Annotated in this window: 50 protein-coding genes (2 of these 50 running past the window's edge); 19 read left to right on the top strand and 31 right to left on the bottom strand. The window is 57.2% G+C overall.

The window, feature by feature from the left end; all coding sequences use genetic code 11:
• On the top strand, positions 1–679 hold the 3' portion of the coding sequence (locus DOLE_RS02005) for an aldo-keto reductase family protein (protein WP_012173827.1). It extends 152 nt beyond the left edge of the window; only the last 679 of its 831 coding nucleotides appear in the window; its start codon lies beyond the left edge, outside the window; the stop codon is at positions 677–679.
• 108 nt (positions 680–787) lie between these two features.
• Here the strand turns inward: DOLE_RS02005 and DOLE_RS02000 are convergent, their stop codons facing one another.
• The 10 genes from DOLE_RS02000 to pncB all read right to left on the bottom strand — a co-directional run bounded on the left by DOLE_RS02000 (position 788) and on the right by pncB (position 13,332).
• Positions 788–1,429, bottom strand: a complete 642-nt coding sequence (locus DOLE_RS02000) for a hypothetical protein (RefSeq protein ID WP_012173826.1) — start codon at positions 1,427–1,429, stop codon at positions 788–790.
• Positions 1,430–1,585: 156 nt separating this feature from the next.
• Entirely contained in the window at positions 1,586–2,425 is an 840-nt protein-coding gene (locus DOLE_RS01995) for an outer membrane lipoprotein-sorting protein (RefSeq protein WP_012173825.1), read from the bottom strand.
• Between the two features lie 251 nt (positions 2,426–2,676).
• A complete protein-coding gene (locus tag DOLE_RS01990) occupies positions 2,677–4,050 on the bottom strand; it encodes a hypothetical protein (protein ID WP_012173824.1) in 1,374 nt (457 codons plus the stop codon).
• A gap of 112 nt (positions 4,051–4,162) precedes the next feature.
• Positions 4,163–5,806 (bottom strand): GH3 family domain-containing protein, encoded by a 1,644-nt coding sequence (locus DOLE_RS01985; RefSeq protein WP_012173823.1) that lies wholly within the window; start codon positions 5,804–5,806, stop codon positions 4,163–4,165.
• A gap of 51 nt (positions 5,807–5,857) precedes the next feature.
• Positions 5,858–6,703: a hypothetical protein gene (locus tag DOLE_RS01980; RefSeq protein ID WP_012173822.1), complete on the bottom strand. Its 846-nt coding sequence runs from the start codon at positions 6,701–6,703 to the stop codon at positions 5,858–5,860.
• A 59-nt stretch (positions 6,704–6,762) separates the two neighbouring features.
• On the bottom strand, positions 6,763–9,270 hold the full coding sequence (locus tag DOLE_RS01975; protein WP_167320830.1) for an efflux RND transporter permease subunit: 2,508 nt from the start codon (positions 9,268–9,270) through the stop codon (positions 6,763–6,765).
• Between the two features lie 909 nt (positions 9,271–10,179).
• A complete protein-coding gene (locus tag DOLE_RS01970; protein WP_012173820.1) occupies positions 10,180–10,902 on the bottom strand; it encodes a biotin--[acetyl-CoA-carboxylase] ligase in 723 nt (240 codons plus the stop codon).
• On the bottom strand, positions 10,899–11,117 hold the full coding sequence (locus DOLE_RS01965; protein WP_012173819.1) for a PLDc N-terminal domain-containing protein: 219 nt from the start codon (positions 11,115–11,117) through the stop codon (positions 10,899–10,901). The genes DOLE_RS01970 and DOLE_RS01965 overlap by 4 nt, the downstream gene beginning before the upstream one ends.
• Positions 11,118–11,138: 21 nt before the next feature.
• Positions 11,139–12,038, bottom strand: a complete 900-nt coding sequence (locus tag DOLE_RS01960) for a lytic murein transglycosylase (protein ID WP_012173818.1) — start codon at positions 12,036–12,038, stop codon at positions 11,139–11,141.
• Positions 12,039–12,129: 91 nt separating this feature from the next.
• Positions 12,130–13,332, bottom strand: coding sequence for a nicotinate phosphoribosyltransferase (gene pncB, locus DOLE_RS01955; RefSeq protein WP_012173817.1), 1,203 nt, complete (start codon positions 13,330–13,332; stop codon positions 12,130–12,132).
• A 336-nt stretch (positions 13,333–13,668) separates the two neighbouring features.
• Between pncB and DOLE_RS01950 the strand changes: the two genes are divergently transcribed.
• A complete protein-coding gene (locus DOLE_RS01950; protein WP_012173816.1) occupies positions 13,669–13,851 on the top strand; it encodes a hypothetical protein in 183 nt (60 codons plus the stop codon).
• A 289-nt stretch (positions 13,852–14,140) separates the two neighbouring features.
• On the opposite strand, the gene DOLE_RS01945 is transcribed toward DOLE_RS01950, so the two are convergent.
• Together DOLE_RS01945 and DOLE_RS01940 are read right to left on the bottom strand one after the other, a co-directional pair.
• The gene (locus tag DOLE_RS01945; protein ID WP_012173815.1) at positions 14,141–14,533 is read right to left on the bottom strand and encodes a hotdog fold thioesterase; all 393 of its coding nucleotides are present in this window, start codon (positions 14,531–14,533) and stop codon (positions 14,141–14,143) included.
• Positions 14,534–14,554: 21 nt separating this feature from the next.
• The gene (locus DOLE_RS01940; protein ID WP_041280297.1) at positions 14,555–14,848 is read right to left on the bottom strand and encodes a Smr/MutS family protein; all 294 of its coding nucleotides are present in this window, start codon (positions 14,846–14,848) and stop codon (positions 14,555–14,557) included.
• Positions 14,849–15,050: 202 nt separating this feature from the next.
• On the opposite strand from DOLE_RS01940, the gene plsY reads away from it, so the two are divergent.
• Positions 15,051–15,680 carry a glycerol-3-phosphate 1-O-acyltransferase PlsY gene (gene plsY / locus DOLE_RS01935; RefSeq protein WP_012173813.1) on the top strand — a complete coding sequence of 210 codons (630 nt, stop codon included), beginning with the start codon at positions 15,051–15,053 and terminating at the stop codon, positions 15,678–15,680.
• A 322-nt stretch (positions 15,681–16,002) separates the two neighbouring features.
• Here the strand turns inward: plsY and ispH are convergent, their stop codons facing one another.
• From ispH to DOLE_RS01920, 3 genes are all read right to left on the bottom strand, one after another.
• On the bottom strand, positions 16,003–17,736 hold the full coding sequence (gene ispH, locus DOLE_RS01930) for a 4-hydroxy-3-methylbut-2-enyl diphosphate reductase (RefSeq protein ID WP_012173812.1): 1,734 nt from the start codon (positions 17,734–17,736) through the stop codon (positions 16,003–16,005).
• Between the two features lie 76 nt (positions 17,737–17,812).
• A complete protein-coding gene (locus DOLE_RS01925; protein WP_012173811.1) occupies positions 17,813–18,007 on the bottom strand; it encodes a CooT family nickel-binding protein in 195 nt (64 codons plus the stop codon).
• 3 nt (positions 18,008–18,010) lie between these two features.
• The gene (locus DOLE_RS01920) at positions 18,011–18,427 is read right to left on the bottom strand and encodes a DUF3842 family protein (protein ID WP_012173810.1); all 417 of its coding nucleotides are present in this window, start codon (positions 18,425–18,427) and stop codon (positions 18,011–18,013) included.
• 333 nt (positions 18,428–18,760) lie between these two features.
• Here DOLE_RS01920 and DOLE_RS01915 point away from each other — a divergent pair, with 333 nt between their 5' ends.
• Both DOLE_RS01915 and nadA read left to right on the top strand, forming a co-directional pair.
• Entirely contained in the window at positions 18,761–19,450 is a 690-nt protein-coding gene (locus DOLE_RS01915) for a LolA family protein (RefSeq protein WP_012173809.1), read from the top strand.
• Positions 19,447–20,343 carry a quinolinate synthase NadA gene (nadA, locus tag DOLE_RS01910; RefSeq protein ID WP_012173808.1) on the top strand — a complete coding sequence of 299 codons (897 nt, stop codon included), beginning with the start codon at positions 19,447–19,449 and terminating at the stop codon, positions 20,341–20,343. The genes DOLE_RS01915 and nadA overlap by 4 nt, the downstream gene beginning before the upstream one ends.
• A 454-nt stretch (positions 20,344–20,797) precedes the next feature.
• Here nadA and DOLE_RS01905 read toward each other — a convergent pair whose 3' ends face one another.
• From DOLE_RS01905 to DOLE_RS01885, 5 genes are all read right to left on the bottom strand, one after another.
• Positions 20,798–22,510: a DUF6178 family protein gene (locus DOLE_RS01905; protein ID WP_012173807.1), complete on the bottom strand. Its 1,713-nt coding sequence runs from the start codon at positions 22,508–22,510 to the stop codon at positions 20,798–20,800.
• A 148-nt stretch (positions 22,511–22,658) separates the two neighbouring features.
• Positions 22,659–24,179, bottom strand: coding sequence for an MFS transporter (locus DOLE_RS01900; protein WP_012173806.1), 1,521 nt, complete (start codon positions 24,177–24,179; stop codon positions 22,659–22,661).
• Between the two features lie 191 nt (positions 24,180–24,370).
• On the bottom strand, positions 24,371–26,320 hold the full coding sequence (locus tag DOLE_RS01895; protein WP_012173805.1) for a phosphoenolpyruvate carboxykinase (GTP): 1,950 nt from the start codon (positions 26,318–26,320) through the stop codon (positions 24,371–24,373).
• A gap of 76 nt (positions 26,321–26,396) precedes the next feature.
• Positions 26,397–26,987 carry a nitroreductase family protein gene (locus DOLE_RS01890; RefSeq protein WP_012173804.1) on the bottom strand — a complete coding sequence of 197 codons (591 nt, stop codon included), beginning with the start codon at positions 26,985–26,987 and terminating at the stop codon, positions 26,397–26,399.
• On the bottom strand, positions 26,959–27,633 hold the full coding sequence (locus DOLE_RS01885; protein WP_012173803.1) for an XTP/dITP diphosphatase: 675 nt from the start codon (positions 27,631–27,633) through the stop codon (positions 26,959–26,961). The genes DOLE_RS01890 and DOLE_RS01885 overlap by 29 nt, the downstream gene beginning before the upstream one ends.
• A gap of 119 nt (positions 27,634–27,752) precedes the next feature.
• Between DOLE_RS01885 and DOLE_RS18115 the strand changes: the two genes are divergently transcribed.
• The 4 genes from DOLE_RS18115 (at position 27,753) to DOLE_RS01870 (ending at position 30,861) form a co-directional block, all read left to right on the top strand.
• Positions 27,753–27,974 (top strand): hypothetical protein, encoded by a 222-nt coding sequence (locus DOLE_RS18115; protein WP_153304331.1) that lies wholly within the window; start codon positions 27,753–27,755, stop codon positions 27,972–27,974.
• Complete coding sequence (radA, locus tag DOLE_RS01880) at positions 27,971–29,329, top strand: DNA repair protein RadA (RefSeq protein WP_012173802.1); 1,359 nt, start codon at positions 27,971–27,973, stop codon at positions 29,327–29,329. The genes DOLE_RS18115 and radA overlap by 4 nt, the downstream gene beginning before the upstream one ends.
• A gap of 181 nt (positions 29,330–29,510) precedes the next feature.
• A complete protein-coding gene (locus tag DOLE_RS01875; protein ID WP_012173801.1) occupies positions 29,511–30,134 on the top strand; it encodes an SAM-dependent methyltransferase in 624 nt (207 codons plus the stop codon).
• A complete protein-coding gene (locus DOLE_RS01870) occupies positions 30,121–30,861 on the top strand; it encodes a YebC/PmpR family DNA-binding transcriptional regulator (protein ID WP_012173800.1) in 741 nt (246 codons plus the stop codon). Before DOLE_RS01875 ends, DOLE_RS01870 begins: the two co-directional genes overlap by 14 nt.
• Before the next feature lie 213 nt (positions 30,862–31,074).
• On the opposite strand, the gene DOLE_RS01865 is transcribed toward DOLE_RS01870, so the two are convergent.
• Positions 31,075–32,049 carry a DHH family phosphoesterase gene (locus DOLE_RS01865; protein ID WP_012173799.1) on the bottom strand — a complete coding sequence of 325 codons (975 nt, stop codon included), beginning with the start codon at positions 32,047–32,049 and terminating at the stop codon, positions 31,075–31,077.
• Between the two features lie 214 nt (positions 32,050–32,263).
• Between DOLE_RS01865 and DOLE_RS01860 the strand changes: the two genes are divergently transcribed.
• Positions 32,264–33,190 (top strand): helix-turn-helix transcriptional regulator, encoded by a 927-nt coding sequence (locus tag DOLE_RS01860; protein ID WP_012173798.1) that lies wholly within the window; start codon positions 32,264–32,266, stop codon positions 33,188–33,190.
• Between the two features lie 89 nt (positions 33,191–33,279).
• Here the strand turns inward: DOLE_RS01860 and DOLE_RS01855 are convergent, their stop codons facing one another.
• The 4 genes from DOLE_RS01855 to DOLE_RS01840 form a co-directional block, all read right to left on the bottom strand.
• Positions 33,280–34,044, bottom strand: a complete 765-nt coding sequence (locus tag DOLE_RS01855; RefSeq protein WP_012173797.1) for a class I SAM-dependent DNA methyltransferase — start codon at positions 34,042–34,044, stop codon at positions 33,280–33,282.
• A 26-nt stretch (positions 34,045–34,070) separates the two neighbouring features.
• Positions 34,071–36,086, bottom strand: coding sequence for a transketolase (tkt, locus tag DOLE_RS01850; protein ID WP_012173796.1), 2,016 nt, complete (start codon positions 36,084–36,086; stop codon positions 34,071–34,073).
• A gap of 73 nt (positions 36,087–36,159) precedes the next feature.
• Entirely contained in the window at positions 36,160–36,591 is a 432-nt protein-coding gene (locus DOLE_RS17805; RefSeq protein WP_012173795.1) for a four helix bundle protein, read from the bottom strand.
• Between the two features lie 104 nt (positions 36,592–36,695).
• Positions 36,696–37,565, bottom strand: a complete 870-nt coding sequence (locus DOLE_RS01840) for a radical SAM protein (RefSeq protein WP_012173794.1) — start codon at positions 37,563–37,565, stop codon at positions 36,696–36,698.
• A gap of 363 nt (positions 37,566–37,928) precedes the next feature.
• Here DOLE_RS01840 and DOLE_RS01835 point away from each other — a divergent pair, with 363 nt between their 5' ends.
• Together DOLE_RS01835 and DOLE_RS01830 are read left to right on the top strand one after the other, a co-directional pair.
• On the top strand, positions 37,929–39,257 hold the full coding sequence (locus DOLE_RS01835; protein ID WP_012173793.1) for a DUF362 domain-containing protein: 1,329 nt from the start codon (positions 37,929–37,931) through the stop codon (positions 39,255–39,257).
• 59 nt (positions 39,258–39,316) lie between these two features.
• On the top strand, positions 39,317–42,121 hold the full coding sequence (locus tag DOLE_RS01830) for a right-handed parallel beta-helix repeat-containing protein (RefSeq protein WP_012173792.1): 2,805 nt from the start codon (positions 39,317–39,319) through the stop codon (positions 42,119–42,121).
• Between the two features lie 70 nt (positions 42,122–42,191).
• On the opposite strand, the gene DOLE_RS01825 is transcribed toward DOLE_RS01830, so the two are convergent.
• Positions 42,192–43,415: an MFS transporter gene (locus tag DOLE_RS01825; protein WP_012173791.1), complete on the bottom strand. Its 1,224-nt coding sequence runs from the start codon at positions 43,413–43,415 to the stop codon at positions 42,192–42,194.
• Positions 43,416–43,448: 33 nt separating this feature from the next.
• Positions 43,449–45,494 carry a sigma-54-dependent transcriptional regulator gene (locus tag DOLE_RS01820; protein WP_012173790.1) on the bottom strand — a complete coding sequence of 682 codons (2,046 nt, stop codon included), beginning with the start codon at positions 45,492–45,494 and terminating at the stop codon, positions 43,449–43,451.
• A 211-nt stretch (positions 45,495–45,705) separates the two neighbouring features.
• Between DOLE_RS01820 and DOLE_RS01815 the strand changes: the two genes are divergently transcribed.
• Together DOLE_RS01815 and DOLE_RS01810 are read left to right on the top strand one after the other, a co-directional pair.
• Positions 45,706–46,605, top strand: a complete 900-nt coding sequence (locus tag DOLE_RS01815; RefSeq protein ID WP_012173789.1) for a lipase family alpha/beta hydrolase — start codon at positions 45,706–45,708, stop codon at positions 46,603–46,605.
• 74 nt (positions 46,606–46,679) lie between these two features.
• A complete protein-coding gene (locus tag DOLE_RS01810) occupies positions 46,680–47,774 on the top strand; it encodes a lipase secretion chaperone (RefSeq protein ID WP_012173788.1) in 1,095 nt (364 codons plus the stop codon).
• Here DOLE_RS01810 and lnt read toward each other — a convergent pair.
• The 4 genes from lnt to DOLE_RS01790 form a co-directional block, all read right to left on the bottom strand.
• On the bottom strand, positions 47,751–49,268 hold the full coding sequence (lnt, locus tag DOLE_RS01805; RefSeq protein ID WP_012173787.1) for an apolipoprotein N-acyltransferase: 1,518 nt from the start codon (positions 49,266–49,268) through the stop codon (positions 47,751–47,753). The genes DOLE_RS01810 and lnt overlap by 24 nt on opposite strands.
• Before the next feature lie 378 nt (positions 49,269–49,646).
• Positions 49,647–50,915 (bottom strand): adenosylhomocysteinase, encoded by a 1,269-nt coding sequence (gene ahcY, locus DOLE_RS01800; RefSeq protein ID WP_012173786.1) that lies wholly within the window; start codon positions 50,913–50,915, stop codon positions 49,647–49,649.
• A gap of 419 nt (positions 50,916–51,334) precedes the next feature.
• Positions 51,335–52,249, bottom strand: a complete 915-nt coding sequence (locus tag DOLE_RS01795; RefSeq protein ID WP_012173785.1) for a metalloregulator ArsR/SmtB family transcription factor — start codon at positions 52,247–52,249, stop codon at positions 51,335–51,337.
• Positions 52,250–52,510: 261 nt separating this feature from the next.
• The gene (locus DOLE_RS01790) at positions 52,511–52,822 is read right to left on the bottom strand and encodes a hypothetical protein (RefSeq protein WP_012173784.1); all 312 of its coding nucleotides are present in this window, start codon (positions 52,820–52,822) and stop codon (positions 52,511–52,513) included.
• A 444-nt stretch (positions 52,823–53,266) separates the two neighbouring features.
• Between DOLE_RS01790 and DOLE_RS01785 the strand changes: the two genes are divergently transcribed.
• The 5 genes in view from DOLE_RS01785 to DOLE_RS01765 are tightly spaced (at most 20 nt apart) and all read left to right on the top strand, a layout consistent with a single transcriptional unit that may run on beyond the window.
• Positions 53,267–53,857, top strand: a complete 591-nt coding sequence (locus tag DOLE_RS01785; RefSeq protein WP_012173783.1) for a chalcone isomerase family protein — start codon at positions 53,267–53,269, stop codon at positions 53,855–53,857.
• The gene (locus DOLE_RS01780) at positions 53,854–55,248 is read left to right on the top strand and encodes an MFS transporter (RefSeq protein ID WP_012173782.1); all 1,395 of its coding nucleotides are present in this window, start codon (positions 53,854–53,856) and stop codon (positions 55,246–55,248) included. The genes DOLE_RS01785 and DOLE_RS01780 overlap by 4 nt, the downstream gene beginning before the upstream one ends.
• A 15-nt stretch (positions 55,249–55,263) precedes the next feature.
• Positions 55,264–56,052, top strand: coding sequence for a DUF1295 domain-containing protein (locus DOLE_RS01775; RefSeq protein WP_153304330.1), 789 nt, complete (start codon positions 55,264–55,266; stop codon positions 56,050–56,052).
• 13 nt (positions 56,053–56,065) lie between these two features.
• Positions 56,066–56,476 carry a DUF2177 family protein gene (locus DOLE_RS01770; RefSeq protein ID WP_012173780.1) on the top strand — a complete coding sequence of 137 codons (411 nt, stop codon included), beginning with the start codon at positions 56,066–56,068 and terminating at the stop codon, positions 56,474–56,476.
• Positions 56,477–56,496: 20 nt separating this feature from the next.
• A protein-coding gene (locus tag DOLE_RS01765) for an NAD(P)/FAD-dependent oxidoreductase (protein WP_012173779.1) crosses the window boundary here: on the top strand, positions 56,497–57,671 show its 5' portion. The gene runs 97 nt beyond the window's last position; the window shows 1,175 of its 1,272 coding nt (coding positions 1–1,175); it begins with the start codon at positions 56,497–56,499; the stop codon falls past the right edge of the window.

Raw genomic sequence — 57,671 nt, 5'->3', positions numbered from 1 at the left:
TTACATCGGATCGGGCCGTCGCCGCGCGAACATGAAAACCGCCATTCGGAACATCTGCGAAAACGGTCACCGGGAGCACCTGGTGGTGGCGGTTCAGACCTATGCGCGGTTCGGCCTGCTGACCGAAACCCTGTTTAGAAGGAATCTGCGTTCAATGGGCCTGGCCCATGCCGATATCCTGATGCTGGGGTGGCACAACCGGCGGCCCGCCCAAAGGCTTATGGACATGGCGCTGCGGCTAAAACAAAACGGACTGTGCCGGTTTATCGGCATGTCCGGCCATTCCCGCGGGCTGTTTGTCCAACTGACAAAAGAGGGCGTGTTTGATCTGTTTCATGTCCGCTACAACGCGGCCCACCGGGGTGCGGAAACAGAGACCTTTCCGTTTTTGAAGGGCGATTCCCGGCCCGGTGTGGTTTCCTACACCGCCACCCGGTGGGGCCACCTGCTCAAATCTGAAAAAATGCCCGAAGGAGAGCCGCCGCTTCGGGCCAGTGACTGCTACCGGTTTGCCATGTCCCATCCGGCCGTGGATGTCTGCCTGTGCGGCCCGTCAAATATGGAACAGATGCGCGAGGCCTTGACGGCCCTGGATTTGGGGCCCCTGTCCGAGGCCGAGATGGAACGGGCCAGGCGCGTCGGAGACCATGTGCACCGCCATGGCGGTGGCTTTTTCTAGCTGGTTTCCATCCATAAATGGCCTTTTCTCATTTCTGGATTGGAAACATCACATGGTGTCATCCATGTTAAATGGAGGGACACTAGCTGGCCAGCCGGCCGGCCCGGATCAGTATCTCCAGCCCAGCAGGCCCAGGGCCAGGATGTTCATGATGGCGGGCACGGCATAGAGACCGCCGATGATGGCCAGCTTGGCTTTTGTGGTTTTCCGCGTGATCACCAGGATGATCCAGCAGAAAAAGGCAAAATAGCCAAAGAAAAAGATCAGCCACACGCCCCAGAATGTGCGTTCCCAGAAGGGGTATTCCCACACCAGGTGGCCGCCCATGTTAAGCAGGCACTCCACGAAAACGCAGAAGGCGGCAAAGGCCACGGCCCAGGCCCACATCTCGGTCCGGGTCCGGTTTTCCGACAGGCTGTGATAGAAGATGATACCGGCGATCAGGAACATGAAGATGATCTCGATGTTCCAGCCCACCATCACCCGCAGGGCCGTGTCGCCGGGCGTGGTCCAGAGGGCCGACCGGCCGCTTAAGTGCATGATCCAGCCGTTGACCGTCTCGTTTAAAAAGTCGGCGCCGAAAAGGGTGACCCCGGCAAACACGGCGTTCCAGTCTCCGTTTTTGCGCGCCTCCTTGATTTCACGGGCATACACGTAAAGCACAATAGCCAGCAGGGGAATGGCGTACCACTTGATCATGTTCAGGTCCCGAAGGCCGTCCAGGGCCTGGCGGGTGGCGTCGGTGATCATGGCTCCTCCTTTATGATGCATGGGTGTCGGTGTGTTTCCGTGTCGGTTTCCCGGGCACGCTCCAGCCGAAAAGCAAAAAGCCGGCCAGCGCTGTCCTGTTTTGTGACAAGTGGACGCTTCATGGCCGGCTCTCCTGTTCCTGCCGCGGCAGGAAGGCTACAACCCCTTTTCAAGCCGTCGGACGGTAAACAGATTTTCGTCCATGGGCTGGTTGAACTTTACGTTTTCCCGAAGCAGGATGGTTTTGTGCAGCGTGGTTTTGTCCCGTTTCGTGGTCATGTGGGTCTCCATGGCCACCCAGATACCGTCGATGTTTTCCAGCTGTTTCACGTCCAGGTACTTGAGGTTGCTGCTGTCGGCCACCCAGCTCACGGCCCGGACCATCACGTAGTTGTCCTGCCGCACAAACACGATGGACTTGGTATACCCAAAGGTGTCGATCACCTTCTGAGTCCGGGGCACGGCCTCGATGATCCATGTCTTGTGACCGTCCACGGTGTCTTCCTTGAGAAGCTTGTAGTTGTAGTTGTCCAGTTCACTTTTGGTCATGTCCGCGTAGGAAAAATCGGATCCCATGAAAGAGTCGGTCTTGTCTCCGGCGGCGATGCGCTTGGTCTTTTTTAATGCCGGCAGATAGAGCCACTGGTCGTCATCCTTGTCCGGATCGTCATAATCATAGGTGAGAAAACCGGTGTCTTTTACGGCCGGCGGACCGGAGAAGAAAATCAGCTGGTAGGTGTCTTCGCCCCGGTCCTGGGAAAAGGAGCGCATGGTCCGTTCCCGGGTCTGCTGGTTTTTGTCGATCAGGATCATTTTCATGTCAGAGATCATGCTGTCGCCGTCATCCCGCGCGTCGACTTTTTCCATGATGGCCCGGGCCTTCGGGTCATCCGCGGCCAGGGCCGGCGACACCAGGCCGCCGATAAGCGCGGCAAGGCAGATGGCATAAACAAGGGAACGGCTAAAACAGGCTGTGAAATGGCAGAAGTACCGCATGGATTCTCTCCTTGGTTTGTTTTAACTGATTATAAATCCGCAAGCGGTCAGCATGGGACCGCATTATGTCATTTTTTGTCCGTATGTTCAAGGTGGATGCCGGGTCCGGCGTTTTTGCCGAGCCTTACCATCGCTGGTTGTGAAAGGGGCCAGGGAATTCAAGGACTCAAGTATTCAGGCAAAAACTGAAACCAACAGCCTGATAACTTGTTCAACAACAAACCCTTGAATCCCTGGCCCCTACCGTATGCTCACATGAGGACCATTTCATGGCCGGGGGGAAGGACCATGTCCGACTCCCGGTACACCTCCGTGGCATCGGGGGAGTGAAGCTGGTAGAGCAGGACCGGTGTTGCGTCATACATGTAACCGCCGGAGACAACCTCCAGCAGGCTTTGTTTGTTGTAATCACAGAACGACACGATATGATAGCGCCTGGGAAGACCGCTTCGAAACAGGGCGGAAAGCAGCCTGTCAAATACTGAAAGCCGGAGGTCCGGGGCCAGGTCATGGTCCAGCTCCAGGGAGGTCAGGTAAAGGATGTCGATATTCTCGTTGGGCCTGGGCACCTTCAACCCGGCCATGGCGCCCAGTTTTGCCAGCCGCTCCTTTTCCGGGGGAAGGGCATCGATGTAGAGCTGGCGGCCCCTGCCGGGGTCAAAGGCGCCAAAGGCGCCAAGAATTTTCCCGGACAGGTCCCGGGCAATGAAAAACGAGGACATGGACAACCCGTCCCATCGTCTCAGCCGTCGCTCCAGCTCTCCTGAAGGCCCGGCATAGATGTAGCCGAAGGTTTTGGGCTGGTTCTGCCGGTCCAGAAACGCTTTCAAGGGTTCGAGATCCTTTTCCGTACCCTGGGTGACCACCAGCTTCTCCCTTGATTTTCCAAAGCTGCCCAGGCTTAAAATCTTCCAGGGTTTCCGGGCGTAGATATTGATCGCCTGGTAGGCGGCCAGGTTGCTGACCCTGAACGCCTCTGGTGCCGGCGCGGGCGCCGCGGGGGTTTTTTCAGGCGGAACCGGGGGGGCCTTGCGTTCCGGTGCCGGTGCCGGTTTTTCAGCCTTTTTCTGTCCGGCCTTTGCGTGTGCATCCTTGCCGATGGAGGCAGTAGCATAGATGTTGGTGGTGATGTAGGAACCGTGGTAGATGCGGCACCCTTCCGTCTCTTCCACCCGGCTGCCGGAACGGGTGAAGCCCAGGCCCAGCTCTTTCCAGTCGCCCTTTATCGTGCGCTCTTTTCTTCTTTTGAAACGCAGGTCAAGAAAGTGGCCTACCCTGTCGGGCCGGCCACCAATATAGCAGGGCCGCACAATCAACGACACCATGCCTTCCAGCTCGCCTTGCGCGTTGGGGTAGCCGAACACGTGGTGGTTGTCCGCGGCATAGGCCAGAAACCGGAAATAGTCGGGCTCCTTTTTCGTGTGCACGCTGAATTTTTCGCTGGTCATGGCCATGCTGTTGTAAAACGCCTGAATTTTCGGATTGTCCGCCGGCGTCAGCGGGACACACCCGAATTGTGCGGCAAAGTCGCTTATTTTCATTGTGGGCATTTCCGTCTCGACAGCCCCGTCGTCGCCCTGGGGCGCGACAGAAGGGTACTCTGTTTTGTCCGGATTAAAATTCATGGTCGTTGTTCCCTTAAATAGTGTTGTCTGTTTTGTTCGGCTTATCTCCCGGTTAGCCACAGTAAACGGCTTGTATCCGTTTCAGTGCTAAACTGAAGAATATCCTTTCATTTTAATTCACCCGTGCGTCCACCGGCCCGGCAAAGGCATTGCACAGGGGGCCGGGAAGCGCGCAGTTCCACAGGACCACCGGCTCTATTTTCAGGTTGCCCGCCACCATGCCCCGGGCCGCGGCCCGGGACTGGTAAATCGCGGTTGCCGCCGGGGACACAACGCATTTCAGATGGGCCAGCTGGCCCAGGTCCCGGGCCAGGTTGTAGTGATAAATTCCGCGCAGTTCCTTTTCCGCCCGTTCAGCGATATCGCCGGCCGGGGCCGTTTCATCGCCTTCACACAGGAGCACGTATCCGTCGGTGGCGCCGGAATGGCTGCTGGGCACGGCCAGCAGGCTGACCGGCCGGACGCTGCTGTAGGTGTCCGATATCCTGTTCAGCACCCGGCCGGCCGCCTCAGGACTCATCTTTTCACCGACCAGGTCCACGCCGTCGGACCGGCCCAGGAAAAGAAAGCAGGGGCAGCTTTGCAGAAAACCGGTCACCTCCAGCCTGTCATGCAAAAGGTATCGCAGCAGGCCGGCGCCGGTGGTCAGCACCGGCTGGACGACCTGCCCCTTTTTCAGCTCCCACGCGTTCAGGATGTCGCCGGAATGCCAGTCCACAAACTCGTAAAAGTGACACTGGTAGGTCAATGGGTATTGGCCGTCAAAGGGCATGGAGACAATGCCCTCGGTGGCCAGCAGACCCTTTCCCTCCAGCACGGCAAAAGGAAACAGCTCTTTTATCTTGCTTGCCCATGGCGTTGAGGTCCACGTGTCCCAGGCGCTGATCACCCGAAGGCCCGGCCATAACCGGGAGAGGGTTTTGGGTGACAGCTCTGCTTCCCGGTTTGCCAGGATGTCGGCCCCGTGCCGCGAACGGGGGCACGGCAGGTAGGCCAGAGACTGCCGGGCCTCTCCCCAGGCGCCTGATGCCAGCACCGAGGCCATTTCCCGGCGATGGTCGGAAATCAGATCAAGCATGCTCAGCAGAAACGTGGGGCTCCACACGGATACCAGGGAGAGGTTTTCGGCCGCGCACAGATAGCAGGCGGTGGCAAACATGGAGGCTTCTGACGTGGGCGCGTGGGCCACGCTGTCCGGCACCGCCATGGTCAGAGACATGAACATCCGTTTCCACCAGGGCAGCAGCTTCAGATCGTCGTTGATGTTCGGGCTGATATGGCTGCGCAGCTCTGTTGGAATCCATGAAAGAGACCAGTAGTGAACCCCCTTTCGAATGCCGGGGTACTGCCGGTACATGCGGTAGATCATCGGTGAAATAAAAGCGTCCACCTGGGACAGGAACTGCCGGGTGTAGGGAATCCACTTAATGTCCGACGTGGAACCGCTGGTGGGCTGATACCGCTCGCAGGGGCTGGTGCTGAGAACCGGCTCCCCGGTCTTTTTCTGCCGCTCAATCTGTTTTTCCCAGTGGGCATACTCGGTCAGGGGGACTTTCGCCCGAAACCGCTCAATGGATTCCTCTCCGGTCAGGCCGTAATACCGGCCGGACGCAGACCCCCTGACGGCCCTGAGGATGGAAGCCAGTATGCGCTGCTGATGGGGCCGAATATCGGCCAGCCCCGATGTGTAGGTCCGGTATCCCTTTTGTGAAACCGCCATGGCGGCCTGGTGAGCGATGTTGGTAAGCATATCCATTGCGCGCCGTCCTCCCTGTTGTCAGCCCGTCTGTTTCATGCAGTTTTCGGGTTATGCCGCCTTTTTCTTTTTCTCCTGGTTCCGGTCCAATGCAGCCGTGCTCGGCAGGGTTGTCACTTTACCCCTGGCGGTCAGGCCGTCCCAGGTGCGGCGCAAAAACTTTTTGCAATAAGCAGTGATTGAATCAATGTCGATGGCGCCGATACAGGCCAGTTCAACGCCCTTTTGATTATCCGGATTCAACGATTCGTAGAACCGGATCTTGGGATATTTCTCCAGCATTTCAGGGGTGACCGGGGCCACATCGCTTTTGATGGTCTGATTTTCGTCCTTCCGGCCGAAGTCCACCCGCCCGGTTTCCGGGTCAAACTTGTCGCCATACATATGGCCGGCCACCAGATGGCAGATCTCTTTGAGCTTCTGGACCTTGGCATCGGTGCGTTCGTAATGGGGGTAGTGATGGACCATGTTGTTGGCGATGACCAGGTAGGTGCGAAAGCTCATGGAGATCATGAACCAGTAGGTGCTGAAGGGGTGTTTCATCATAAAACGGAGCAGAAATCCGTAGACCGTTGCGGCCATGGGGCTGTTGCCGGAGGCGTTGCGCTGCCAGTAGTCGCGGTGACACACCGTGTCGCCGCAGAAAAAAACATGGACATGACGTTTTTTATAGGGAAGTTTCATGAGCCGGATGTTGGCAAAGGCGATCAGCCGGCCGGTTTTTCGTTCCCGCCACAGAAAGGAACCGGTTTTGGCGCCAAGGTCCTGTTTAAAGGTGTCATAATCGGCGTTTTCATAATACTCGATAAACAGGCTGTGCATTTCACGGATCAGGTCTTCGGAAATCTTTTCCACCGGCACCAGGGCCGACACAATGGGTTTGGATTTAAACAGCATGTTCAGACTCCTTTGGTTTAGGGTTATTTCCGGCTGCCGGAAGGCCCGGAGCAACAAGGTCAATCATGCGTACCTGTTTTACGGTCCGGCGGTTCGTCCTTTTGAACCGGGACCGGTGTAATGATTTCATAATGGGGGACCGGCGGTTTTTTTGCCGTCAGCACCATCAGGGCCGGCGCCAGGATAAAGTCGGCTGCCAGGGCCAACACCAGCACCAGGGTCAGCAGCAGGCCGAAACGCACCATGTGCGGCATGGTGGCGGCGGTCAGGGCCAGAAACCCACCGGCCAGCACCAGCGTGGTGATCAGCAGGGCGCGGCCGGCGCCCAGGAGGGTGAGGCGGACCGCCGCCGCTGGATCCCCAACCCGGTCCAGGTGACGCCGAAAGTGGTGAATGAAATGCATGGTGTCGTCCACCACCAGGCCGATGGCGATGCTGCCGATCATCAGGACCGTCATGTCCAGGTGAATGTTTGCGGCCGCCAGGGCGCCCATCACCGCCAGAATGGGCAGCAGGTTGGGAAACATGGCCAGCAGCCCGATGCGGATATCGCCGGCCAGAAGCACCATCAGCACCGAGATAACCACCGCCGCCAGCAGGTAGCTCTGTTCCATGCTCGACAGGGTGGCCGGAAGGGTGCGGGCCAGGATCAGGGACATGCCGGTCAGGGAGGTGTCGGCATGGCCGGCAAAGGTGATTTCAAACACGCGCCGAATCTGTTCGCTGAGCCGATAAAGGCCCACGGAGTCGAGCCACGGTACCTTTATTGACACCCGCGTTTTGGAAAACGTCGTGTCCACCACGGGCTCCAGTTCGTCGCTGCCGCTGTTTTCAAACAGCAGCAGTTCCTGGGCCACCAGCCGGCGCTCTTCGGGAATGGTGTAAAATGCCGGGTCGTCGTTATGCAGGGCCTGGTTGATCTCCTTGACCACGTCGGTGAGGGAAAATATCTTGGCAACGGCAAATTCAGGTCCCATGGCGGCGCTTTCGGCTTTTACCTGCCGGGCCGCGTCATCGATTCTGCGCAGCTGGTCCGGTTCGTGAAGGCCGTTTTCCCGGTTTGTATCCACGATCACTTCAAAGGAGATGATGCCCCGAAGTTCCCGGTCGATGTAGACCATGTCGTGTTTGACCTGCATGCGGTCGGAAAAATAGTTGAGCACGTGGTCCACGTACCGCAGCCGGGGCAGCAGGGCCAGAGACAGGATCATAAGAAAGACGCCACCGGCAACAATCTTTTTCGGATGAGTCGTGGCAAACCGGGCAAGCCCGGAAAGGACCCGGTCCATGGCCCGGGAGTGTCCGGCCGATGCCCGGCCGGGCCTTAAGGGCAGCAGGGCCAGCAGGGGCGGCAGCAGGCAGATGGTATAGAAGAGGGCCATGAACACACCCACGGCGGAGAAAATCCCCATCTCGCCGATGGCCGATATCTCAGCAAAGGAAAAAGAGAGAAGCCCCGCCGCCGTGGTGAGGCTGGTCAGGAGAACAGGCAGGCCCGAGTGCCCCATGGCATGGGCGACAGCCTCCGCCCTGGATGCGCCGGGCCGGTATTCCCGGAAAAAAATAGTCAGCACATGAACCGAATCAGCCACGCCCACGCACAGGATGAAGACCGGCAGAATGGCGGTCATGATCTTGATCTTGACCCCTGCCATGGCCATAATGCCCAGGGCCGAAATGACAGATGCCGTTACCACAATAAGAGGAAGGCACACGCCTGAAACCCGGCGGAAAAGCAGCCCCATGGCCAGGGTGATCACCACCAGGGTATACAGGGCGCACCGGGTCATGTCCGTTGCCACGGCCCGGTTGAAAAGATCCACCACCACCGGGGAGCCGGAAAACCGGATTTGAAAATCCGGGGCCTGGTAACGGGGGATCAGTCGAGTCACGGCATCAACAATTTCACGGATTTCAGGTGCCCCGATAAACCGCTCTTCCGTATCAGACGCCCCTGACCCCGTTTTTCCAGCCGGGGCGTCGTCGGAGAATCCGGCCAGGACCTCGTCGTTTGATGCGGGCGCGCTGGCAATAACCGCATCGGTTTCAATGACAATGGCGGTCAGGTCGCCGTCTTCCGAGATCAAAAAATTCCGGTAGAAGGGGTTTTCCATGACCTGCTGTCGCAGCTGGCCCATGTCCATGGGTTCTTCGGGCCACGATTCCAGCAGTTCTCCCACATGGAGAAAGTCATTTTCTCCGGTGACATGGCGGGCCGTAACCAGGCTTTTGACCCGTTTGACATGGGGGACCGTCTCCTCGATCTCCCGGTGAAGGGCCTGGAGCCGGCCTAAAAATTCCGAAGAAAAGATGTTCGGGCCGGTGATACCCAGAATGATGTTGCGGTCCTGGCCGAAATCTTCCCGGAACCGGTCGTAGGCCAGGCGATAGGGATCGTCTGCGTGTAAAAGGGATTCCGAGGAGGTGTCAAAATCAAGGCGCGGCATCTGAAAAAGAAAAAATCCTGTCAGGGCCGCCAGCACCAGCAGGGTTACCCGTGGTCGGCGGTAAAGGGCCAGGGCCCATCGTTCAAAACCGGCTTCAATCGCTGCCTTTGCGGACTTCATGTGCATTTCGTTCCGTGAATAAACGTTTTTGTTGTACCGAAAACAGTTGCCGTCAGAAACGTAAACAGTGTTTCGGTCTTCTGGGGAGTAAGTGATAGGTCAGATATGGTCGCGGCACAATCGGGGAAACCCTGATTTTGCGCTTCCAAAACCCTGAAATGTGAAAACGGGGGGTAGGTGCCGCGTCGCCGGCCTGGCAAAGCATTATTTTATTGGTGTTTTTCGCTTGGAGGGAGGCCGTATGCCTGGTATGGCAGGCTGCTTTTTAACACGAAGACCACGAAGCACCCGAAGGCCATGAAGCGGCCCCTCCTTCGTCATCGCCGGTCCCGGATCGGAGTCCGGGATGACGGACCCGGCGATCCAGAATAAAAATGATTCAATGTTTTTTTAAATAAGGTAACAGGTCAATTTTATTCTGGATTGCCCAATCAAGTTGGGCAATGACGGGTGTGTGGTGATCATGTGGAACATGAAAGTTTGTTGAAACGTGGTCTGCCGTTTGAGTTGCCGCACTGGGGTGCGGCGCTCCCGGGGGTGCACGGTCGGCGTTTCTTTGTGGGAGTACGGCATACAGGTGCGTCTTATTCTTTAACGGGTGGCACGGGCCAAGGCCGAATGGCCTTGCCCGTGAGCGGCAGCACGGGCAAGCTGTCGCCTGGCCCGTGGCACCCATCAAAGGCATGGTGTTGGTGACGGGACAGACATCAATGAGAGTCTTCGCCCATTGCGGCGCAGCCGAGTGAGAAGAAATTTTTCGGGGAAAGCGAAAATGCTGTCTGAGCCACGCTGGAAGCGGGGCGAGTTCATTTTCGCGCCGAAAAATTCTTCGAGCGAGGGAAGCCGAAGGCCAAGCCGCGGGGCGCGGTTCTTTTGGTACTTTTCTTGCCGCCAAGAAAAGTACACGAATCAGCGGTGAAAGCAATCGCCGTAGCAGATTTCCCGAAGGTCGCCGTCACTCATGCGGACGAGCAGGGCGCCGCTTTCATTTACGTCCTCGGCAATGCCTGTTACGGTCTCCCGGGGCGTGACAACGGTTACCGGGCGGCCCAGGCTGACGGCAAGGGTTTTCCACTGCTGAATGACGGATGGCAGGCTGGTGTTTTGCAGCCCGGTCTTGAGCGCGCCTAAAAATTCGTCCAGCAGCCCCTCTCGGGAAAAAGTCGCGCCGGTTGCGGCCTTTATGGAGGTGGCCCCGGGCTCAAACCGGGCCGGGTCGTTATTGACATTGATGCCGATGCCGATGTTGACAAAGTCGATCCGGCTGCCGGTGGCCTGCATTTCGGAAAGCAGGCCGGCCAGCTTTTTTTCTTTTACAAGAATATCATTGGGCCACTTGACCCCGGCGTCGATGTCGCAGCACCGCCGTACTGTTTGGGCCAGGGTCAGGGAGGCCAGAAAGGTGAGTTTCAACCCGTCTGCGGCCGGCATATCAGGCTTTAACACAAGCGTCATGTAAAGCCCTCCCGGGTCGGAATGCCAGGTGCGGTCCATGCGGCCCCGGCCCCCGGTCTGGGTGTCGGCCACCACCACGGTAAAATGGGGGCACCCCTGAAGGGCCAGGTTCCGGGCCACATCCATGGTGGATTCGGTTGTGGCAAGGTGGTGAAGGGTGGCCTGCTGAATTTTCATGACGGGTCCGGGCCGGCCTTTGGGGGCGTGCTTTTCGGCCGGCCGATGACCAGGTAGATGAGCCAGCCCACAAAGGGAATAAAGGCGACAAAACCCCAGGCGGCCTTTTTTTCAATGCCGCCGAAGTCCCGGCCGGCCACATCGATCAAGGCCCAGCAGGTGAGCAGCCAGGCAAGCAGGCCGACAGCAATGATGGTGATGGTTATCGGGCTCATGGTTGAATCTTTCCGGGTTTGTCAGGAGGGTCCGGCCTTGAGCCGTTCGCGTATCTTCAATACGGTTTCGGCGTAAGGCCGGCTGTAGTTGTAGTTGAGCAGGACCTTGTAGGCGGCCTGGTGGTCCAGGCCCGGTTTCCATCCGTGGTGGGCGAGAAAGGAGGCCACGCTGAAGATGGCGTCCGGATGGGTGAACAGGTCTACCCGGCCGTCATTGTCGCCGTCCACGCCCAGTTTGAGAATGTTGCTGGGCATGAACTGGGAGATTCCCATGGCCCCTGCATAAGAGCTTTTCAGGGACACGGGATTCTCAATGTTTTCTTTTTCCACATAGGCCAGAAACGCCTTGAGTTCGTTGTACGCCCACTTGGATTTGTCCCGCACCCGCTTGTTATAGGCCTCTGGTGTGAAGGTCGTGGTCTTTTCGATGGACTGCCAGAACTCCGCCTCCATGGCCGGGTCGGCAAGGGAGGCCATGGAAGAGAGAATGTTAAAGGCCGGCCGGGTGCCAAGGTAGGCGCCGAACCGGGTTTCCACCAGAAGAATGGCGGTTATCACCTCTTTGTCCACGGTGTAGGTGTTCTGGGCCGCTGTCAGCCAACGGCCCTGGGCCTGCAGGTATTCCCGGGCCCGGTTCAGGGAAGCGGTTTTTAAAAACTGGTCGTAATTCAGCTTTGATTCACTGTGGTGAAAAAACAGGGCTGTGCCGGCCTGCTCAAAGGCCACATCCGGATGAGTGTAATACCGCCGCAGAACCTGGCCGTCAAACCCGTCTTTTTCCAGTTTTGCGCAAAGCCGGTCAAAGGGCGCGGCAGTCTCAAAATCGACATAAACCGGCGGAGCCGGCGGGGCCGTACACCCCGCAACCCCCAGCAACAGGGCCGGCAGCAGAAGCTGTAATATAAAAGAAAAAAAACGCATAAATCGATTGCTTTAAAGTGGGACAGGGGTAAAACAGAACCGGCCCGGCGGTTTTCAAGTGGCCGGGGCGACGCTGCAGCCAGCGGGTGAATCAGGTGTCAATGTGAAACACATCCTTGAGGGCGGCCAGGTGCCGGGGATCATCGCACCGGGTTTTGCCGGCGTCGTCGCCGATGCTGCCCACGGGGCCGCCGTTGCACTCCACCATGTTGAAACTGATATCCAGGGGCGGTATGCCCAGGTCGTGCATCAGGTCCCGGCCGATGCCGGCCGTGATATCGATCATCTCGCTTAAGGTTTCATGAATTTCAATGGCGGTTTCAAAGTTCATGTCGTCGCAGAACATGGCGGTCTTGGTTTTGGGATCAATGCCCAGCTTGTCGTAATGCTCAATCAGCTTGACGCACCAGGAAGTGGGGTCTCCGCTGTTGTGCTGGCACCCGTCAAAGAGCTTGGCCAGGTAGAGGTCAAAATCCCGGAGAAAGGCGTTGAACCCCACCACGTCGGAGAGGCAGATGCCCGGCTCACCGTGGTATTCGGCGATCCAGTCACGCAGCGCGGTCTTCTGGCTCAGCTGCAGCCGGGTACCAAGCTGCTGGTAGGCCATCAGCCATTCATGGTTCATGGTGCCCATGGGGGCCAGCTTGTGCTTCATGGCAAAGTAGGGGTTGCTGGTACCCACAAACAGGTAGGAACGAAGTTGTTTTTTGAGCTTTTCAATCACCACGCCCTGCCAGTAATGGGAATACCGGAAACAGGTGCCGATGTCCGCGAACTTGAACCCCGAAAGCTGGCCGGTTTTTAAAAGCGTGGTAAGGTACTCGATCTTCTTGGCCAGGCGCTGTTCCCCGGTGTCCAGCGTGTCTTCCACGCTGTGAAACCCTTTTTCGTTGATGCTCTGGTACTTGGAGTAGATCTCGCTGACAATGGTCAGCACGGGAACGGAAAAGAAAATCGTGGAAATCCAGGGGCCCTTGATTTCGATCTGCAGACGGCGGTTGTTGTCGATCTCGGCGGTGATGTATTTCCGGTTCAGCTGCACCAGCCGCAGGTATTCAATAAAATCTTTTTTAAAGACATTCAGGGAGTCGAGGTAGTCGAGCTCATCGTCCTTGAACCGCAGGGTGCACAGGTGGTCAATCTCCTGGTTGATTTCCTGTATATGGCCTATTTTTTTCTTGTTTTTGGATTCAAACCGGTAGCGGACAATCACATCCGGATGCATGTGGAGAACAATCTGGGCCATGGTGAGCTTTGAAAACTCAGTATCCAGCAGACTGTTGATGATCGTCATTCATTTCCTCCGGCACACCCCGGCCCTGTATGGCGCCCCAAACAGGCGGCCCGCGCCTGTCGGGTATTTTATTCATATAAACAAAACTATATAACCAACCCGGCACTTTTTGTCAACGATACTTTTAAAAGCGTCTGCCCGGATGTCTTGGGGCCTGATCGCCGCCCCCGGCATGTGCGGCCAACCCGGATATTGGATGCTGTGTCTGATATGAATATGCACGCGGTCTGAAAAATTTCATGAAATCTGCGGGGCAAACCACAACATGCTGTATGTTTTTTTTCTTGACATACAATTTTTAACGGGTTATGTCATCCAAAAAGCACTCAAACAGCCATGTATCGCTACGAAATCATTAACGAAGAGGGGCGCGCCGAAGGGATTGAACTGCTGTCGCTGATGTACGGCGCCCTGTGGGAGTCCACGCTGAACCGGCTTTCCCATGATTGTGACGGCTGGCTGCTCACCCTTTTTCTGGAAGGCCGCCGTTACTACATCTACCGTCTCCTTCCGTCCTGACGGCTTCGTAAAAAGCCCAATTTCTGTGTTGCGCTGCATCCCTCGTCACTGCGGCGTACACTCAGTACCCCCCATTCCTCGGAATTTGCGCGCCTTGAACTTGAACTTTTTACGAAGCCGTCTGTTTTAATTTTTTACAATGGCATCCGCCTGGACGTCGTACGAAGCTCAACCCCTGCCTTGATGTTTCTTCCTGTTTTGTCTTCGCAGCCCGGTGCATCTGAGCCCGGATATTTCACGATATGATATAAAAACAGCAAAGGTCGAAAAATTTTATGAAATATCCGGGTCAGGGGGTTTTGCGAAAAGCCGTGCCCTGCATGAAGGCCACCGTGTCCTGGTTCTGGTTGAAGACCGAAATGGCATAGGTGCCGATCTTTCGGCTTAAGGCGATCTCTTTGGCCTCGGCGGTAAGCTCGTCCCCGGCCCTGGCCGCCTTGAAATAGGACATGGTGATGTTGATGGCCACGGCGTCCACGCCATGGGAGTTGGAAGCCGCGGCAAAGGCGTAGTCGGCCAGGGTAAAAACAGCACCGCCGTGGCCCAGGTCCAGGCCGTTTAAGTGCCGTGGCTCCACTGTCATCCGGGTTTTGGCGTATCCCGCTGACACCGTGACCAGCTCAATGCCGATCTCTTTTACAAACCGGTCTTTATTGACCGCCGAAATAATGGGCGTTTCCATTTTTCCTCCTGCCGCGTTGATTCAGGTGTGCCGTATGTCAGGCGATACTTTTTTTATCTCCACGATGGTCGCGCCCCAGCCGCCGGCTTCAGGCGGGGCTTCGTGAAACCGGTCCACCAATGCGTTTTTAGCCAGGGCCGCCCACACCCGTTTTTTAAGAACGCCGGTGCCCTTGCCGTGCACCACCCGTATGGAAAAAATGCCGGCCTTTTGGCACTCGGCCAGGTAGTCTTTCAGCAGGTCGCCCACCTCTGAGGGGGCAAAGGTGTGCAGGTCCAATGTGTCTGTGATGGGTACGACAACGGGTTCGTTCATGGTGCGGGCAAGGCCTCCCGTCGGTGTATAAACCGGCGTATGACTCGGCACAGGTCTCGACCCCGATCCCGATAGCGATTTCGATTTGGATAAAGCGTCGTCACTGTCAGGTTCCCTGGTGATGAAAACCGGTTTTTGAATGATAACGATCCATGGTATAAACTGATCCATACACCAACCAGGACGAAAAGAACAGACCATCATGGACGGACAAACCATTCTAAAAATTTTTTTGTGTACTGCGGGGGCCTTTGTGCTGGGCTCCGTTCCGGTGGGCCTGGTTTTGACAAAACTTTTTTCTTCAAAAGATATTCGGACCCAGGGCAGCGGCAACATCGGGGCCACCAACGTGGCCCGGGTGGCAGGTGCGCGGCTGGGACTGATCACGCTGGCCCTTGATCTTTTAAAGGGTGCGCTTCCGGTGGCCGCAGCCGGCCTGATGGTGCCGTCGACCGGGGAGCCGGCCATGGCCCTTGCCGGCCTGGCCGCGGTGGCAGGCCACTGCTATCCCGTTTTTTCAGGGTTTACCGGCGGCGGCAAAGGGGTGGCCACGGCCTGCGGCGTGTTCCTGGTGGCAGCTCCCTGGGCCTGCCTGGTCGCACTGGTGGTGTTTCTGGCGGCAGTAGCAGGATTTAAGCGGGTCTCGCTGGGGTCCATTCTTGCGGCCCTGTCGCTGCCGGCCGGCACATGGTTTTTTTACGGCACAGGTCCGGTTGCGGCCGCGGCCGCGACCGTCGGCCTGCTGGTGGTCGCAAGGCACCGGGCCAATATCTCCCGACTGCTGGCCGGAACAGAACCCCCGTTTTTCAAAAAACCCGGCCAGGACCGATAGAAAGACCGTTGCATCAAAATCGCTATCGGGATCGAAATGGACTCCGATCTCCAACCTCGACAACGATTTCGATTGAAATGCGGGCCGCAGGCGGGTTCCATATGCTGGCCCGACCACGTGCTTAAAAATGTCATTGCGCGGTGAAACAATCGTGAACATACATGGGTCATTGCGATCCCGCCAAGGCGGGACAGGGCCGCGAAGCAATCTTGTTCAGAGACGAAGGGGATTGCTTCGTCGCGTTGCTCCTCGCAATGACGTGGGGGTCGCTTTGGCGCCTCGCAAAGACGAGGGATGCAGCGCAACACAGAAATTGGGGCTTTTACAAAGCCGTCATCATGGTCCAGGTTAGGGCCAGTAAGCCCGCCAGCACAAACTGGCTCTCCACCAGGAATTCCAGCACCAGGCCGCTCTGCAGGGTGTCCCGCTGGTAAAGGGCCAGCAGCATGTAACCGGTGACCGGCAGCACCAGCAGCAGGTATCCCAGGCTTGACACCACGCCCAGCAGCGTGGCCGCCAGCAGAAAAAGAAAAAGTCCGGCCAGCATCTGTTTTAAAAACCGCAGTGCCCGGTCGGCCCCCATGAGAACAGGAAGGGTCTCCTTGCCCGCGATTCTGTCTCCCTGCATGTCGATCAGGTCAAAAAAGGCGGACCGGACAAACACGATGCCGGCCAGCCACAGGGCCGTAAACATGGAGGAGAAGTTGAGCGAATCGGTGGCCGCCGCGGGAAACGCGCACACCGCCACGCCCCAGGCCGCGGAGATCAGCAGGGTCTTGGAACCGGGAATGTCCTTGATGCGGCGGAAGGGAATGGCGGTAACGCCTTTGGGCACCAGGTAAAGATTGTAGGAAAGCCCCAGGCCGCTCATCACCAGAAGCATCAAAAAGGGGAAAACACCCAGGGAAAAAGCCACTGCCAGGCCCAGCCCCCCCGCCCCCACGGCCAGCAGGGCCAGAACGGTCATGTTTTTGTCGTAAAAGGCGGCCCGGTAGGGGTCGTTGTAGTGATCCTCGGCAATGCCGGTGAGTCGGTTCAAGGTATGCATGGAAAAGATATAGAGCATGGCGATGAGGATGTGGGGAGCAAAATGCTCGCCCTGCCGCAGCAGGGAGGCACTGTAGCAGAGCAGGCCGGCACCGATGGCCAGGTAGATGTTGGTGAGCAACAGCAGCCGCTGGGCGGAAAAAAGCGTGCGGGCCAGCGGCCCCTTTGAGCGAAACCGGGCCGCCTCCAGCTCGCGATAGATTTTCTTGATGATCCAGTTGGGTGTGGAGGCCCCGGCGGTGATGCCGATGTGGTCGGATTTGGCCAGGGCGTTCGTGTCCAGCTCTTCGCTGGTCTCCACATGGAACACCGGGTGTCCGCTTTTTTTTGAAACCTGAGCCAGGCGCTGGGTGTTGCCGCTGTTGTAGCCTCCCACCACGACCATGGCATCGGTTTGTCTGGCCAGGGCCTCGGTTTCCGCCTGCCGATTTTTCGTGGAGGGACAGATGGTGTTGAACACCTGGTAGTGGGGATGGTGGGCCGCGGCCCATGCGCCGACCTCGTCAAAAAGCCGGGTGCTCTGGGTGGTCTGGGCCACGATGATGGCCTTTTCAAAGGCGGGCAGGGCCTTTAACGCTTCCAGGCTGTCGGCCACAACCCCCCTGTCGCCGGCATATCCCAGCAGGCCCACCACCTCGGGGTGGTCTTTGTCGCCGATGATGATGACGGCGCACCCTTCGGCCGCATTTCTGGAGATGATGGTCTGGACCTTTACCACCCGGGGACAGGTGGCGTCAATGACGGTAAAGCCGGCCGCCTCCAGTTTTTCCCGGGTCCGGGGCGGAACCCCGTGGGCCCGGATCAGCACAATGCCGTTTCCCTGTTCGGGAATGGTCTCCATGACTGAAATCTTTTTTTCAGCCAGAAGCCGCAGCACCTGGGGGTTGTGAATCAGGGGACCGAAGGTGTAAATCGGTTCGGTGTACCGGTTGGAGGCGTCCAGCACCATGTCCACGGCCCGGCGCACCCCCATGCAGAAACCGGATGTTTTTGCGATAGATACCTTCATTGAAAAACAACACTCTGATTTTTTTAAAAAGCCGGTGTGGTGGCGACCCGTTTTTTGGGAGGAATACGATTATCCCCTACCCGTCGCTTTTGAGAAAAATCTTATGGTCCACCAGGGAGAGGGAATGGATTTTGGCTTTTAAAAACTTCTGTTCACCGAAAATACTGATCAGTTTGACCCCGTCTTCTTCGGGTTCCACCAAGTCGACCGCCTCCATGACGAGGGTGTTGTCGCCTTTTTCATCAACGATATAAGCGTTGGCTTCACACATGGTTTACCTCTTTTTGGGTTTCAAATGGTGTTCGATAAGGTTTTCCAGCAGGTGGGGCAGGGGTTCCTGGGCCACGCCCACGATTTCCACCCGTTCCTGGGAAAGGGGAATCAGGACTTTGGCGGCCCGGCATCCGGACACGGCCTCGGCCATGGCCGGGGTGACCTCTCCCATCAGGGCATGGGCCATGACAATACCGATGGGTCCCACGATCACGTCCGCCTCAGCCACGGTGCGGACAATGGCGTTTTCACCTGAGGCCCCCCGGTTGGCCTTTGCCTTGAGCATCTGGGCCGTGGCAATGGCGTTGGTGCCCAGGGCGATGATCTCCACGGTCTCGCCAAAGGCCTCCTGTATTTTCTTGATGGCAGCCGCGCCGATGCCGCCGCCCTGCCCGTCGATTACGCATATTCGCAACATAAAAATCACTTTACTGCGAACACCCCCTTTTTTCAAAGGGAAAATGGTCTTTGCCGACAAAGATTCCGCCGGAAGGAGCAACGGGCCGCTTTATCCCATCCGAATCAAAATTCCCGTCGATCTGTTTCGTTTCATGGGCGGCCACCGGTCGCCCTGAACTATCGGGAAACAGCCGGAGCGGCGGAGGTCCGCCATGAAGGGAAAACAAAATTTCATTTTTCGGGATTGCCCTTTGGGGTAAAATCCTGTACCAATAACTACTTGATCAATAGCGGTTACAGGCCCGTTTGACAAACCAGAAAAGGGCGTGTCCATGAACCACGGGGTGACAAAATGAGAAGCAGTCACATAAAAGTGATAACGCTGGCCTGTTTGCTGTGCGTGACGCTGTGGATCGGCCTCGCCGGGGCCCAGGCGTCCGACATGCAGCTTCCGGTGGAGGAGATTCTGAGCCGGGTGGAGGCCCGGTACGACTGTGACACCTTTGCCGCTGATTTTTTTCAGACCTCCACGCTCAAGGCAATGGACATCACGGACACAGCCGAAGGCTCTGTGCTGTTCAAACGACCCAACCGGTTCCGGTGGAGTTACGAGAAGCCCGAAAAGCAGTATATTATCTCGGATGGCGACCGGTTGTGGATATTCAAGCCGGATGAAAACCAGGTGACTGTTGGAAGTGCCCCCGCGCTTTTCGGCGACGGCCGGGGCGCCAGTTTTTTCACGGACATCAAGCGTCTGCGCACCGACTATGAGATCGGCCTTTCCCCGGACACCGATGGCGAGACGTATATGCTGAAGCTGGCGCCCAAAAAGAAGACCATGGATGTGGCGGCGATCTATCTCGTGGTGAACGCGGACACTTTTGAGGTGACCGCCGTTGAAACCGTCAACGCCTATGACGACGCCACGCGCATCGAATTTACCAACCGGCGGTTTGACCTGCCGGCTGCCGACACCCTTTTTGTCTTCGACATTCCGGTGAATGCCGATGTGATTCAACTAAACAGCGAGAACGACGGATGATTCAGCAGCGTATCAGTGACCTCAAGGCCCGGCGCAACGCCATTATACTGGTGCATAACTACCAGCCGCCCGAGATCCAGGATATCGCCGATTTCTGCGGTGACTCCCTGGAACTTTCCATTCGGGCCGCCGAAACCGACGCCGATGTGATCGTCTTCTGCGGGGTCCATTTTATGGCCGAAACCGCGTCCATCGTCTGCCCGGACAAGACCGTGCTGCTGCCCGACTTTAACGCGGGCTGCCCCATGGCCGACATGATCACGCCCCAGGCCCTTGCGGCAAAACTGAAGGAACTGGGCGATATGCCGGTGGTGACCTATGTCAACTCCCCGGCCGCGGTCAAGGCCATGTCTACGGTCTGCTGCACGTCGGCCAACGTGGTAAAAGTGGTCAACAGCCTGGAGGAAAAAGAGATCCTCATGACCCCGGACCGGAACCTGGCCACCTATGCGCAAGGGTATACCGACAAAACCCTTCACCTGTGGCCCGGCTGGTGTCCCGTACACGACGCCCTGCGGCCGGAGGATATCGAGACGGCCCGGCGCGACCATCCCGGCGCCCTGGTCATGGCCCACCCCGAGTGCCGGCCTGAAGTGACGGCCCTGGCCGACGCGGTGCTTTCCACCTCCGGCATGCTGCGCCATGCCGCTGAATCGGACCGGACCGAATTTATCGTGGCAACGGAAAACGGGATTCTTTATCCGCTTCAAAAAGCCTGTCCGGACAAGCGGTTCTACTGGGCCTCGGAATCCATGGTATGCCCGGACATGAAGAAGATCGGGCTTGCGGATGTGGCAGCCTGCCTGGAGACCCTGGCGCCGGAGGTCAAGGTGCCCCGCGAGATTCAGCAGAAGGCCCTGGCAGCGGTGCAGCGCATGCTGGAAATTGTGTGAAGACAAACCGTATGTACTTTTCTTGGCGGCAAGAAAAGTACCAAAAGAACCGGCCCTGCAGCTTGGCCTTCGGCTGCCCTCGCGCAAGCGGTTTTTTCGGCGCGGGCAGGAACTCGCTTCGCTCAGACAGCCTGCCCGCTTTCTCCGAAAAAATCGCTTACGCTCGGCTGCGCTGCAATGGGCGAGGGATGCTGTCATGGACACCCGGTCGTTGATGGGTGCCACGGGCTAAGCGAAGCTTGCCCGCGTTATGTTTTCGGACTGATGGAAACTAACTTATGTCCATCCATTTAACATGGAGGACACCATGTGGTGTTTCCAATCCAGAAATGAGGATTTTTTCGCAAGATCAAGGAAAACAAGGGCTGACGCGGAGGCGTACTGTTGTACGCCGCACAAGGAAGCCCGCGGTTTGACGCAGAGATTGCGGAAAAAGGCCATTTATGGATGGAAACTAGCTTACCAGAAATACCTGGACAAACTTCGGGTCCAGGTCCTTCGGGGCAACTGCTCCCAGCTCCGCCTCTGCTTCGGCAAACATTCGTTCCAGAACATGGCCGGCTTGCGCCGATATATCATGAGGCTCCACGCCGGTGCGGCCTGAAAGCCATTGCAGAAACGACTCTTTTTTGTCGTCTTGAATGCGGCCGTCTTCTTTGCCCTCAGCCTTTTTGAAAAGCCCGGAAAGAAAAGGGCCAAACTGGTTTACGGGAATAAACTCAACAGTCTCGGGCAGGTCCAGCACGCTTCGCGCCCACAGGGTCAGCACCAGGTTGGTGGCGGTCAATACAGTGCCGGACACCGGGGCAGGATCAACATCTGCCTTTTTCAGAAGCCCGTCGATGGTCATGATCTCGTCCAGCACAGCCCGGGTCCGGTCAATGTCCTCCATGCTTTCAAACTCACGGGGCAGACCTGTTTGCGCATCGAAAAACAGGGGCCGCTTGATCAGCAGGCCGGCCAGGATTCCGGCGCGCTCTTCTCCCCAGAAACTCACGGGCAGCTGTTTGGCCGAACACCAGCTGGTCGAATGCCATCTGTCCGCTGTTCGCTTGATCTCCATGGCCGCGCCATAACCGGATCGGAAAATATCGCCCAGGGCGTGGGTTGTCATCAGGGCCGCGGCCTTTGACGGGTTCAGGGTCTCCTTGCTTTCCGCCAGCCGAAAAAGGCCGATGGCAATGTAGCCGCACGCCTTGTTCACCACGTGGGCCAGCTCTTTTTTTGCGCTCAGCCGGGCGCCGTCAGCCACCACGATGCTGTTGCACAGGGCCGCAAATTCGGTGGAGAGTTCCTCCAGGGCCGCCGGGGAATCCACCCGCTCCAGGGCCTGGGCAAACAGGGTGGTTTTTTTCAAAAGCCGGTGGTGGACCACGGGCACCGGCAGCCGGCTTCTCTTTGCCGGCCGGCGGGCCGGTTTTTTCACGGGTTTGCGGCCTTGCGGCAGGGGTTGATAAATGCCGACGGCTTCATCAAAAGGCAGCAGTCCCTTTTCCGCCAGCCGGATGCTGCGCTGCCGAAAGACCTCCTCCTCGGCCTCCGTGGGAAGCACGTTGGCGGTATAAAAAAGAAGGTCCCTGTAGGCGATGAAATCGATTTCAGCCAGGTGTTTGAGAAAGGCGTAGAGCATCTTTTCGTGGTCCGCCTCAAGGGTTTCCGGCAGGTCCGGGTCCTGGGGCCATCTTTTGGTAAACCGCACGTAAAAGACATCGTCAAAGGTGAAAAAGGACTCGTCAAACTCTGACGGCTCCTGGTCGTGCTCCCGGGCCGATGCCTGGGTGGTGTAGTAGAGCAGCAGCTCCAGAAGCTCATGTTTGTCAGCGGCCATCCATTGCACAAACCGGTTCTTGTCGGCCCGCATCAGCAGGTCAAACCACCGGAGCATTTCCGGCCCGCTGATTCGGTCTTTGTGCCAGCACTCGATATCAGTGATGTGTTCCCACTGGCTGCCCGACCCCAAAGCCAGCAGCTCAAGGGCATCTTCCGGGCCGATGTCGTTGACCAGAAAATAAAAATCCTGGTCGGCCATGGAGTGGACAATGGCCGGCGCGTCCGGCGAGCCGAGAATCAGGTCCATGGCTTCTTTGGCAGGAAGGGACAGGGCCTTTTGCCGCTGCGCGGCCACGGCGGCCAGTTTTTCCTTGATGATGGCGGGTTGACGGGTCATGGTGTATTCCTTTAATCCAAATCGCTATCGGGATCGGGATCGAACGAATTAATATGATCGATTGCGATAGCGATCCCGATTTCGATTTCGAGGCCAGTACTTCGATGGATGTTCTTGTCGATCAATATAAGGAAAGGCCGGTCTGGTGTCAATTTTTCGGTGCCGGTTTCGAGGGTTCAACGTAAATATCGGCGGGCAGAAACAGGACGGCGATCATGCCAGGCACGGATAAAAGAAAGCTGATGCCGAAAAAATATCCATACCCCAGCCACCCGGCCAGAAACCCGCTGAGAATGCCGGCAAACAGGCCGGAAACATTCATCAGCCCGGTACCGATGGCGTAATGGGCCGCCTTGAACTCTTTTGCGCAGATGCGCATCAGAAAGGTCATGAGCACGGCCGTGCCCAGGCCTCCGGAAAACTGGTCAAACCCGTGCACCACGGCCACCCAGAAGAGGTTAAGCGCGCCAACAGGCTGGGCCACGGCCGCGCCGGTGTTGATGGCCACAAACGGGGCAAGGTGTAAGGCCAGCACCATGTAAACCAGGTTGGTGAGGTTCTGCAGCAGCAAAAAGGGCCAGATCACTTTTTTCAGCGAAAAGGTGGAGATGCAAAACCCTCCCACCAGAGCCCCGGCAATGGAGAGGGGCAGGCCCACCACCGACGAGAGCCACCCGTAATGGACCTTGATGCCAACGTCCACGAAAAAGGGAGAGACCATGGCCGTGAGCAGAAATTCGCCGGTGCGCATCAGGATGATAACAGCGAAAATGGTGCCGATCTTTTCCCTGTCGGTAAAGGTGATAAAAGCCCTGGCGTAAAAGGTGTCCGGTTTGCCGGCAATGCGGGCCCAGATCCGTTTTCGCAGCACCAGCAGGCTGATCAGGGACAGCAGCAGAAAGAGGCCCACCCAGTGGGGAAAACTGATTTTCTGCAGCACCGGGTATTGCTCCCTGATCAGGGCATAGGGCCGGGAGGCCAGAAAAGCCCGCAGGCCCAGGACCAGAAGGGCGGCGCCGGTCACAAGGGCAAGGTTTTTCAACCGAAGGGCGGATTTTACCAGCTCATTGGCCGGCCGGCCCTGCTGCTCCACCCGAATCAGGAAAAAAAAGTGGTACACAAACACCAGTCCCATCATCAGGGCCGCACAGGCAAAGGCCAGGGGCCAGCCCAAGGTGGTGCCGATGGTGGCCACCACGCCGGTGCCGGTCATCATGGCGATGCGGTAGGCCATGACCCGGTAGCCCACAAATTTTGCCTGGCCCTCACTGTCCAGGGCCTCCATGTAAAAGCCGTCAATGGCGGTGTCGTGGGTGGCGGCAATAAAAGACCCGGCAAAAAAGAGCAGGACAATGGCGGAAACGCCCCAGGAGAACGGGGCAAAGGCGGCTGTCAGCAGCATCATTCCCACCAGGAGGAACTGGCAGGTCAGCATCCAGGTCCGCTTGGTGGAAAACCGGTCCACCTGGGGTCCCCACAGGAATTTTAAAATCCAGGGCAGGCCGAACAGGGAGGTCAGGCCGATGGACTCCAGCCGGACATTCATGTCTCTTAAGAAAAGCGAGGAGAGCGTGCGGATGACGGTATAGGGAAAGCCTTCGGCAAAATAGGTGGTAAAGGTCCAGACATAGGGAGAGGAGAGGACGGAGTTTCGTCGATTTTTATTCACTGTCCATCCTGACTTTTTTTGCTGTGTTTTGTATAACCCGTATTCCCTATCTTACTCTTACTCTTACTCGTGCTCGTAATCTTGATCAAATTTCATCAACAGCCGATCACGAGTACGAGTCCGATTCGACCCGGTCAAACAAAAAGGCCGCCCGTCATATTTTTTTGACGGGCGGCCCTGGGAATAAAAGGCTATTTTTCTTCCAGCTGTTTGGGTGTGACAATGGGACCGAATTTGGCCTTCAACGCCTCCAGCCCCTTTTTCTGTTCCGCCAGAATGGTGAAGAGCTTTTCCGGAATCCGCTCGTCCTTTTTGTAGGCGGCGGTCTGGAGGTCGATTCGGGCGATGATGTTGTCGATATAGAGGGAGAACTGCTTTTCATACAGCTCATAGGGATAGGGCTTGTCGATCAGGTCGGAGAAGAGCTGCCTGAGATCCTCGTATTTCGGCAGGTTGCCGATGGGGGTTTCGATAAAAGACACATCGTTGTGGGCCATCCGCTCCAGCCAGGAGAGCCACACCTTGACATCCTTTTTTTCGCCCAGCAGCTTTTTGGTTGTTCCGCCCCGGGCTTCGTCGGTGAGAAAATAGTTCAACCCCGCCATGACCGGTCGCTTGTCGGCCGCGATTTTTGGGCTTGCGAAAAACTCGAACTGGGCCGCCATGTAGTCTCCCAGCGCGCCCGGAATAAAAGGCGCGTTGGCCCAGGGTGCCCGTTTGACGCCTGAAGCCCCCACTTCCGTGGCCGTGGCCGCGGACACGATGCAGGCCCCGATCACCACGCCGTTGTCGGAATTTCGGGCCACCCACACCGGGGGCATGGTGTCCGAATCCCGGCCGCTGTAAGTCACAACCCGGGTCTCCACGCCGGCCGGATCCTCGGCCCTGTTTGAATAGTTGGCCAATGCCGTGGAGGAGATGGTACACCGGGCATTGGGATGGGAAGGCGGAATAGGCTTGCCCTTTTCGTCGGTCATGCCCTTTTCCCATTTTCCCTGAAAGTTCATGCCATGGTCCGGCATGGGCTCGCCGTGGCCGGTCCAGTGGGGCACCCCGTTGTCATCAATCAGCACGTTGGTCCAGATCACCTCGGCGCCGGGGTTGCGCAGGTTGGTCATGAGCAGGGGGTCGCCCTCCATGTTCACATCTTCAACAATGCCGAATATGCCGCACTCCGGGTTGATGGAACGAATGGAGCCGTCTTCGGCAATCCACATCTGAGCCAGGTCATCGCCCACGAAAAAATTGCCGGCCATGGCTGTGGTGGTTTTGCCGCAGCCGCTGGGGGCCGCGCCCACGCACCAGGTCTGCCGGTTGCCGGGTCCCTGCATGCCGGTGATAAACATGTGCTCGGCCAACTGCTCGCCCCGGTGTTCATACACGGCCTTGTCCACGGCAAACCGGTGATTTCCCTTTTTCAACAGCAGGGTGTTGCCGGCATAGGTGCAGTTGAAGCTGTAGGTGGTGCGGTCTTTTCTGTCCATCAGCACCCGGGCGTTGGGCAGGTCCTCGGGCCGGTTTTTGCCTTCGCTGTGAATGTTGGTGAAAAAGTGGCCTCCGGCCGCCACCTCCCTGTCAAAATCGGCAAAGAAGTTTCTGTAGAGAATCTCGGCGCTGTGAAGTACGTAGGCCGATGTGGAGGCCTCAATGGCCGGGTTGGAGGCGGGCGCGCCCACCGGACCCCGGGAGTAGAATCCCACGATCAGGGTTTTTCCCCGCATGATGCCGGTCATGTGAGTTTTCACCACGCCCACGGCGTCGTTTCGCAACATTTTCTGGGCCAGGGAGCTGATATCTTCTTCCGGGTCGGCAATATAGTAGGTCCGGTCCACGATACGGCCCTGTTCCTCTTTAAGGTCGTAGTGAATGGTGTGGCCGTCCATGGGCAGCTTTTTTTCTTCGCCTTTTTCAAGGGCATGATCCCGTATCCACTGCTTGTCTTCAGCGGAGCCGGTGTTGACGAAAACCGCGTCCGGATCGCCCATCACAATGGCATTGGCGATCTTGATCAGCGCCTTTTCCGTTTTGATTTTGTCGATCTTGGCAAGGCTCTCCTTGTCCATCTTCTTTTCAAACACCTTGCGGGCCGCGTCAACCGAGTCGATGCCTCCGATTTTTTGGGCGATATCGATTTCTGCCATGGCACTCCTCCTTATTAATGAAAAATCTACAAATTATAAAAAATGGGGCTTTCGCCGTTTTGTGTCTCTTTACACTTTATGGAAGGATAATATCCTCCAGTTTCCGTTTGGGCACATGGTGTATCCCGGACCTGTCCCGCCAGTAACGGATGTCGTTGTCCGGTCCGACCTCCTCAATGACCACCTGCTCCTTGGGTTTACCCAGGGCGATCACCAGCAGCAGGGCCAGGTGATCGGGAATGGCGAGGCCGGTTCTTAATTTTTTTTCGTTAAAGGCGCCGATCATGCAGCCGGCCAGCCCCATCTCCCGGGCCCCCAGCAGAATGCTCTGGGCCGCGATGCCGTGGTCGCACCAGAAGTTGTCCGTGATGGTGGTATCGCCGGTAATAATAATGTAGGCGGCAGGCCGTTCTCCGGCCCTGGGACCTTTCCACTCGGTCAGGTACCCGGCCCAGGCCAGGCAGGGAAAAATCACCTGGTTTTTCTTTTTTTCCCAGGAGAGAATGTACTTGAGGGGCTGGCGGTTGGCCGCCGACGCGGACAGCCGGGCCAGGTTGATCAGCTGGCAGAGGGTATCTCTATCTACCGGCTGGTTTTCGTAAAACCGCCGGCAGGTCCTGTTTTTACGGACCAGGTCTTCAATCGTTGTTGGCTGTGTCGTCGTCATGGCTGAGGCAGGCTGTCTTTTCAAAGATCGGCATGTTCTGGTCGATCCAGATCAGTATTTTATCGAACTCGGCGGCCACTTCCTGAAGGGCTTTGCCCCGGTGGCTCACCCGGTTCTTCTCTTCGGTGGTAAGCTGAGCAAAGGTTTTTTTCAAAGGGGGGTAGTAAAAGACCGGGTCGTAGCCGAACCCGTTGTCGCCCATTGGCTTTTCGGTGATCTCCCCCTGGCACCGGCCTTCGTAGGTAAGGGCAGCTCCCATGGGCACGGCAATGGAGATCACGCACTCAAAGGCGGCTTTTCGGTTGGTCTGGCCGGCCATTTCGGAAAGCAGTTTTTCGCAGCGATCGGCGTCGGTGGCATCGGGACCTGCGTACCGGGCCGAATGCACGCCCGGGGCGCCGTCCAGGGCCTCCACCACCAGGCCGGAATCGTCGGCCAGAGCGGTAAATCCCAGGATTCGGGCGGCAAAACTCGCTTTTTTGTAGGCGTTATCGTCAAAGGTGGCGCCGTCTTCTTCGATTTCCGGAATGGGGCCAAAATCGTCGAGGTTTTTGATCTCCACGTTCCGGCCGGCCAGAAGGTCTCGAATCTCCTTTGTTTTTCCCTTGTTACGGGTGGCGATCACCAGGGTTCGTTGTGGATTCACTGTTTTTCTCCGGTACTCGTAAGCTTATAAGACTCTGAACCTGATATTTATACTTGATCCCGAATGGGTTGTAAACTCCAATATATTGATAATTTTTCCGGCACGAATCAAGAAACAGGATGCAGAAAAGCGCGGTTGGCAACGTCGTCGTCCCTGGTTTTGGCGGCCTGAAGGTCGCCACTGCATTTAATTTTTGCCGGCATGCTTCGGCCGAGCATCAACGGCAGGCCCTCTCTTTGCGCATTGTATCCTCTCAAGCCCTTTTCTCCTTTGACGAACCGGCGGTGACTGATATAAAAGAGAATACAACAACAGACATTCACCGAAAGACAAATCCATGAAAACCGTTTTCTGCTGCCAGTCCTGTGGATACCAGGCCCCCAAATGGATGGGTCGCTGCCCGGAGTGTGAAGGATGGGGCACCTTTGTGGAGGAGCCGGCCGACGGCTCGGCGTCGGCTGCAAAAAGCGGCCGGGGGGTCAAGCCGGCGGAAGCCGTGGCCCTGGATGCCATTGAGCTGGCCGATGAAAGACGGATTCACACCGCCATCGGCGAATTTGACCGGGTCCTGGGCGGCGGCATCGTGGCCGGATCCCTGGTGCTGGTGGGCGGGGATCCGGGCATCGGCAAGTCCACCCTGATGCTGCAGGCGGCCCAGAAACTGTCTGAAAACGGGTGCACCGTGCTTTACGTGTCCGGCGAGGAGTCCCTTCGGCAGATCAAGATGCGCAGCCGGCGGCTCTGCCCGTCCCTCTCCTCCTCCCTGCTGGCCGCGGCTGAAACCGACATCGAACGGGTGACGGCGCTGGCCCGGTCGGCCAAACCCGACGTGATGGTGATCGACTCCATTCAGACCATGTCCAGCGGCGATTTTTCGTCGGCCCCGGGCAGCGTGGGCCAGGTGCGGGAGGCCACCATGCGGCTGATGGCCCTGGCCAAGAAGACCGGCATCTGCGTGTTTCTTATCGGCCACGTGACCAAGGACGGCAGCATTGCCGGGCCCCGCATCATGGAGCACATGGTGGACACGGTGCTCTATTTTGAGGGCGACAAGAACCAGGTGTTCCGCATTCTCCGGGCCGTGAAAAACCGGTTCGGCTCCACCAACGAGATCGGCGTGTTTGAGATGCGCACCGAGGGGCTGGGCGAGGTGGCCAACCCGTCGGCGGTGTTTCTGTCGGAAATGCCTGAAAAAACACCGGGGTCCGTGGTAACGGCCAGCATGGAGGGCACCCGGCCCATCCTGGTGGAGCTTCAGGCCCTGGCCAGCCGCACCAGCCTGGGCATGGCCCGCCGCACCATCCTAGGCCTGGACGCCAACCGGGTGGCCCTGCTGGTGGCGGTGATGGAAAAAAAGCTCGGCATGGAGCTGACCGGGTATGACGTGTTTATGAACGTGGCCGGCGGGGTCCGGGTCAGTGAGCCGGCCGTGGACCTGGCCGTGATCGCGGCCGTGGCCTCCAGCTTTCTGGACCGCCCTATCCCAACCGGCACCGTGGTGCTGGGCGAGGTGGGGCTCACCGGCGAGGTGCGGGCCATCAACCATATTGATACCCGGGTGGGAGAGATCAAGAAGATGGGCTTTACCGCCTGCCTGCTGCCCCAGGGCAATCTCAAGCGCATGTCCCGCGACAAAGAGATCAAGGTTACCGGTGTCGGCACCGTGGCCGAGGCTATGGAGGTCTTATTTCAATGAAAGACGGCTTTATAAAAAGCCCAATTTCTGCGTTGCGCTGCATCCCTCGTCACTGCGGCGTACACCCGGTACGCCTCATTCCTCGGGATTTGCGACGCCTTGAACTTGAACTTTTTACTGTGCCGTCCTGTTCCTGCCTTTTTACGAGGCCATCGATGAAACATCCATGCAAGGACACACTATGAAGCGAGACCCCACCAAAGGGCGCAAAACCCCGGATCACTACGCGCGCAAGGCCAAAACCGAGCACTACCCGGCCCGGTCGGTATACAAGCTTCAGGAAATTCAGAAGAAACACAATGTGTTGAAGCCGGGAAACGCCGTGCTGGACCTGGGCTGTTTTCCGGGATCGTGGATGATGTTTGCCGCCGAGACGGTGGGCAGAGGCGGAAAGGTGACCGGCATTGATCTTAAAAAAGTCGCAACACACATGCCGGCCCAGGCGACCTCGTTACAGGAAGATATTTATGAAATCGACAGGGAGGCCCTGGCCGGGACCCTGGGCCCCCTGGACGTGGTGCTCAGTGATATGGCGCCGGACACCATGGGCAACAAGTTCACCGACGCGGCCCGCTCCTTTCACCTTGCAGCGGCGGCCCTGGACCTGGCCCTGTTCCTGCTGAAGCCGGGAGGCCACTTTGTGTGCAAGGTGTTTCAGGGAGAAGATTTTCAAAATTTTGTAAATATGGTAAAAGCAGAGTTCGAACGGCACAAGGTGTTCAAGCCGGAGACCTGCCGCAAAGACAGCAAAGAAACATATGTCATAGGGTTTTCAAAAAAGGAGAGTACACATGTCGGGTCATAATAAATGGTCTTCCATCAAGCACAAAAAGGGCGCTGCGGACGCCAAGCGCGGAAAGGTCTTCACCAAGCTGATCAAGGAGATTACCCTGGCCGCGCGCACGGGCGGTGGCGACCCTGACGGTAACCCCCGGCTGCGAACGGCCATTGCCGCGGCAAAAGACGAAAACATGCCCAAGGACAACATCGAGCGGGCCATTAAAAAAGGCACCGGCGACCTGGAAGGTGTCAACTACGAGGAGAACACTTACGAGGGCTACGGTCCGGGCGGGGCCGCCGTGCTGGTGGAGTCCCTGACCGACAACAAGAACCGGGCCGTCAGCGAGATCCGTCACATCTTCAGCAAGCACAACGGCAACATGGGTGAAAACGGGTGCGTGGCCTGGATGTTTGATAAAAAGGGATATATCGAGGTGGAAAAAAGCGCGGCCGAGGAGGACCACCTCATGGAAGTGGCCATCGAGGCCGGGGCCGAGGATGTGCGGGAGTCCGACGACACCTTTGAGGTGATCACCGAGGTGGAAGACCTGGAAACGGTGCGCCAGGCACTTGACGGCGCGTCGATCCAATACGCCTTTGCCGAGATCACCATGCTGCCCCAGACCATGGTGGACCTGGACGACAAAACATCCGAGCAGATGATCCGGTTGCTGGATGCCCTGGACGACTGCGAAGACGTGCAGAAGGTTTACACCAACGCCAGCCTGTCAGACAGCGTGGGCGAGGCGTAATCGGGGACCCAGTGTAAAATTGACCTGCCTTCGTGCCCGTCATTGCCCGGAGTGACCGGGTTCCGTACCCGTCATTGCCGGACTCCGATCCGGCAATCCAGTGTAAAATTGACCGGGTTCCTTATTAATGCGGTACTGAATCAATTTGATTCTGGACCCCCGGGTCAAGCCCGAGGGTGACGGCAAATGCAGTCGTCATTACCGCGCCCCTTTTTATTTCAGCTTGCGAATAACCCAGCGTGCGATCTCTTTTTCCTCTTTTTTCTTTACCTCTTTGTAAACCGCGCCGATAGGAATCTCGGCCCGGGCCATGCTCCTGTGGCCCCCGGCACTGCCCATCTGTTCAAATGCCTTTTTGGCCGCCTGGCCGGCGTCCCGGCGAATCCCGTCGTTTCGCAAAATCACGATCAGCCGGTCGTCATACACGCCGGACACGATGCTCCACTGCACCGAGCTGACCCGCATGAAAAAATCGGCCACCAGCACGCACACATCCGGGTTGACCACACGGCCCAGGTGAATGAACGCTTTTTTCCTCCGCATGACCTTTCGGTTCAGTGCCTTTGAAAAATAGGCCAGAAACTCGGGTTTGATCTCGGCCTGTTCGATCCGCCGGGCCAGGTGAACATTGACATACCTGAAAATATATTGAAAGGCGCGAACATCCTCGGGGGTCGCGTGCCGCTCAAAATTACTGGTATCGGTCTTGATGCCCAGGTAGAGGCCGGTGGCCAGTTTCCGGGACGGTTTAATCCGGGCCGCCTTCAGGTACTCGATCAGCATGGTGGAAGTGGCGCCGTAGTCGGGCCGGATATCGGCATAGGACGCGGTGCTTTTGACCGCCACGGGATGGTGGTCGATGATCACGTCGGCGGTAATGCCGGCCAGGCGTTCGTTGTGGTCCGGCTGGGAATCCACCATCACGACCCGGGTATAGCGGCTGACATCAATGGTGTCGATATGAACCAGCTTGACACCCAGCAGCCGCACCATGGCAAGGTTGTCGGGCCGGTCAATGACATTGATATTGGAAAGGGTGACCGAGGCCGCCTTCTTCCACAGCAGCCGTTTTACCGCCATGGCGCTGCCGATGGCGTCGGGGTCGGCGTTGATCACCACCAGCACATGGTCGGTGCCGGAAAACCGGCTGTAAAAAAGACGAACCCGTTCGGTATTGGAAACAGACATACACACTCCGTGAAAGATTCAGGCTGAGAGACATTTTTCTGGTTCGAGAAAACAGTATAAAGAACGAGAAGCGGCATTGTCCATGAAAAAACCTCGGCGCAAATGACCGAGGTTGACAGGCCGGTGCGTTCCCTTGTATTTTTAAGCACACTTCACCTGAGGCATTCGCACTATCGGTGCCGCTGAAAAGACAACCCTTAAAGGCAAAACAGGCATGGCCCAACTGCTCTCCACAAAGGAACTGGCCCAGCTGCTGGGGATTCACGAAAAAAAAGTCTACAAGCTGATCACCGAACAGCGCATGCCGGCCACCAAGGTCACAGGCAAGTGGCTGTTTCCGAAACACCTGGTGGAGCAGTGGATCGCGGCCAACACCATTAACCATCCCGGCGAGGCCTCCTGCCTGATCGACACGCCTTCGCTGCTGGTGGTGGCCGGTAGCAACGACATCCTGCTGGACAGGGCCATGGCCCTGTTCATGAAACACCATCCCGAAATCACGGTGGTGTTCGGCAACCTGGGCAGCATGGGCGGCCTGCGGGCGCTGGGCCGTGGCGTATGCCACATGGCATCCTCCCACCTGGTCCAGGAGGATGAAGCCGAATACAATTTTTCCTTTGCCGCCAAAGAGATGGAAAACATGCCGGCGGTGGTCAACTTCTGTTTTCGCGAGCAGGGGCTGGTGCTGCCAAAGGGGAACCCGAAAACCGTGGCCGGCATGGCCGATCTGGCCCGCAAAAAGCTGACTATCGTCAACCGGGCCCATGGTACCGGTACCCGGCTCTGGTTTGACCGCAAGCTCAAAGAGGCGGGCGTATCTCCCGGTACGTTAAAAGGCTATGACCACGACGTGCAGCGCCACCTGGATGTGGGCCTGGAAGTGCTGTCCGGCCGGGCTGACACCGGTCCGGCCATTCGGGCCGTGGCCCAGCTGCTGGACCTGGATTTTCTGCCCATGCACTGGGAGCGGTTTGACCTGCTGATTCCCAGAAGCCTGTTTTTCGACAAGAAGATTCAGGCCTTTTTATCCATGCTTACCGACCCGGCCTTTACCGGCCTGGCCGAGACACTGGCCGGCTACGACCTGTCCAAAAGCGGGAAAATGGTCTATCCGCAGGACCAAAAAAAAGAATCGGCGTAAGACCGACATATCCGACGCTGAATAAAAGAGGTGACACACCCTTTTCGGTATGTGATTTCATTCCATACTGTCAGGCCGGGGAATGGTTTTCAGAGGGCAGTTTCCGGCAGGTGGGCCCGTTTTCTGCCGGCAACGGCAAGGTAGAACAGGGGACGGCCGTCTGTGGAGAGGCGGTGCCGGTACCGTTCCAGGTGGTGAACCGTCATGTGCCGGGAAAAGAGCATTTCCCGGACCAGGCCGGCAAACCCGCTGGTATCAGTCTTGTCAAGAAAATCTTCCCTGATATTGAAGGCCACCCATCCCCCCGTCTCAACCATGTTGTAGGCCGCAACAAAGGCCCGGGGCGGAATGTCGTCAAAGCCAAGAGCCCCCACGGTGATCAGGCAGTTAAAAGACCAGGATTGAAAAGCCGCTGTCTCCTCTTGAGACAACCGGCAAAAGTCGGTCACGTAATAGGCATCGTAAATGCCGGGCCGGTCCCGCTCCGTGGCCATGCGGGCCTCGGGAATAATGTCTGCGCCCACCAGCCGGCCCACCCCTTTTGCCGACAGGGCTTCTCCCACCAGGCCGTTGCCCGCACCCAGGTCCAGTACGCGCAGGTCTGCCACCCGGACATCGCACAGGCCCACCACTTTTTCCAGCACGTCGGCCACCTTCTGAGGAGAGACGCAGGCAAGCCGGTCACAGAACACCTGCTCGTAAAGCCCGGGCAGAGAATAAATAAGACCATAATCATGGCAGCGGATGGTCTGCCGGTTTCCATCGGGCGTTGTCACGCAGAAGCACTGGTCCCCCTGCCCCGCATCGGCAGGCGGGCCTTTTGGAAACGTGATCTGGTATGGCGTAGACGTCATAGTCGTCGAAAAACCGGCCTTGCCGGCTATTTTCCGAGTACCGCCGTTACTTTTTTCACGATGTTTTCCGGGGTAAAGCCGTACTCCTTCAGCACGGTGCCGCCCGGGGCCGATGTGCCGAACCGGTCGATGCCCAGAATGGCATGGCTGTCTTTTGTGTACCGCTCCCATCCCATGGGGGACCCTGCTTCAACGGCAAAACAGGGGACCCCGGGGATCAGCACGGACTCCCGGTAGGTCGCGTCGGTTTTTTCAAACAGCTCCCAGCTGGGCATACTGACCACTCTTGCGGCAATATTTTTTTGCGCCAGCAGTTTGGCGGCCTCCAGGGTGACATGCACCTCGGCGCCGGTACTGATCAGGATGATGTCGGGCCGGCCGGAACACTCTTCCAGTACATAGGCGCCTTTGGCCAGCTTGCCCGCTGTTATGGCGGCATCAAGCACCGGCAGGTTCTGGCGGCTTAAGGCCAGGGCCACCGGGCCGGCGGTGTTGGTGACGGCCACCTTCCAGGCGTCCACGGTTTCCGTGGCGTCGGCCGGCCGGATCACGGTAAGGCCGGGCATGGCCCGCAGCGAGGCCAGCTGTTCCACGGGCTGGTGGGTGGGGCCGTCTTCGCCCACGGCCACGCTGTCGTGGGTGAACACATAGATCAGGGGCAGTTTCATCAGGCTGGCCACCCGTATGGCGGGCCGCATGTAATCGGAAAAGATCAGAAAGGTGCCGCCGTAGGGCCGCAGGCCGCCGTGCAGGTACATGCCGGCCATGATGGATGCCATGGCGTGCTCCCGCACCCCGAACCGGATGTTGCGCTGGTCATAGGTGCCTTTCTGAAACTCGCCGGAACAGGCCAGAAAGGTGTTGTTGGACGGGGCCAGGTCCGCGGACCCGCCGATGATCGCGGGAATGGCTTCGGCCAGCTTGTTTAAGACCTTTCCCGATGCGGACCGGGTGGCCATGGGCTTGTCGGACGGTAAAAAACCGGAAAGGTTTTTGTCCCACCCTTTGGGCAGCCGGTGTGTAATTGCCGCGGTCCACTGGGCGGCCAGGTCGGGAAACTTTTCTGCGTAGCGGTCTACTATGGCCCGCCATTTTCCCTGGGCCTTTTCCCCTTTTTCCATGCATTTTCTGAAAACCTTCAAAGCGTCTTCTGTGATGTGGCAGACCACGTCTTCGGGGAACCCCAGGTTTCTTTTTGTCAGAACAATTTCCTCTTTTCCCAGGGGCGCGCCATGGGCGTCGGCACTGTCCTGCTTGTTGGGGCTGCCGTGGGCGATATGGGTTTTAAGGATGATGAGCGACGGCTTTTCAGTCTCGGCCTGGGCCGCTTTCAGCGCGTCGAGAATCTGGTCCACGCTGCTGCCGTCTTTGACCGGCACCACATGCCAGTTGCAGGCCTTGAACCGGGCCGCCACGTTTTCGGTAAAGGTGATATCGGTGTGGCCCTCAATGGAGATGTCGTTGTCGTCATACAGGCAGATCAGTTTGCCCAGGCCCAGGTGTCCGGCCAGGGAAGCCGATTCATAGGAGAGGCCCTCCATCAGGTCCCCGTCGCCGCACATCACGTAGGTAAAGTGGTCCACAATGGTCGCACCCTTGCGGTTAAACCGGGCCGCCATGTGACGCTCGGCCATGGCCATGCCCACGGCATTGGCAAACCCCTGGCCCAAAGGACCGGTAGTGGTCTCCACGCCGGGGGTGTGGCCGTACTCCGGATGGCCCGGGGTTTTGCTGCCCAGTTGGCGAAACTGCTGAATGTCTTTTAAGGAAAGCTCATAACCGGTCAGGTGAAGCAGGCTGTAGAGCAGCATGGAGGCATGGCCACCGGACAGAACGAACCGGTCCCGGTTGAACCACTGGGGATTTTTCGGATTGTGCTTCATCACCTTTGTCCACAGAACATATCCCGCCGGCGCAAGACCCATGGGCGCCCCGGGATGGCCGGAGTTGGCCTGCTGAATGGCGTCCATGGCAAGGCATCGAATGGTGTTGATGCATCGTTCGTCGATCGGCTTGTTGCCCGCGGTTTTTCTGGTGGCCATGAAATTTTTCTCCTGTTAAGGGGTTATTTAAAAAATTGATTTGCTGTTAAGGTTGACGGCTTCGCACTTATCGCTATGGTCTGTTGCCATCGGGATCGCTATCGGGATCGGGATCGTTTTCGTCATGCCCGTAGGGTTCGGCCTCTTCACCGACGCAATAACCTCTACCACCCAAACGGCTGAGCATGGCGACAATACGATCCAGTTCAAGTTTGCGTTCCCGGCTCTCTTCTTCTTGCAATCCCCTTCCGACCACCAGAACATCCTGAATTGCGGCGCACTCCAGCGCCGAACCACGGGCGATTTCAAAGTACCGCCTTCGATCCGCCCCCGCTGTTTTGCCGTTTCCTTCGGCAATGTTCAGCGGTATCGACTGACTGGCGCGAAGCCACTGCTCTCGCGCGGACCGATGGACCCCATTCAGGTGGCCGGCATTTTCATAAACCCAGGCGACATAACGGATAGCAAGACGGTAAACGTCCAGTTTTTCGTGTCCCAGTGCCATATTTCGATTCCGATTCCGATCCCGATAGCGATCCCGATTTGGATGGCCTTGTGTATTTATTCCTCTCTTGGCGAAGCATTTTTGGTCGTTTTATAATATTCAAGCTATAAACCCCGCATGTGTTCGGGTTTGAGCCTGATTTTACCGGCCAGGGCCTGATTGATCAGCCGCAGGGTGCTTGCCTTGTCTTCCGGCAGTTTGGCCCTGATGGGAAGATAGTTGGACGCGTGGTTTGCGTGAAACAGGCCGTTTGACAGGTTGGTGTGGGTGATCATGGTGCGCAGTTCGACCAGGGTCTCTTCCGGCGTCAAAATCGGGAACCGGCCGGCCGCGTATTCATCGTAAAGCGGGGTTCCCGGAATCAGCATCAGGCTTAAAGCCCCCACATACTCAGGGTCAATGGCGGAGAGCACTTCGCCGGTTTTTTGCGCGTGAATCTCGGACCGTTCCCGGCCGGCCAGGCCCAGCAGCACGGTGATGGAGAGGGCGACACCCGCGGCCCGGATCTTTTTTCCCATGTCGATCATTTTCTGAGAATCCGCGCCCTTGTTGACGGCCTTTAAGGTCTCGTCATCACCGGACTCCAGGCCCATGTAGGCGATCTTCAGGCCATGGGCCCGCAGCTCGGCCAACTCTTCGGAGGTTTTCATGGCAATGCCCTTGGTGTTGGCATACACCCCCACCCGGTTGACCCAGGGCAGCTTTTGCTCGATCTCCTTTAAAATGGCCAGCAGCCGTTTTTGCGGAATGATCAGGGCGTCGCCGTCGCAGATGAAAAGCCGGTCCTGGTTTCTGCAGTGCCGGGCGGCAAACTCGATGTCCGACATAATGATGTCATCGGACTTGATCTTGAATCGTTCGCCCTTGTAGGCCGCGCAGAAGGTGCACTTGTTGTGGGAGCACCCCACCGTGGCCTGAAGCAGAATGCTGTAGGCCTCGCTGGGCGGACGGATCATGTTGCCTTCGTAGTGCATGTTTTTCCCTTTATTATATTTGATGGCTTCGTAAAAAGCCCAATTGCCGCAAGGCGGCCGGCTGCGTTGCGCTGCCCCCCTCGTCACTGCGGCGTACGACAAGTACGCCTCATTCCTCGGGATTTGCGGCGCCTTGATCTCGAACTTTTTACTTTGCCATCCCAAATAGACTTTTTACGAGAGCATCGTCTGCATTTTTATCGTACCGGCGGATGCCTGCGCAACAGTTTTTTACCTTTTTCAAAGGGTTTTACCCCCGGAGCCGCGCCACAACAATCGCCTTGCCATAAAGGCCGACTCTGCTGTAGATATATTTACTGAAAATAAGATTCCACAACCGTAAACGGGCAAAGGAACCAAACCATGAAAAAACACACCGTATCTGTTGTCAAATACGAAAAACCATTGGAATCGGTCAGAAAAGCCGTTGATCTCGCCGGTGGCCTGGACCATCTGCCCCCAAAGGCAAAAGTCTTTCTCAAGCCCAATATCGTGTTCTGGTCAAAGGCGGTGGCCTTTCCCAAGTGGGGGGTGATCACCACCTCACGGGTCATTGAGGACATGGTGGTGCTGTTAAAGGAGCGCGGCATCGACGACATCACCATCGGTGAAGGCATTGTGTGCGACCCGAAAGACAAAGAGACCCCGGTCCACGCCTTTAAAACCCTGGGCTATGAAACCCTGGCAAAAAAGTACGGGATCCGGCATATCAACGTGTTTGACCACGACTTTGAGCCGGTGGACCTGGGCGACGGTGTTGAATTTTCCTTTAACACCGACATGCTGCACAGCGATTTCGTGGTGGATCTGCCGGTGATGAAAACCCACAACCAGACCGTGGTGAGCCTGGGCATCAAGAACCTCAAAGGGGTGATGGACATTCCCTCCCGCAAAAAGGCCCACAGCCCGGACGCAGTAAAGGACCTCTATTTTTCCATTGCCCGGCTGCCCGACAAACTGCCCCCCATGCTCACCCTGATCGACGGCATTTACACCCTGGAGCGGGGGCCCGGCTTTGACGGCAAGCCCCGGCCCAGCAATATCCTGGTGGCCTCCACCGACGTTCTGTCCGCGGACATGGTAGGCGCGAAAATTCTGGGCCACGATCCGGCCGCCATTGCCTACATGGTTCATGCCGCGGCCAACCACAACCGGCCCACGGACCTGTCCGACGTTGAGGTGGCGGGCGAGCCCATCGACAGCGTGGCCGCGTTTCACGAATATGACTTTGCCTATCACGAGGACGCGGACCGGTGCATTCCGGCGCCCCTGGTCAAGGACGGCATCAAGGGGCTGTATTACCGCAAATTTGACTCCACCATGTGCACCTACTGCGCGGCCATGAACGGCATCATCCTGTCGGCCATCCGGTACGCGTGGAAAGGCGAGCCCTGGGACAACATCGAGGTGCTTACCGGAAAGAAAATGGCGCCCACCCCGGGCATGAACAAAACCATCCTGGTGGGAAAGTGCATGTACCAGGAACACAAAGACAACCCGGTGATCCAGGAGATGATTCCCATCAAGGGATGCCCGCCCGAGCCCAAAACCATTCTAAAAGCCCTGCTCCAGGCCGGCATCGACGCCAACCCGGCCCTGTTTGAGCAGATCGACCAGCTGCCCGCCTTTTTTATGCAAAAGTATGCCGGCAATCCCGAATTTGACGAGGCGTTTTTTCAGGTAGCGCCTTAACCCGAATCTTTCCTGAAATATCCGGGCTGACACTGCATTTTCGAAAAAGAGGAGATTTAATGAAGCGGTTCTTAAACAGCAGTCTTATCTTATTGATGTTTGTTTTTGTTCTTGGGGCGCCTGCCGCCGTCTGCGCCGACACAACGGTGGGCGGCGCTATTACCAGTAATACGACCTGGACCGCAGCCAACAGTCCCTATCTGGTGACGGAGACGATTTATGTCTATTCTTCCGCCCGCCTGACCATTGAACCCGGCGTCACCGTCCGTTTTGATTCCGGCACAGCCCTTTGGATCGCCCATTACAACAACGATGGCAGCAACACCTATCGCGGTAGCCTGACCGCCGAAGGCACATCGGAGTCTAAAATTATTTTTACCTCTTCGAGCGGTTCTGCCTCCGGCTGGCAGGGGATCATCTTCGGGCCCCGGTCGGATGATTATGTCAGTTCTAACATGCAGTACTGTGTTATCGAAAATGCCGGCGAAACCAATGAACTTGGCGCGCAGGCCAATGTCCATTTGTCTTATACCGGCAGCGGCGGGGCGGTTGCCTTTGACCATGTTGAGATAAAAAACAGCGGCGGCAGCGGTCTTTTTTCCAGCTATTCCACCCTGAACCTGTTGAACTGTACCCTCTCCGGCAACACCGGGCATGGCCTTTATGCTGAATATTCGGTCATTGATGCAACAGATACCGATGCAGTCGAAAATGGAGAAACCGGGTACTGCATTTCCGTTAGCACCGGCGATATTGATGGCGGCAACGCCTCCGACAATGACGGTCACGGCATTATGGCGGAGAACGGGACGGTTGCAACGTTTTCCAACATGACAATGGCGGACAACGCCGGTTATGGCATTTATACCGATGATTTTGAATCGTATCTCACCATTTGCCACAATACTTTTGATAACAATACCGACTATCCGGCCCGGATCAGCGCCCAGAGCGCGATTTATGAGAACACATTCTCGAACTCACAAAAAACCGGCATAGAGCAGATCGGCGGAACGGTGACCACCCGGCATATCCGCTGGTATCTGCCGGGCTCGGGAGATGCCCAGCCCTATATTCACTCGGGCATTACCGCTGTTAGGTCTTCCCGTTATTTAATGATTGATCCGGGCGTGACCGTGCGGTTTAAATCCGGCGCCGGCCTTGAGATCGCTCATTACAACAGCGATGGCAGCAACAATTACAGGGGCGGACTCATGGTGAACGGCAGTACTGAACAACCAGTGATGTTTACCGCTTATTCCGGTGAGGCTGGCGGATGGCGCGGCGTCATCCTGGGACCGAGAAGCGATGATTTAATGACCTCCACGGTCAGCGGCCTGACCATTGAGAAAGCCGGAGAGAGCAATTCCAACGGTGTTTCCGCGAACCTGATGCTTTACTATGCCGGGGGCAACAATACCTCGTTTACCGACTGCTGTTTTAACGGCGGCACCGGCCACGGGGTTGCCTGCGATTATTCGAGCTTTTCCTGGGCCGGAGGCGGTGCGTCCGACAATGGTGAAAACGGCCTTTTTATCGACAGTACAAGCTTTAGCGGAAGTGACCTGACGGTTTCCGGCAATCAGGCGGAAGGTGTTCACTGCCAGTCGTCTAGCGGCGGTATTACCGACAGTACGATTGCCGACAACACCGGATATGGGATTTTCTTAAACGCCTCTTCACTTACCGTCACCGGCAACACTATATCCGGAAATGGTAGTTATGCCATTTATTACGATATTGCAGCATCCAACCCCGTTATTCAGGATAATACGCTTTCCAACAACATCGACCCGGGGATTCAGATCAGTGGTGGGGAGATGATGGGCAATCATACGTTGTATGAGCAAGCCGGTGAGGCTTTCTATACCGTCAACGACGCACACCTATCGGTGCGGAATGCCAGGCAGTTGACCGTGGAACCGGGGGTGACGCTTAAATTCGCATCCGGCCTGGGACTGTGGATCGCCCATCCTTCCAACGATGGTTCCAACACCTATCGCGGCAGCCTGATCGCCGCCGGCACCCCGGAGGCCAGGATTGTTTTCACTTCTGCCACCGGCGACGAAGACGGCTGGCAGGGCATTGTGTTCGGTCCCCGGTCGGATGATGTTTCTGTCTCTACCATGCAGTACTGTGTTGTTGAAAATGCCGGCCAAACCAACATCCTCGGCAAGGCGGCCAATCTCCACCTGTCTTATACCGGCAACGGTTTTACATTTGACCATATCGATATCAGCGGTGGCGGTACCGGGCTCTATTCATATTTTTCCAGCATTGACGGTGACTATTGGTATATTTTCAATAACAGCGACAATGGCTCGGTCTACGAGTCCTCATCGGGTACCCTGACCAACAGTATTGTTATGAACCATCCGGACGCGGGGGTATATATCAGCAACACTCCCCTGTCGGTGGAAAATTGTTATATCGCCGATAACGGCTCCGGTCTCAATGTTGTCGGTCCCTCCCTACCCACTGTTACCGGCAATGTTATTTCCGGTAACAGTGGGTCCGGTATGACGGCGGCATCCGTGGCCGCTGCCGTCAATGCCTCGGGCAACTACTGGGGCGACGCCACCGGCCCCTATGACCCTTCGGACGACAGCGCCTCAGGCGGATGGTATAATCCGGATGGAAACGGGGACCGGGTCAGTGACCTGGTTGAATATTTTCCCTGGACGGAGAGCATAGCGGACAGTGACGGAGATGGCATTCCGGATTTTGTGGAAGCCATTCTCGGCACCGATACGGCGGATACGGATAATGATGACTCTGCTGAAACCAGCCTCATCCCCCAGGGCGGCGGTAGCGGTGGATGTTTTATTGATACCGTTCTTCCCCTCTGTTTGAACAGAGGCTAGTTGTCTGCGGTGACTGCCTGGGTATGCTGTCAATGGGGTTTTTGTCGGGCAGTGTATTTTTAGCGCTATTTCATTTTGCGGCCTGAGGCTTTACGCCGTAGGCAATCAGGCCGCAGGCGGCAAGCAAGGCAAAGGCGGCGCCGGCGGTAAAGGTGGCTCCCGGGCCGAAGGCGCTCCACAAAGCGCCGGCAATAATGCTGGCCAGCAGCAGGGCCCCGCCGCTTATCAGGTTGAAGATGCCGAAGGCCGTGCCGCGCAGATCCGCGGGAACCGTGTCGGCGACAAGCTTGGACAGCAGTCCCTGGGTGCATGCCATGTGCAGTCCCCAGAGGCCGGCACCGATAAAAACCGTCAGCGGAGAGGCGGCAACTGCCAGCACCAGGTCGGCCCCTATCAGCAGGCCCAGCCCGGCCAGCAGCAGTGTACGCCGGTTGACGCGATCAGCGGCCGCACCCAGTGGATAGGCAAATCCCGCGTAAAAGACATTCATGATCATCATCACCACCGGCACGTAGGCAAGGGCCAGCCCCACGTCCTGGGCGCGCAGCACCAGAAACGCCTCGCTGAAACGCGCCAGTGTGAACACCCCGCCCAGCAGCACCACCATCCAGAATCGCCCCGGCAGCCGCTGGGCCCCGGCCAGGGGCGATACCGGGCTGGCGATGGATGCGCGTTCGGGTTCGCGCAGGTAAAACACCAGCAGCCCCACCGTGATAAAGGCGGGCACAACGGCAACCCACATCACGGCCCGGATGTTGCCGGCCAGCCAGAGCATCAGCACCACGGCCAGCAAAGGACCGAGAAAAGCGCCCAGCGAGTCCAGGGCCTGGCGCAGCCCGTAGGCCGCGCCCCGTAGCTGGGGCGGCGTGATATCGGCCACCATGGCATCGCGCGGTGCGCCGCGAATGCCCTTTCCTATGCGATCCACGAACCGGCCGGCCAGCACCCAGCCGATGGCGTTGGCCAGGGGGAATACAGGTTTGGTCAACGCCGCCAGCGCATAGCCGGCAACCAGCAGGCGTTTTCGCCTGCCCAGGTAGTCGCTGAGTACGCCGGAAAAAACCTTGGTGATGGCGGCGGTGGCCTCGGCAATCCCCTCAATGACGCCCACCGTGACCATGGAAGCGCCCAGCACCGAGACCATGAACACGGGCAGCAGGCTGTGAATCATCTCCGAAGAGATATCCATGAACATCGACCCCAGACCCAGCACCCAGATACCTGTGGGCAGCACGCCAAGAAAGCGCATCCGGGCGGGAGGGGAAGGCGGGTTGTCGGGAAGCGGGCTGTTCATAGGCGACGTTCCGGCTGTCAGTTTTGTTTTTATTTATATTCCCAGCTTCTTCATGCGGTTGCGCAGCGTGCTGGGATTGATTTTGAGCAGGGCCGCGGCCCCTTTGGGGCCGTGAATGCGTCCTTTGGTCAGGTTCAGGACGTGTTGAATGTGGCGGCGCATGGCATCGTCTATGGCCAGGGCTTCCTGATCGTCCGGATGAATATCCGGCAGTGAGTCTTCCGCCGGCTGCTGGGTGATATTCTGAAACAGCAGCAGCCCCCCTGTACCCAGAATGAGTTCCCGTTCCACCACGTTTTCCAGCTCACGGACATTGCCCGGCCAGGAATAATTTTTCAGGCGAACGATGGCGTCCGGGGCCAGGGTAGGGGGCTTGCGGTATTTAAGCTCCCGGGATTTTTTTTCAATAAAATGATCCACCAGGGCGGGAATGTCACTTCTCCTGGCCCGCAGGGGCGGGATCTTGATGGGAAAGACATTGAGGCGGAACCAGAGATCTTCCCGGAACCTGCCTTCGGCCACCATCTCTTCCAGGTTCCGGTTGGTGGCGGCGATGACGCGGATATCAACGGGAATCGATTCGGTGCCGCCCACGCGCTCAATGATTTTATGCTGCAAGACCCGCAGCAGGCGTACCTGGTCCCGAAGGGGCAGCTCGGCGATTTCATCCAAAAAAATGGTGCCGCCGTGGGCCCGTTCAAAACGGCCGGTCTTCCGGCCCACGGCGCCGGTAAAGGCCCCTTTTTCATGGCCGAACAGCTCACTGTCGATAAGGGTTTCCGGAATCGCGCCGCTGTTGACCCGGATAAACGGCCCGTCCTTGCGTGCGGAATGCTGATGAATAAAATTGGCGACCAGCTCCTTGCCCACACCGGTTTCCCCCAGCAGCAGCACCGGACTGTCCTGGCCGGCAACCAGCCGGGACATCTCCATCACTCCCTTTAAACCAAAGTTGCCGCCGACGATACTGCCGGTCACGGGATGATGCAGTTCCTTTTGAAGAAACTTTTTTTCTTCTTCCAGGAGTTTGTTGAGCCGAATGATCTCCCGGTGCTTCATGTGGTTGGAAAAAGCGATAAAAAAGGGATCGTGCAGCTGGGAAAAGAGTCGCAGGTGATCCTCGGTCAGCATGCTGTTCCCCTCCGACCCCAGGCTGGCCACGCCGATGGGCATATCCTTATCAATGAGGAGCATGACCAGGACCGACCAGTCGGTTCCGAAATGATTAACGTAATTCTCCATGGTGGAGTCGCGCCCCGGTTGATTGATAAGGCGGGTGGTGCCCAGTCTTAAAATATCCTCGGCCAGTAATTTTTCCTGTCCCCAGGGAATGACCGGCTCAATCTTGCCGGCGATAAACCCGTAGGTCTCCGCCAGAACCCTGAAGGACCTAAGCCCCTCCTCCCAGTGGTGTACGATAATTGTCTGCCCCGGCATGAATCTGCTCAGGTATTGCAGGCAGTGGGACACCCCGGTCTGAAGGTCAAGATTGCCGCACAGCCGACGGGTCACCTGACGGAAGATTTCGTCGGTGTTTTCCATCGGCTCCTTTAACGATGGCAGCGTATCGGTCTGTTGGTGGTCTTTAACAATGTTTTCAAAAATCAGGTGGAGCGGTCCTCTTACGTCAGCCACCTGTCCGGCATATGTTTCGTTTATTCTGTTGGTGCCGGCAACAGTGAAAAAAACCGTTCCATAACCGACAGACGCGTCGGAAAAATTCAGGTTCACGGAGGACCAGTTGGCGGCCTTGCCTCTTTTGTAAATATAACTGCCGATCACATCCGTTGCGGGTTCATTGATGATGTATGTTTCCGGTACATACCCCTTCTCAAAAGGGTCCAGAATCAGATCGGGAATGGCGTCAAACAGAAAGTTGGTTTTCTCCGCCCCGGTTTCGGAAGCCTCGGCCAGAACCCGCATCAGGCGACGATCCGGATCAAGCTGAACCACGTAAATCCGGTCTATGGGAAAAGCGTGCCTCAGGCGCTGATAAATGTCTTCAAGCGCGACATAGGGGGTTTTTTCAAGAACCTGCTGATGGTTGCGACGGGCCAGGGCATCCTGTTCAAAAGTCATGGTCCTGCCTCCAGGTTAGATTGCCGGATATGACAATAATAAAAAAAATTGCCTTATATGGCAACCATAAACCGCTATATACGGCGATTGCGAACCCATCAATTTTCAAGTGCTTGAATATACTTAACTAAAAATACGGCACGGTTGTTGCTATTGTAAACACTGTTAACATTCGCAAAACGGGTAACTAACATTAAGGAAGGAACAAAGAATGAAAAAACTGGTAGCCCTTTTAATTGTTGGACTCTTTGTAAGCATCAGCCTGACAGGTCTTGGCCTGGCCGGAGGCACAGCTCCCTACAAATGCGACACCCGCTATCCTGTCGTTCTCGCCCATGGCATGGGCGCTTCGACCAAAATCCTCGGTATCGTGGATTACTGGTACGGCATTGAGGACGCTTTGAAGGCTGAAGGAGCCAGTGTTTATTTTACTTCGGTCAACGCCATGGGCAGCACCGTCGACAAGGCGGCCGACTTCAAGCAACAGTTCATGGAAATTCTGGCTGTCACGGGCGCACCCAAAGCCAATATCATCGGCCATTCCCATGGCACCCTCTATACCCGCTACGCCATCTCCAACCTCGGCCTGGCGCCCTATGTGGCGAGCTACACCAGCCTGGCCGGTCCTCATCGGGGCAGCGCCGTCGCCTCTTTAATCATGTATGACCTTCCGGACTGGCTGCTGGCCGCCGGTGGCGATGTGCTCAATTTTGTGTACACTTTTATTTTTGGCGACACCAATCCCGATTCCCTTCAGAACGCGCTTGATCTCTGCCCGGACTACATGGTCAACACCTTTAATCCAAATACGCCCAACATACCCGGCATCTACTACCAGAGCTGGGCCGCCAAGGCCAAAACCTCCTGCCCGAGCGTCATTCTGGAGCCGACCTGGCTGATCATGCTGATCGAGGAAGGCGCCAATGACGGGCTGGTCAGTGTGGAAAGCGCCAAGTGGGGCAACTTCCGCGGGGTGGAAGACGCCGCCTGGTACAGCGCCGGATGCGATCATCTCAACATCGTCGGCCAGTTGTTCGGCGTAACCCCGGGATTTGACGCGCCGCAGTTTTTCGTGGATATTGTAGAAGACCTTAAGGGGCGCGGCTATTAAAACGGTTTCATAAAACCGATGACAGACAGGGGTCGCCCGCCGGGCGGCCCCTGTTTTTTTGAGGAAAAAAGAGAATGGGCGTTAAAGGCAGAATGATATTTACCATTGCAGGCCTGCTGCTGCTGGGCCTGCTGGTTGCGCTGTATACCAGGCAGCCTGCGCCGGAAGAGGCGGCCTATATTTTTGACCGTGACACCGGCCCGGCCATTGAGCAGGTTGCGCAATCAAAAGAACAGATGGCGACTATAAGGGCCCACCAGAAGCCTGTTCAGGACGATGAAACAGGCCCGGCGGAATCAGACGCCCTCATCAAAGACCTTTTTTCCCAGATCATCATCGGTTCGGGAACCACCCTGCACTATTTTACCTGGCTGGGTCATGAGTTTCGCCGGGCAACTTCCCGCGAAGACCATCTGGCCCAGGTCAAAGATCGTATTTTTTCCCAGTTTCCTGCCGAGGAGGCCGGCCGGCTTTACGCAACGTATCAGCGGTATCTGGATTGCGAAATGGCGGTCGCCGATCTTGCGGCGCGCTTCGGGCCGATCACCACAACCGAAAGCGGCCTGGAGCTGTTACGGGAGGTCCAGGAATTTCGCCGGGATTTTCTGGGCACCGAACTGGCGGACAGGCTTTTCGGAGAGCAGGTAAAGGAAAAGGAATACAGTTTGCGGCGGGCCGCCATTGTCTCTGACCCGGACCTTTATGCCGAAGAAAAACAGGCGGCGATGGACCGGCTGACACAGGAGATGTGGGGCGAAGCCGCGGGCACTGAGATATCCCTTCAGCCGCCAACCGCCTATGCCAGGTACCAGGATGCCCTGGCCATTTATCAGAAAGACCTGGATGAAATCGCCGAAGAAGACGATCGCCGGGCCGCCATTGAGGATATTCGCAACCGGTACCTGCCGCCGGACGCGGTCGAACGCATAAACGCCATGGAGCAGCAGCAGGCCGAAGAGCAGCAGGCCGAAGAGGCGTATTTTGCTGCGGAAAAAGGGATTGCCGAAGACACGACGCTGTCTGAAGACCAGAAGGCCGAACAGATCGAGTCTCTTCGCCAGGAGATGCTCGGTGACCAGGCCGGGGCCATGAAACGGCGGCAGGCCATTGAAAATGCCAGAGAGGCCATGCTCAACCAGATCGGGTCAACGCCGGACACCCGCCCGTAATAAGCTGATTGCCGGAACCGCCAGACAAAAGAAGAAGAGCCACTCCCCCCATCGTGTGTAAACCGTTGTTGTCGTCAGACGCGTAAACGATCCTGAAATCCGCTGGGTGCGAAACAGGTCACTGCCGGCAGTGAGGCTTCCATTCGGCGCGATCACGGCGGAAATGCCGCTGTTTGACGCCCGCAGCAGCCAGCGGCCGGTCTCCACGGCCCGGGCCCGGGCCGCCCGCAGATGGGCCCGGGGCATGGCCGAATCCCCGAACCAGGCGTCATTGGAGACATTGACCAGAAATTCGGCGCCCTGTTTTACGGACAGCCGGACATAACCCGGATAGAGGATCTCAAAGCAGACGGACAGCCCCACCCTGCCATGGGAGGTGCTCAGACAGGCCGGGGTCGTGCCGGGAATAAAACGGTCCGGGGCGTTGTAAAAACGGAATAAAGGGCCGACAGCCGGTCCTCTTTCCGAGTAGGGCAGAAGGATGTGCTTGTCGTACCGTTTCAGCTGACCGTCTTCGATCACATAAACGGAATTGTAGACGCCCTGGCTCTGGCTGTCACGCTTCAGCCCGCCGGCGATCAGCAGGTTCTCTTTTCCCAGTATCCGGGCCAGGTCCGCAAAAAACGGTCCGGTCAGGGCCTCGGGATGATTGAGCACGGTTTCCGGCCAGACAATGACCCCGGCCTTTCCCATATCCGACGGATCGCCGCTGAGTTCGATATAGGTTTTCAGTCGCTGGTAAAACCCCAGCCCCCCCCATCGGTCTTTGTGTGAAAAATTACCTTGAGCAATGACGGCAGGCGTCTTCTCCCCGGCCAAAGACAGGACAGGCATCCGGTAACGCCGAACGGACCCGTAGCACAAGGGCACCAGGAGGATCAGCACCAGGAGGATCAGCACCGCGGTTCCGGCCCGGCCCTTCATCGGCCGCCGGCGAAAGAGATCATTCGTTTGCGGGCGGCATTCCATCAGGCAGACCAGCAGGGAGTTGAACATCACCACTAAAAATGAGACCAGGTAGACCCCTCCCAGGTCGGCCATCTGAAAATAGGCGCCCCAGTCCACCAGGGCATATCCGATGTCGCCCCAGGGGACCAGCAGGGGTATCATGCCTTTAACATAATCGCCGAGCACCCACAGGCATGGCACCACCAGGGCATAAAAAACAGGGGTCCGGTTGTTTAAGAACCGGTAAAAAAGGGCAATTGTCAGGTGCATCAGCCAGACCGGAAGGACCAGCGCCAGAATGAAAAAAGATACCGCCGTGCCCGCGGGCAACTGGTAATGACCGACCAGGGCATGGAACACCCAGTAGCCCATGCCAAAAGAAAACACAATCGAGAACAGGGACATCCGGACAGCAGCAGCTCTCCACGTTCTTGCCCGGTCAAGGGACAACAGCAGGGGAAAGAGCGCCGCAAAAGAAACCCACCAGAGCGGTTTTACGGAAAAGGCAACCGTAAAGAGGATGCCGGACAGGGAGGCAAGAACCATTGTCGTTCCATTCCCATTAAGACGATATGAACTGCGCCAGTTCGAATATTGCACGAAATTTTTCACATGAACAGGTATTTATCCCGGATCATGAGTTATCCAAAAACGGTTTTAATCATGGCAGGACAGATCCCCGGCTGTTTATCCAAATCGCTATCGGTATCGAAATCGAATTGTATTGACGGCGGATGCAGCCTGGCCTTTGGCTTCCCTCATCCTTCTTACCGGTATGAATCTGCATGAGAAGCCCGGCACCCAATTTCGATACCGATGTCGATCCCGATACCGATTTGGATTTTAAAGGAAGGTAAAAACAAAAATCCCACACCCCCGGCTTAACGCCGGGGGTGTGGGAGGGTAAAGTTAAGTCTGAATATTTCAGGTGCCCTCTTCCCAGGTGTCCATGTAGCGTTTCTGTTCGGCGGTCATCTCGTCGATCTTGATGCCCATGGCCGTAAGCTGGAGCCCGGCAATCGTGTCGTCGATCTCGCCGGGCAGTTGAACCACGCCCACCGGCATCTTGCCCTTGTTCTTCACGCCGTATTCACAGGCCAGGGCCTGGCCGCAGAATGAGGTGGACATCACCTCGCTGGGATGGCCTTCAGCCGCGGACAGGTTGACCAGCCGGCCTTCGCCCAGGACAAATATTTTTTTGCCGGCCAGAACATACTCATCCATGAAGGGCCGCACCCGGCGCTTGGAATCGGCCACCTTGTTAAGGCGGGAGAGCTCCAGCTCAATATCAAAGTGCCCCGAATTTGACAGGATGGCGCCGTTTTTCATTTTTTTCATGTGTTCCACGCGGATGACATGCTTGTTGCCGGTGACGGTGCAGAAGATGTCGCCGATCTTGACCGCGTCGGCCAGCTTCATGACCCGAAACCCGTCATAGTGGGCCTGCAGGGCGCAGAAGTTGTCCACCTCGGTCACCACCACGTTGGCGCCAAGGCCCCGTGCCCGGTCGGCCAAGCCCTTGCCGCAGCTGCCATAGCCGCACACCACAAAGGTCTTGCCCGCGTAAAGCAGGTTGGTGGCCCGCAGGATGCCGTCGATGGAGGACTGGCCCGTGCCGTAAAAGTTGTCCACCAGGTGCTTGGTCTTGTTGTCGTTGACCGCGATCATGGGGTACTTAAGAGCCTTGGCCTTGGCCATGGCCTGAAGCCGGATGATGCCGGTGGTGGTCTCTTCGCAGCCACAGATGATGTTCTTGATCAGTTGCGGATGATTCTTGTGAATCTCGGAGACAAGGTCGCAGCCGTCATCAATGGTGATGTGGGGCTTTGCCTCGATGACATACTTGATGTACCGGTAATAATCCTCGTTGTTCTCCCCTTTATAACCCCAAACCTTGACCCCCTCTTTGGCCAGGGCCGCGGCCACGTCATCCTGGGTGGAGAGCGGGTTGCACCCGGTGATATAGACATCGGCGCCACCGGCCAGCAGGGTCCGCACCAGGATGCCGGTCTCCTTGGTCACGTGCAGGGCCATACCAATGCGCACGCCCTTGAGCGGTTTTTCCTTCTTGAACCGCTTTTTTACCTCCATCAGCGCGCCCATGTTCAGCTCGGCCAGTTCCAGGTTGTTTTTGCCCTGGGCCGCCAGCGACATATCCTTTACCTCGTAATGATCTCCTTTTGCCATGTTCATCTGTTTTCTCCTTTGTGTTGACTGGTTGATGGTTCTCTTTTTATCGGGCTCGAAATCGCTATCGAAATCGGCATCGGCATCGATTCCATTTACGCCGGTGCAATTCGATTTCGACAGCGATCCCGGAGACCCAGGGCACCGGGTCATTGCGAGGAGCGAAGCGACGCGGCAATCTCATGCGATTCTGGACAAGATTGCTTCGCCTTCGGCTCGCAATGACGGTTAAAATAAATCTTCTTCTTTTCTGTTATCATTTATTCAATCACTGCAGCTGTTCTCGTAAAAAGTCCATTTGGGATGGCAAAGTAAAAAGTTCAAGATCAAGGCGTCGCAAGTCCCGAGGAATGAGGCGTACTTGTTGTACGCCGCAGTGACGAGGGGGGCAGCGCAACGCAGATATTGGACTTTTTACGAAGCCATCACTGCTGTTTTTTTGATACAAACAGGTTAACCGTCAAACCATAATTGACGGCAAACCGCTCCAGGCCGGCAGGAACAAACCCCGCGCCGGCCAGCCATGCGTCCATCTCGTTTTGTGAAAACCCGAACCAGGATCCGCCGATTTTTTCCCGCACCGCAACCTTGTTGTGCTTGTCAAAATCCGCGATAAAAAAGGTTCCCCCGGGGTGCAGGATGCGATAGGCCTCGGCCAGCACTTTGACCGGCTCGGAAATGTGGTGCAGCACCATGTTCATCACCGCGCAGTGGGCCTCCCGGTCCCGCATGGGCAGATACTCCAGCTCGCCCAGCCGCAGGTTGACACCGGCCATGGCCGCTGTTTTCAGCCGGGCCTGCTCCAGCATGCCCGGTGAGCTGTCCACGCCGATCACGGTGGGAACCTGCCCGTTCAGGGCCGCCAGCAAAGCGCCGGTGCCGCAGCCAAGGTCCGCCGCCACCGGGCAGTTTCCCACCCTGTCGGCAAGTATCCGGTTCAGGTCAAGGTCGCCCAGCACATCGTGCTTGCGCACCTCCCATGTATCGGCCACGGATTCAAAAAACCGTTTGGTCCGGCTTTTTCTTTCCCGAATCAGGGCTTCGGCCCGGCCCAGGTCGGCCTCGCACACCGGATCATCGGCCAGGGCGTCGGCAACCAGCCGGACCACCGGGCCGTTGGCCTCGTCGGTAAGGGCCGAATAGTAGACAAACCCGCCGTCCCGCCGGAACTGCAACAGGCCCGATTCGGTCAGAATCTTCAAGTGGCGCGACACACGGGACTGGATCATCTCCACCACGGCCACCACCTCGTTTACATTCAGCTCGTAGTGAAGCAGCAGAAAGAGCAGCCGCAGCCGGGTTTCGTCTGAAATAGCTTTTAAGTATTTAATTATATGCATTTATAACAATATCAAAATATATTGATAAACAGACCTGACGCTACATTACCGGACGAAGAGAACTGTGTCAATAGAAAATTTTGCCCAACCGGCAGGTGAGTGGGTTGGGTTATTTACAACCGGCGTGGGTTTATTGCGGTTCAATGAAGGGCGATGGCTGAGCCTTTTAGACAGTGGATACAGGAAGATGGCGGTTTGTGCATAAAAAAAAGAGCGGTGCCGGCACCGCTCTTTTTACAAAATCAATTTTCTGTTCAGGCCTTAACCCGGGATGGAAACCGGGGCTGCTTTCCCGATAAACTCCATTGCCTCCTCGTACTTTGACCGCATGTCCACATGCCCCTTCTCAATGGCTTTTTTCTGGGGGCTCCAGTCAGACGGGCACTCGGTTTTGAGCTGGTTGATCTTTTCTTCAAGGTCCTGCACAATAATTTTCATGTCATTAAAATTGGCAAGCACCCGCTCCCTTTCCGCGCTTCCGAGCCTGTCGGCCTTTGCAACCACATCAAACAGCTTGGCCTTCCATGCCACCAGCTCCTGCTCCAAACCACTGCAAAAATCTTTAACGTCCATGATCCGTCCTCCTTTGCTAAACGGTTTTGGTTTAACCCCTGAATCAATTTAAACATTTTGATTATAAAAAGCAATATCGGTGCCATATTTTAAAAACTTTTCCTGCTCCGCCATGCCGGCGACACCGGGCTCCAGGGGCATTCCAAAGTTGAATTTTTCATTTGTTTCCGGCTGCTTGCGCACATGCCCCCTCATGGGGTACACTGTTTGGCAAAAAAGCAATCCGGATCAAGACACCAGCCCGGATATTTCATGATCTGGCATGCAAGTTGCTATTTGAGACTGTTCAAACAGATAGCAGATGTCACGCTGACTTGACCAAAGCGTAAATTGTGTATAAACAATTGTAATAAAATATTTTTATCCAAAAAGCGCAACCGGTGGGGGTCAGCGTCCTGTCTCAGTCCTGACAGACACATTTCTGTACCAGGGGAGTGCAAGACAATGCGCATCATGCCGAAACAACGGTTTATCAACCGGCTCGTTACGACCTGGGTGCTTATCTTTTGTTTTACCACCGGTCTTTACGGCGCCCAGGTCAATGGCGCTGACTTTGAAAAAGCGGTTTACGTCAGCGAAAAGCGCCTGACCCTGCGGGGCGCGGGCCTTCTGCGATACCTGGTGGTCATCAAAGCCTATGCCGGGGCCTTTTACCTGGAAGCGGGCCTGCCCCCGGACAGGGCGCTTGAGAATGTGACGCGGCAACTGGTGCTTCACTATTTTCACGCCATTCCGGCCGAAGATTTTGCAACGGCCACCACCACCATGATTGAAAAAAACGTGACACCGGATCAGTTTGCGCGTCTCGCCCCGCTTGTCGACCGGATGAACGCCCTTTACCGGGATGTGGCGCCCGGTGACCGTTATACGGCCACCTACATTCCGGAATCCGGAACAGAACTGGCATTAAACGGGCAGGCACTGGGAACGGTTCCCGGCGCCGCCTTTTCACGTGCGTTTTTTTCCATCTGGATCGGAGAAAACCCCATTGACAAGGGATTTCGCAACGATCTGCTGAAAGGGCTGGCACCGTGAGACATCTCACCGTTACCCGGAAACTGGCCTATTCAGGGCCGGCCTTTTCCCTGGCCGTGGTGGGAATCCCTGTCTATGTCTATATTCCGAAATTTTACACCGACGTGATAGGGGTTCCCATCGGCGCCCTGGGCCTGATTCTGCTGCTGGTCCGGTTGTTTGACGCCGTTACCGATCCGGCCATGGGATATATTTCCGACCGGCTCAAAACCCCCTTTGGCCGGCGCCGGCCCCTGATTGCCGCCGGTGCCGTGCTGACCGTGGCCGCCATGGCCCTGCTTTTCAACCCGCCGGCCGGCCTGGGAACCGCGGCGGCAACCGCCTGGTTTGCCGTGATGGTGGCGGCCCTGTTTCTCTTCTGGACCGTCATCATTGTCCCGTATGAATCCCTGGGACCGGAACTGACCTATGACTATAATGAAAGGACCGCCCTGTTCGGCATGCGGGACGGCGCGCTGATCGCCGGCACCCTGGTCGCGGCCGCCTCCCCTGCCATTGTCAAGGCCCTGTGGCATATCGGGGAAACCGCGGAGGATTTCCGTGAAGTGTTTCATGTGCTTTCCCTGCTCTACGGCCCCCTGATTCTTGCCAGTGCCGCCTGGTGCGTCTTGTCTTTCCGGGAACGAACGACAGTGCGGCCCGAAACCGCGGCCCCCTTTTTTTCCGGCATGGCATCCAGCCTGCAAAACAGGCCGTTCCGTATTCTGCTGATCAGTTATACCATCAGCGCCATCGGCAGCAACCTGCCGGCCACCCTGATCCTTTATTACGTGGAGTATGTGCTGCACTCGCCCAGGGCCGATCTTTTTCTGCTTATATATTTTGTCACCGGCATCCTGCTGCTGCCGTTGTGGGTGGCCGGGGCCAAACGGTTTGAAAAAAAGAACATGTGGCTGGCCGCCATGGCGGTCAACACCGGCGCCTTTTTCGGTGTCTTTTTCCTGGGGCCGGGGGACGAGTGGGCCTACGGCGTTCTGGTGGCAATTTCCGGCATGGGGTTCGGCGCCAGCCTGGCCATTCCTTCGGCCATGCAGGCGGATGTCATTGATTACGACCAGCTCCAGACCGGCCTTCGCCGGGAAGGGGTCTATATCGGGTTCTGGTCCGTGGCAAAAAAGCTGGCCGCGGCCGTTGGGGTGGGAGCGGGGCTGGCACTTTTGGGTGTTTCCGGGTATGATCCCACCATAAACCAATCCCCGGCCGTGGTGACCACCCTTCGCGTTCTCTATACCCTGGTCCCCTGTTTGTGCAATCTTGTCGCCATGGCCGTTGCCTGGCGCTATCCGCTGACACGGGAGGTGCATCAGCAGATTCACCGGCAGATCCAGCGCCGACTGGCCGGAGAGCCCTTTGTCGATCCGCTGGCTTCAGCCGGCAAGGCTTCAGCATAAACACGAGGAGGTGCGATGATGGATGTCTTTGTCGATATTTTCCTGGTCAACCTGGCTGCCGCCACAGGCCTGATGGGGGCCGGGTGGGTTTTCAGCCTGGCAAAAAAAAATGTCACCATCGCCGACTCCCTGTGGGGACTGGGCTTTGTGCTGATCGCCTGGCTGACCTTTTTCCGCGCGGACGGGGTCCTGTTTCGCAAGGCCATGATCGTGGCCATGGTCACCATCTGGGGCCTGCGGCTGTTTATTCACCTGTCGGTGCGAAACCGGGGCAAAGGCGAGGACCCGCGGTATGCGGCGTGGCGGGCGCAGCACGGGAACAGCTTCTGGTGGGTGAGCCTGTACAAGGTGTTCCTGGTGCAGGCATTGTTCCAATGGACCATCGCCCTGGGGGTTCAATACGGCCAGGTGGCCGCCACCCCGGCCGCACTGACCTGGACGGACTGCCTGGGCGTTGCCATATGGACCGCCGGCATTCTCATCGAATCAGCCGCGGACTGGCAGTTGGCCAGGTTCCTGGCTGACCCGGCCAACCGGGGAAAGATCATGAACCGGTATTTATGGAAATACAGCCGGCACCCCAACTACTTCGGCGAATCGTTGATCTGGTGGGGCCTGTTTGTGGTGGTGCTGTCCGTGCCCTGGGGTGCCTGGACCATCATCAGCCCGGCCCTGATCACCTTTACCCTGCTGCGGCTGACCGGCGTGACCCTGATGGAACAGACCATTTTCAAGGACAACCCCGACTACCAGGAATACGTTCGAAAAACCAGTTCGTTTATTTTATGGTTTCCTAAAAAATAAAAAGGAGGCATCCATGTCGGTAATAAAACTGTCAATGGTGTACGTCGGCATGCTGGCAGGCTTTCTGGTGATCGACCTTGTCTGGCTGGGCGTTGTTGCCAGAAGCATGTATCGAAAGCACCTGGGGTACCTGATGGCCCCCCAGGTCAACTGGGGAGCGGCCATCGTATTTTACCTGGTTTTTGTGTTCGGCCTCTTCTTTTTTGCCGTGCTGCCGGGAATTGAAACCAAGGCCCTGGCAAAAACCCTGGTTTCAGGATGCCTGTTCGGCGTGCTCTGCTACGCCACCTATGACCTGACCAACCTGGCCACCATAAAACAGTGGCCCCTGGCCATCACCCTGATTGACATGGTCTGGGGCGCGGTGCTCAGCACCTGCGTGACCGCTATCGGTTTTGCCCTGGCAAAATGGCTGTCACCGTAAAAAAGAACAGGAGCCCATTTATGCAGACGGAAAAGGACATTAAGACAGTGGCCGTCATCGGCGGCGGGGTCACCGGCATTGTGGCCGCCTACCTGATGGACAGAAAATACAAGGTCACCCTGTTTGAAAAAAATGACTACCTCGGTGGCCACACCAACACGCAGCTGGTGGCGGACGGATCGGGCAGCCAGGTGCCGGTGGACACGGGGTTTATCGTTTTCAACGACCGGACCTATCCCCACTTTACCACCTTTTTGAAGCAACTGAAGGTAGCGGCGGCCGATGCGCCCATGTCCTTCGGCTATTACAACAGGGCAAAGGACGTGCAGTTCTGCAGCCGTGTTCCGGGGGGGCTTTTTGCCGACCGGAAAAACCTTTTCCGGCCCTGGTACTGGCGCATGGTTGGAGAGATCCTCCGGTTCAACCGGCAGGCCCGGCGCGATCTTTACGGCGGCAGGCTGGGGGACATGACCCTGGGTGACTACCTTTCGGTCAACCGTTATTCTCCGGCCTTTCAGGACTACTACCTGCTGCCCATGGCCGGGGCCATCTGGTCCTCTCCGGCCGGTCATATCAACCGGTTTCCCTGTGAGTCCTTTTTTCGGTTTTACGACAACCATGGGCTGCTCAGTGCCACCGACCACCCCCAGTGGAAAACCATTTGCAATGGTTCCGTGCAGTATGTACGCGCGTTTGAAAAAGTTTTTACCGGCCAGGTGCGGCTCAACGCTTCTGTTCTGAACGTGGCCCGGACCGCCGAAGGCGTTATGGTCACCACGACGGACGGACCGCCGGCTGTTTTTGACGCGGCGATCATCGCGTCCCATGCCGATCAGGCGTTGGCCATGCTCGAAGACCCGGATGAGACGGAAAAGACGGTGCTGGGGGCCTGGACCTATTCCCGGAACACCACCGTGCTGCATGGCGACCGCTCCCTCATGCCGCCGTCGGTCAGGGCCTGGGCCGCCTGGAACTACATGGACGACGGAACTCCGGCATCCCGGGTGGCCCTCACCTATTACATGAACATGCTCCAGGGCCTGCCCGGCGGGAGAGACTTTTTTGTGACCCTTAACGCGCCCTGGCCCATAAAACCGGAGGCCATCACCTACCAGGTCCTTTACGAACACCCCATCTATGATACCGCGGCCCTTGTGTCCCAGAAACACCTGCCGTTGATACGGCCTGAGCGTAA

Origin of the sequence: Desulfosudis oleivorans Hxd3 (genome assembly GCF_000018405.1) — a bacterium.
Taxonomy (GTDB): Bacteria; Desulfobacterota; Desulfobacteria; order Desulfobacterales; family Desulfosudaceae; genus Desulfosudis; species Desulfosudis oleivorans.
This window is presented reverse-complemented; position numbering and strand designations above follow the sequence as displayed.

Coding starts and splice junctions, on each gene's coding strand:
- DOLE_RS01920 (WP_012173810.1), bottom strand. CDS start 18,427: ATGTTGCGAATATGCGTAATCGACGGGCAGGGCGGCGGCATCGGCGCG.
- DOLE_RS01865 (WP_012173799.1), bottom strand. CDS start 32,049: ATGTCTGTTTCCAATACCGAACGGGTTCGTCTTTTTTACAGCCGGTTT.
- DOLE_RS01825 (WP_012173791.1), bottom strand. CDS start 43,415: ATGAACAGCCCGCTTCCCGACAACCCGCCTTCCCCTCCCGCCCGGATG.
- DOLE_RS01980 (WP_012173822.1), bottom strand. CDS start 6,703: ATGCTGTTTAAATCCAAACCCATTGTGTCGGCCCTGGTGCCGGTGGAA.
- DOLE_RS01875 (WP_012173801.1), top strand. CDS start 29,511: ATGAAGCGAGACCCCACCAAAGGGCGCAAAACCCCGGATCACTACGCG.
- DOLE_RS01830 (WP_012173792.1), top strand. CDS start 39,317: ATGAAGCGGTTCTTAAACAGCAGTCTTATCTTATTGATGTTTGTTTTT.
- ispH (WP_012173812.1), bottom strand. CDS start 17,736: ATGAAGGTATCTATCGCAAAAACATCCGGTTTCTGCATGGGGGTGCGC.
- DOLE_RS01895 (WP_012173805.1), bottom strand. CDS start 26,320: ATGGCAGAAATCGATATCGCCCAAAAAATCGGAGGCATCGACTCGGTT.
- DOLE_RS01945 (WP_012173815.1), bottom strand. CDS start 14,533: ATGGAAACGCCCATTATTTCGGCGGTCAATAAAGACCGGTTTGTAAAA.
- DOLE_RS01890 (WP_012173804.1), bottom strand. CDS start 26,987: ATGACGACGACACAGCCAACAACGATTGAAGACCTGGTCCGTAAAAAC.
- DOLE_RS01795 (WP_012173785.1), bottom strand. CDS start 52,249: ATGCATATAATTAAATACTTAAAAGCTATTTCAGACGAAACCCGGCTG.
- DOLE_RS17805 (WP_012173795.1), bottom strand. CDS start 36,591: ATGGCACTGGGACACGAAAAACTGGACGTTTACCGTCTTGCTATCCGT.
- DOLE_RS02000 (WP_012173826.1), bottom strand. CDS start 1,429: ATGATCACCGACGCCACCCGCCAGGCCCTGGACGGCCTTCGGGACCTG.
- DOLE_RS01950 (WP_012173816.1), top strand. CDS start 13,669: ATGTATCGCTACGAAATCATTAACGAAGAGGGGCGCGCCGAAGGGATT.
- DOLE_RS01770 (WP_012173780.1), top strand. CDS start 56,066: ATGTCGGTAATAAAACTGTCAATGGTGTACGTCGGCATGCTGGCAGGC.
- DOLE_RS01905 (WP_012173807.1), bottom strand. CDS start 22,510: ATGACCCGTCAACCCGCCATCATCAAGGAAAAACTGGCCGCCGTGGCC.
- DOLE_RS01970 (WP_012173820.1), bottom strand. CDS start 10,902: ATGAAAATTCAGCAGGCCACCCTTCACCACCTTGCCACAACCGAATCC.
- DOLE_RS01975 (WP_167320830.1), bottom strand. CDS start 9,270: ATGAAGTCCGCAAAGGCAGCGATTGAAGCCGGTTTTGAACGATGGGCC.
- ahcY (WP_012173786.1), bottom strand. CDS start 50,915: ATGAACATGGCAAAAGGAGATCATTACGAGGTAAAGGATATGTCGCTG.
- DOLE_RS01985 (WP_012173823.1), bottom strand. CDS start 5,806: ATGGATATGCTTACCAACATCGCTCACCAGGCCGCCATGGCGGTTTCA.
- DOLE_RS01995 (WP_012173825.1), bottom strand. CDS start 2,425: ATGCGGTACTTCTGCCATTTCACAGCCTGTTTTAGCCGTTCCCTTGTT.
- DOLE_RS01815 (WP_012173789.1), top strand. CDS start 45,706: ATGAAAAAACTGGTAGCCCTTTTAATTGTTGGACTCTTTGTAAGCATC.
- DOLE_RS01925 (WP_012173811.1), bottom strand. CDS start 18,007: ATGTGTGAAGCCAACGCTTATATCGTTGATGAAAAAGGCGACAACACC.
- DOLE_RS01840 (WP_012173794.1), bottom strand. CDS start 37,565: ATGCACTACGAAGGCAACATGATCCGTCCGCCCAGCGAGGCCTACAGC.
- DOLE_RS01775 (WP_153304330.1), top strand. CDS start 55,264: ATGATGGATGTCTTTGTCGATATTTTCCTGGTCAACCTGGCTGCCGCC.
- radA (WP_012173802.1), top strand. CDS start 27,971: ATGAAAACCGTTTTCTGCTGCCAGTCCTGTGGATACCAGGCCCCCAAA.
- DOLE_RS01870 (WP_012173800.1), top strand. CDS start 30,121: ATGTCGGGTCATAATAAATGGTCTTCCATCAAGCACAAAAAGGGCGCT.
- DOLE_RS01810 (WP_012173788.1), top strand. CDS start 46,680: ATGGGCGTTAAAGGCAGAATGATATTTACCATTGCAGGCCTGCTGCTG.
- DOLE_RS01860 (WP_012173798.1), top strand. CDS start 32,264: ATGGCCCAACTGCTCTCCACAAAGGAACTGGCCCAGCTGCTGGGGATT.
- DOLE_RS01785 (WP_012173783.1), top strand. CDS start 53,267: ATGCGCATCATGCCGAAACAACGGTTTATCAACCGGCTCGTTACGACC.
- tkt (WP_012173796.1), bottom strand. CDS start 36,086: ATGGCCACCAGAAAAACCGCGGGCAACAAGCCGATCGACGAACGATGC.
- DOLE_RS01965 (WP_012173819.1), bottom strand. CDS start 11,117: ATGAGCCCGATAACCATCACCATCATTGCTGTCGGCCTGCTTGCCTGG.
- DOLE_RS01960 (WP_012173818.1), bottom strand. CDS start 12,038: ATGCGTTTTTTTTCTTTTATATTACAGCTTCTGCTGCCGGCCCTGTTG.
- DOLE_RS01820 (WP_012173790.1), bottom strand. CDS start 45,494: ATGACTTTTGAACAGGATGCCCTGGCCCGTCGCAACCATCAGCAGGTT.
- lnt (WP_012173787.1), bottom strand. CDS start 49,268: ATGGTTCTTGCCTCCCTGTCCGGCATCCTCTTTACGGTTGCCTTTTCC.
- pncB (WP_012173817.1), bottom strand. CDS start 13,332: ATGACGATCATCAACAGTCTGCTGGATACTGAGTTTTCAAAGCTCACC.
- nadA (WP_012173808.1), top strand. CDS start 19,447: ATGATTCAGCAGCGTATCAGTGACCTCAAGGCCCGGCGCAACGCCATT.
- plsY (WP_012173813.1), top strand. CDS start 15,051: ATGGACGGACAAACCATTCTAAAAATTTTTTTGTGTACTGCGGGGGCC.
- DOLE_RS01790 (WP_012173784.1), bottom strand. CDS start 52,822: ATGGACGTTAAAGATTTTTGCAGTGGTTTGGAGCAGGAGCTGGTGGCA.
- DOLE_RS01940 (WP_041280297.1), bottom strand. CDS start 14,848: ATGAACGAACCCGTTGTCGTACCCATCACAGACACATTGGACCTGCAC.
- DOLE_RS01855 (WP_012173797.1), bottom strand. CDS start 34,044: ATGACGTCTACGCCATACCAGATCACGTTTCCAAAAGGCCCGCCTGCC.
- DOLE_RS18115 (WP_153304331.1), top strand. CDS start 27,753: ATGCAGAAAAGCGCGGTTGGCAACGTCGTCGTCCCTGGTTTTGGCGGC.
- DOLE_RS01990 (WP_012173824.1), bottom strand. CDS start 4,050: ATGAATTTTAATCCGGACAAAACAGAGTACCCTTCTGTCGCGCCCCAG.
- DOLE_RS01915 (WP_012173809.1), top strand. CDS start 18,761: ATGAGAAGCAGTCACATAAAAGTGATAACGCTGGCCTGTTTGCTGTGC.
- DOLE_RS01835 (WP_012173793.1), top strand. CDS start 37,929: ATGAAAAAACACACCGTATCTGTTGTCAAATACGAAAAACCATTGGAA.